General features: G+C 36.5%; 56 protein-coding genes, 1 tRNA gene and 1 pseudogene (1 of these 58 running past the window's edge). 43 read left to right on the top strand and 15 right to left on the bottom strand.

What is annotated here, in order from left to right:
* A protein-coding gene (locus FFS26_RS18645) for a hypothetical protein (protein WP_137905772.1) crosses the window boundary here: on the top strand, window positions 1-370 show its 3' end. The gene continues 596 nt to the left of window position 1, outside the view; 370 of the gene's 966 nt are visible here — the last part of the coding sequence; its start codon lies off the left edge, out of view; it ends in the stop codon at window positions 368-370.
* A 351-nt stretch (window positions 371-721) separates the two neighbouring features.
* Here FFS26_RS18645 and FFS26_RS18640 read toward each other — a convergent pair whose 3' ends face one another.
* The gene (locus FFS26_RS18640; protein WP_110008012.1) at window positions 722-964 is read right to left on the bottom strand and encodes a helix-turn-helix domain-containing protein; all 243 of its coding nucleotides are present in this window, start codon (window positions 962-964) and stop codon (window positions 722-724) included.
* A gap of 369 nt (window positions 965-1333) precedes the next feature.
* On the opposite strand from FFS26_RS18640, the gene FFS26_RS18635 reads away from it, so the two are divergent.
* The 4 genes and pseudogenes from FFS26_RS18635 to FFS26_RS22820 form a co-directional block, all read left to right on the top strand.
* Window positions 1334-2149: an RNA polymerase sigma factor gene (locus FFS26_RS18635; protein ID WP_137905771.1), complete on the top strand. Its 816-nt coding sequence runs from the start codon at window positions 1334-1336 to the stop codon at window positions 2147-2149.
* A gap of 1 nt (window position 2150) precedes the next feature.
* Window positions 2151-3245: a hypothetical protein gene (locus tag FFS26_RS18630; RefSeq protein WP_137905770.1), complete on the top strand. Its 1095-nt coding sequence runs from the start codon at window positions 2151-2153 to the stop codon at window positions 3243-3245.
* 441 nt (window positions 3246-3686) lie between these two features.
* The gene (locus FFS26_RS18625) at window positions 3687-3848 is read left to right on the top strand and encodes a DUF2624 family protein (protein WP_137905769.1); all 162 of its coding nucleotides are present in this window, start codon (window positions 3687-3689) and stop codon (window positions 3846-3848) included.
* Window positions 3849-3884: 36 nt separating this feature from the next.
* Window positions 3885-4832 (top strand): annotated as a pseudogene (locus tag FFS26_RS22820) (recombinase family protein); the annotation flags it as partial.
* A 586-nt stretch (window positions 4833-5418) separates the two neighbouring features.
* On the opposite strand, the gene FFS26_RS18615 reads toward FFS26_RS22820, so the two are convergent.
* A tRNA-Gln gene (locus FFS26_RS18615) sits at window positions 5419-5489 on the bottom strand.
* A gap of 362 nt (window positions 5490-5851) precedes the next feature.
* Here FFS26_RS18615 and der point away from each other — a divergent pair.
* Both der and upp read left to right on the top strand, forming a co-directional pair.
* Entirely contained in the window at window positions 5852-7162 is a 1311-nt protein-coding gene (der, locus tag FFS26_RS18610; protein WP_110008006.1) for a ribosome biogenesis GTPase Der, read from the top strand.
* 162 nt (window positions 7163-7324) lie between these two features.
* Window positions 7325-7975: a uracil phosphoribosyltransferase gene (gene upp, locus FFS26_RS18605; RefSeq protein ID WP_062676151.1), complete on the top strand. Its 651-nt coding sequence runs from the start codon at window positions 7325-7327 to the stop codon at window positions 7973-7975.
* Here upp and FFS26_RS18600 read toward each other — a convergent pair whose 3' ends face one another.
* From FFS26_RS18600 to FFS26_RS18590, 3 genes are all read right to left on the bottom strand, one after another.
* Entirely contained in the window at window positions 7976-8662 is a 687-nt protein-coding gene (locus FFS26_RS18600; protein WP_137905768.1) for an alpha/beta fold hydrolase, read from the bottom strand.
* A gap of 151 nt (window positions 8663-8813) precedes the next feature.
* The gene (locus tag FFS26_RS18595; protein WP_110008004.1) at window positions 8814-9467 is read right to left on the bottom strand and encodes a ComF family protein; all 654 of its coding nucleotides are present in this window, start codon (window positions 9465-9467) and stop codon (window positions 8814-8816) included.
* Window positions 9468-9774: 307 nt separating this feature from the next.
* Entirely contained in the window at window positions 9775-11256 is a 1482-nt protein-coding gene (locus FFS26_RS18590; protein ID WP_110008003.1) for a helix-turn-helix domain-containing protein, read from the bottom strand.
* A gap of 126 nt (window positions 11257-11382) precedes the next feature.
* Between FFS26_RS18590 and aceB the strand changes: the two genes are divergently transcribed.
* From aceB to FFS26_RS18540, 10 genes are all read left to right on the top strand, one after another.
* Window positions 11383-12957 (top strand): malate synthase A, encoded by a 1575-nt coding sequence (aceB, locus tag FFS26_RS18585; protein WP_137905767.1) that lies wholly within the window; start codon window positions 11383-11385, stop codon window positions 12955-12957.
* Between the two features lie 106 nt (window positions 12958-13063).
* The gene (aceA, locus tag FFS26_RS18580) at window positions 13064-14344 is read left to right on the top strand and encodes an isocitrate lyase (RefSeq protein WP_137905766.1); all 1281 of its coding nucleotides are present in this window, start codon (window positions 13064-13066) and stop codon (window positions 14342-14344) included.
* Window positions 14345-14511: 167 nt separating this feature from the next.
* Window positions 14512-15084 (top strand): OmpH family outer membrane protein, encoded by a 573-nt coding sequence (locus tag FFS26_RS18575; protein WP_137905765.1) that lies wholly within the window; start codon window positions 14512-14514, stop codon window positions 15082-15084.
* Between the two features lie 129 nt (window positions 15085-15213).
* Complete coding sequence (locus tag FFS26_RS18570; RefSeq protein WP_137905764.1) at window positions 15214-15600, top strand: acyl-CoA thioesterase; 387 nt, start codon at window positions 15214-15216, stop codon at window positions 15598-15600.
* Between the two features lie 34 nt (window positions 15601-15634).
* Complete coding sequence (locus tag FFS26_RS18565) at window positions 15635-16801, top strand: hypothetical protein (protein ID WP_137905763.1); 1167 nt, start codon at window positions 15635-15637, stop codon at window positions 16799-16801.
* Window positions 16802-16833: 32 nt separating this feature from the next.
* The gene (locus FFS26_RS18560; protein WP_110007997.1) at window positions 16834-17226 is read left to right on the top strand and encodes a hypothetical protein; all 393 of its coding nucleotides are present in this window, start codon (window positions 16834-16836) and stop codon (window positions 17224-17226) included.
* 187 nt (window positions 17227-17413) lie between these two features.
* Window positions 17414-17860: a 6-pyruvoyl trahydropterin synthase family protein gene (locus FFS26_RS18555; RefSeq protein ID WP_047097353.1), complete on the top strand. Its 447-nt coding sequence runs from the start codon at window positions 17414-17416 to the stop codon at window positions 17858-17860.
* 20 nt (window positions 17861-17880) lie between these two features.
* Entirely contained in the window at window positions 17881-18651 is a 771-nt protein-coding gene (locus FFS26_RS18550) for a UDP-2,3-diacylglucosamine diphosphatase (RefSeq protein ID WP_110007996.1), read from the top strand.
* Window positions 18652-18844: 193 nt separating this feature from the next.
* Window positions 18845-19837, top strand: coding sequence for an acyl transferase (locus tag FFS26_RS18545; RefSeq protein ID WP_137905762.1), 993 nt, complete (start codon window positions 18845-18847; stop codon window positions 19835-19837).
* A 179-nt stretch (window positions 19838-20016) separates the two neighbouring features.
* Window positions 20017-20562, top strand: coding sequence for a hypothetical protein (locus FFS26_RS18540; protein ID WP_110007994.1), 546 nt, complete (start codon window positions 20017-20019; stop codon window positions 20560-20562).
* A gap of 276 nt (window positions 20563-20838) precedes the next feature.
* Here FFS26_RS18540 and aqpZ read toward each other — a convergent pair whose 3' ends face one another.
* Window positions 20839-21555, bottom strand: a complete 717-nt coding sequence (aqpZ, locus tag FFS26_RS18535) for an aquaporin Z (protein WP_110008304.1) — start codon at window positions 21553-21555, stop codon at window positions 20839-20841.
* 218 nt (window positions 21556-21773) lie between these two features.
* Here aqpZ and FFS26_RS18530 point away from each other — a divergent pair, with 218 nt between their 5' ends.
* From FFS26_RS18530 to FFS26_RS18470, 13 genes are all read left to right on the top strand, one after another.
* Complete coding sequence (locus tag FFS26_RS18530; protein ID WP_137905761.1) at window positions 21774-22394, top strand: DUF5715 family protein; 621 nt, start codon at window positions 21774-21776, stop codon at window positions 22392-22394.
* A gap of 62 nt (window positions 22395-22456) precedes the next feature.
* The gene (locus FFS26_RS18525; protein WP_227943443.1) at window positions 22457-23236 is read left to right on the top strand and encodes a hypothetical protein; all 780 of its coding nucleotides are present in this window, start codon (window positions 22457-22459) and stop codon (window positions 23234-23236) included.
* Between the two features lie 16 nt (window positions 23237-23252).
* On the top strand, window positions 23253-23876 hold the full coding sequence (locus FFS26_RS18520) for a hypothetical protein (RefSeq protein ID WP_137905760.1): 624 nt from the start codon (window positions 23253-23255) through the stop codon (window positions 23874-23876).
* Between the two features lie 149 nt (window positions 23877-24025).
* Window positions 24026-24658, top strand: coding sequence for a sensor histidine kinase (locus tag FFS26_RS18515; protein WP_228406411.1), 633 nt, complete (start codon window positions 24026-24028; stop codon window positions 24656-24658).
* Window positions 24627-25304 carry a response regulator gene (locus tag FFS26_RS18510; protein ID WP_110007989.1) on the top strand — a complete coding sequence of 226 codons (678 nt, stop codon included), beginning with the start codon at window positions 24627-24629 and terminating at the stop codon, window positions 25302-25304. Before FFS26_RS18515 ends, FFS26_RS18510 begins: the two co-directional genes overlap by 32 nt.
* Before the next feature lie 149 nt (window positions 25305-25453).
* A complete protein-coding gene (locus FFS26_RS18505) occupies window positions 25454-26800 on the top strand; it encodes a T6SS phospholipase effector Tle1-like catalytic domain-containing protein (RefSeq protein WP_110007988.1) in 1347 nt (448 codons plus the stop codon).
* A gap of 200 nt (window positions 26801-27000) precedes the next feature.
* Window positions 27001-28929, top strand: a complete 1929-nt coding sequence (locus FFS26_RS18500) for an ABC-F family ATP-binding cassette domain-containing protein (protein ID WP_137905759.1) — start codon at window positions 27001-27003, stop codon at window positions 28927-28929.
* A 148-nt stretch (window positions 28930-29077) separates the two neighbouring features.
* Window positions 29078-29434 carry a hypothetical protein gene (locus tag FFS26_RS18495; protein WP_227943437.1) on the top strand — a complete coding sequence of 119 codons (357 nt, stop codon included), beginning with the start codon at window positions 29078-29080 and terminating at the stop codon, window positions 29432-29434.
* Between the two features lie 257 nt (window positions 29435-29691).
* Window positions 29692-32085, top strand: coding sequence for a TonB-dependent receptor (locus FFS26_RS18490; protein ID WP_137905758.1), 2394 nt, complete (start codon window positions 29692-29694; stop codon window positions 32083-32085).
* Between the two features lie 18 nt (window positions 32086-32103).
* A complete protein-coding gene (locus tag FFS26_RS18485; protein WP_137905757.1) occupies window positions 32104-32691 on the top strand; it encodes a hypothetical protein in 588 nt (195 codons plus the stop codon).
* Window positions 32692-32829: 138 nt separating this feature from the next.
* Entirely contained in the window at window positions 32830-34164 is a 1335-nt protein-coding gene (locus FFS26_RS18480) for a trigger factor (protein ID WP_110007984.1), read from the top strand.
* A gap of 250 nt (window positions 34165-34414) precedes the next feature.
* The gene (locus FFS26_RS18475) at window positions 34415-35101 is read left to right on the top strand and encodes a hypothetical protein (protein WP_110007983.1); all 687 of its coding nucleotides are present in this window, start codon (window positions 34415-34417) and stop codon (window positions 35099-35101) included.
* A gap of 414 nt (window positions 35102-35515) precedes the next feature.
* The gene (locus FFS26_RS18470; protein WP_110007982.1) at window positions 35516-38359 is read left to right on the top strand and encodes a M16 family metallopeptidase; all 2844 of its coding nucleotides are present in this window, start codon (window positions 35516-35518) and stop codon (window positions 38357-38359) included.
* Window positions 38360-38437: 78 nt separating this feature from the next.
* On the opposite strand, the gene FFS26_RS18465 is transcribed toward FFS26_RS18470, so the two are convergent.
* Entirely contained in the window at window positions 38438-39022 is a 585-nt protein-coding gene (locus tag FFS26_RS18465; RefSeq protein ID WP_110007981.1) for a DUF3109 family protein, read from the bottom strand.
* Window positions 39023-39028: 6 nt separating this feature from the next.
* A complete protein-coding gene (locus FFS26_RS18460; protein ID WP_110007980.1) occupies window positions 39029-39934 on the bottom strand; it encodes a DUF6427 family protein in 906 nt (301 codons plus the stop codon).
* Window positions 39935-39976: 42 nt separating this feature from the next.
* Between FFS26_RS18460 and FFS26_RS18455 the strand changes: the two genes are divergently transcribed.
* Window positions 39977-40210, top strand: a complete 234-nt coding sequence (locus FFS26_RS18455) for a DUF6341 family protein (protein WP_002976854.1) — start codon at window positions 39977-39979, stop codon at window positions 40208-40210.
* 83 nt (window positions 40211-40293) lie between these two features.
* On the opposite strand, the gene FFS26_RS18450 is transcribed toward FFS26_RS18455, so the two are convergent.
* From FFS26_RS18450 to FFS26_RS18430, 5 genes are all read right to left on the bottom strand, one after another.
* A complete protein-coding gene (locus tag FFS26_RS18450) occupies window positions 40294-40731 on the bottom strand; it encodes a universal stress protein (RefSeq protein WP_062673831.1) in 438 nt (145 codons plus the stop codon).
* Between the two features lie 59 nt (window positions 40732-40790).
* Window positions 40791-41396, bottom strand: coding sequence for a fumarylacetoacetate hydrolase family protein (locus FFS26_RS18445; protein WP_110007979.1), 606 nt, complete (start codon window positions 41394-41396; stop codon window positions 40791-40793).
* Window positions 41397-41485: 89 nt separating this feature from the next.
* Window positions 41486-41884, bottom strand: a complete 399-nt coding sequence (locus tag FFS26_RS18440) for a DUF2007 domain-containing protein (protein WP_110007978.1) — start codon at window positions 41882-41884, stop codon at window positions 41486-41488.
* Window positions 41885-41886: 2 nt separating this feature from the next.
* Window positions 41887-42651 carry a 3'-5' exonuclease gene (locus FFS26_RS18435; protein WP_137905756.1) on the bottom strand — a complete coding sequence of 255 codons (765 nt, stop codon included), beginning with the start codon at window positions 42649-42651 and terminating at the stop codon, window positions 41887-41889.
* 40 nt (window positions 42652-42691) lie between these two features.
* Window positions 42692-43405: a CDP-alcohol phosphatidyltransferase family protein gene (locus FFS26_RS18430; RefSeq protein WP_110007976.1), complete on the bottom strand. Its 714-nt coding sequence runs from the start codon at window positions 43403-43405 to the stop codon at window positions 42692-42694.
* Window positions 43406-43494: 89 nt separating this feature from the next.
* Between FFS26_RS18430 and FFS26_RS18425 the strand changes: the two genes are divergently transcribed.
* From FFS26_RS18425 to FFS26_RS18375, 11 genes are all read left to right on the top strand, one after another.
* Window positions 43495-45423, top strand: coding sequence for an LTA synthase family protein (locus FFS26_RS18425; protein WP_110007975.1), 1929 nt, complete (start codon window positions 43495-43497; stop codon window positions 45421-45423).
* 149 nt (window positions 45424-45572) lie between these two features.
* The gene (locus tag FFS26_RS18420; protein WP_110007974.1) at window positions 45573-45992 is read left to right on the top strand and encodes a DUF2147 domain-containing protein; all 420 of its coding nucleotides are present in this window, start codon (window positions 45573-45575) and stop codon (window positions 45990-45992) included.
* Between the two features lie 100 nt (window positions 45993-46092).
* Complete coding sequence (locus tag FFS26_RS18415) at window positions 46093-46590, top strand: RNA polymerase sigma factor (protein WP_137905755.1); 498 nt, start codon at window positions 46093-46095, stop codon at window positions 46588-46590.
* 2 nt (window positions 46591-46592) lie between these two features.
* On the top strand, window positions 46593-47210 hold the full coding sequence (locus FFS26_RS18410; protein ID WP_137905754.1) for a hypothetical protein: 618 nt from the start codon (window positions 46593-46595) through the stop codon (window positions 47208-47210).
* Between the two features lie 100 nt (window positions 47211-47310).
* On the top strand, window positions 47311-48291 hold the full coding sequence (locus tag FFS26_RS18405) for a pyruvate dehydrogenase complex E1 component subunit beta (RefSeq protein WP_110007971.1): 981 nt from the start codon (window positions 47311-47313) through the stop codon (window positions 48289-48291).
* Between the two features lie 114 nt (window positions 48292-48405).
* A complete protein-coding gene (locus FFS26_RS18400) occupies window positions 48406-50400 on the top strand; it encodes a KUP/HAK/KT family potassium transporter (RefSeq protein WP_110007970.1) in 1995 nt (664 codons plus the stop codon).
* A gap of 64 nt (window positions 50401-50464) precedes the next feature.
* The gene (locus FFS26_RS18395; protein WP_002976876.1) at window positions 50465-50938 is read left to right on the top strand and encodes a Fur family transcriptional regulator; all 474 of its coding nucleotides are present in this window, start codon (window positions 50465-50467) and stop codon (window positions 50936-50938) included.
* A 3-nt stretch (window positions 50939-50941) separates the two neighbouring features.
* The gene (locus FFS26_RS18390; protein WP_110007969.1) at window positions 50942-52681 is read left to right on the top strand and encodes an OstA-like protein; all 1740 of its coding nucleotides are present in this window, start codon (window positions 50942-50944) and stop codon (window positions 52679-52681) included.
* 96 nt (window positions 52682-52777) lie between these two features.
* Window positions 52778-53953, top strand: coding sequence for an aspartate aminotransferase family protein (locus FFS26_RS18385; RefSeq protein WP_110008302.1), 1176 nt, complete (start codon window positions 52778-52780; stop codon window positions 53951-53953).
* Between the two features lie 187 nt (window positions 53954-54140).
* Entirely contained in the window at window positions 54141-54527 is a 387-nt protein-coding gene (locus tag FFS26_RS18380; RefSeq protein ID WP_034696870.1) for an START-like domain-containing protein, read from the top strand.
* Between the two features lie 78 nt (window positions 54528-54605).
* Window positions 54606-55421, top strand: coding sequence for an aminotransferase class IV (locus tag FFS26_RS18375; protein WP_137905753.1), 816 nt, complete (start codon window positions 54606-54608; stop codon window positions 55419-55421).
* An 85-nt stretch (window positions 55422-55506) separates the two neighbouring features.
* Here FFS26_RS18375 and FFS26_RS18370 read toward each other — a convergent pair whose 3' ends face one another.
* Together FFS26_RS18370 and FFS26_RS18365 are read right to left on the bottom strand one after the other, a co-directional pair.
* Window positions 55507-56091 (bottom strand): N-acetylmuramoyl-L-alanine amidase, encoded by a 585-nt coding sequence (locus FFS26_RS18370; protein ID WP_110007967.1) that lies wholly within the window; start codon window positions 56089-56091, stop codon window positions 55507-55509.
* Between the two features lie 103 nt (window positions 56092-56194).
* The gene (locus FFS26_RS18365) at window positions 56195-56743 is read right to left on the bottom strand and encodes a YqgE/AlgH family protein (protein ID WP_110007966.1); all 549 of its coding nucleotides are present in this window, start codon (window positions 56741-56743) and stop codon (window positions 56195-56197) included.
* 24 nt (window positions 56744-56767) lie between these two features.
* Between FFS26_RS18365 and pdxH the strand changes: the two genes are divergently transcribed.
* Window positions 56768-57409: a pyridoxamine 5'-phosphate oxidase gene (pdxH, locus tag FFS26_RS18360; RefSeq protein ID WP_110007965.1), complete on the top strand. Its 642-nt coding sequence runs from the start codon at window positions 56768-56770 to the stop codon at window positions 57407-57409.
* Window positions 57410-57671 lie beyond the last annotated feature (262 nt).

Raw genomic sequence — 57671 nt, 5'->3', positions numbered from 1 at the left:
CAAAGAAGTTTCACAGTTAAAAAACAAGCTTTCCAGCATATTGTCTAATATTGCAGTATATACAAGAGAAAAGGAAACTTATTTTAATTCTGTTAAGGATACGATTATAAAATCAATCCAATTTGAAAAGTTTAAACAGCCTAAGTTATTTGATACTACCAAAGAAAAACTCATAGCAATTGTTGATCGTATTTGTAAAAAAGTTTCTGAAGAAAACAATATTCCTTTTTCATCGCTAGAAGAGATTTTTAAAAATCCTGACATCAGCTTAGAAATATTTTCCTTACTGAACATTTGTGATCATAGAATACAATATAATACCGAAGATATTCCGGTTCAGCAAAAAAGAAAAAAGATAAAGAGGTCCTAAGTAGCACTGCAAAAAATTCATAAAAGAAAACAAAGGTATTGTTTCAGATTTTTAAAAAGACAAGTTCAGGTCCAAAGGATACGACAAAAATCTCCACCTTGCAGGTTGTATTTTTTATCATAAACTTGCTTTTTAAAATCTTCCATAATGAATTTTTGGCTTTCTTTTTTCCTTTTTTCTTTTGAAAAATATAATTGGTCGTCGCGGAATTAGGGGTAGTAGCTTCAAATTCTATTGAGAAGACACATCTAAGGACTATTTTCCTTGAGAATCATATAAACACCTTATTTCTTTAAATCCTCAATACCCTTATATGATTTAAAAAATTGTTCACGTAATTTTTCTATTCTTTTATGCGTCAAAATCAAAAAAATCCTTGAGAGAAATTCCTAAGAGATTACAAAATTTTGCTATTGTATAGATTGTCAATCCTCTTTTATTGTTTTTACTTTCCCAACGATTTAATATTTGTCTGTCAATTTCGTATTTTTTAGAAAATTCAGATTGAGACAAACCAGTATTAGCTCTTAGAAACTTAATTCTATCAGCAATTTTATTTTTCAGCAAAATATCTTCCTCGTTGAGTCCAGCCATAACGCAATTTTGCAAATATACAAAAACTTTCATGTAATCCATTTGGATTACATGAAAGTTTTTGTATATTTGTAAATAGTAAAATGCAATTATTCCAATAGAATTAAAAATATTGAAGCAATTGCTTAGAATCTCGCATTAGAAAACTGGTAATTTTTATGTGTACGAGAAGATAAGTAAATTTGCTCACGACCGCGGCGTGGGCTCTCTTATCGTACACGGGTATACCAGTGCCTCTAATGCTATAAGTTGAGTTCCACGCCTTTTCTTTTAGGCAAGATGTAGTTGAGTTAGCGTTTTGATGCAAAGAATTCATCTTATTGATTGAAGCAGTTCCTTCCAGCAATAAATTAGCTAAAATATACTGCTATGAAAAGAACACACTCTTTGCCTCGTATGCCCACTGATCATCAGCTATATGAGTTGCTGAAAAAAGGTAATCCGATCTCTTTAGAACATATTTATTTACGATACAAAAGACTTCTTTTCTGGCTCGGAAGACAAATGCTTGATGATGATTTTGTAGTAGAAACGCTTGTTCAGGATACCTTTCTCAAACTTTGGCTACACCGTGATTCCATTGAAACTCCGAATCATATTCTTGGCTTTTTACGGTTTGTTTTGAAAAGAGACTGCATTACATATTTCAATACTCCGAAAAATAAATTCGCACGCTTAACGGCATCACTTGAAAGTTTTGAGAACTATCAGGATTATCTTATAGGTTTTGATCCCCAGAATGATAAAGAGAATCTTCTCAATCAGGAATCTGAACAAAAGAAATTTGATGAAGTTAAAAAGGTTGTAAACGTACTCGATCCCAAAAGAAAACACCTTATTGAACTTTGTCTTGAATATGGTTTTCAATACAAACCAATCGCAGAAGCAATGGGAAGTAGTGTGACAGGCATCAGCAATGAGGTGAGCAGAGCTATAAATGATCTTCGGAAAATTATTAAAGGAAGTTCTTTAGAACATCCACAGAAAAAAGCTTCAGCTAATGAAGAGCAGTCAGATAAACTTACTTGCCAACAGCTCGAGATATTAAAAAGAAGGTTTGAGCAAAAATCCTCTTTCATAGTAATTGCTAGGGAGCTTAAACTTTCTGAAAAGCAGGTCCAGCGGGAATTTCTATATGCTTATCAATATCTACAAAATCGAAATACCTCTCAAATCCCTTTTTGAAATGGAAAAATCAACGATTACCCTTACCCGAAAAATTCAGTTGCTGATCGACGTTCCTTCCAATGAAAAAAAAGAAATATGGGAAAAACTCTACCGTTATCAGAATAGATGTTTCCGAACGGCAAACTTAATCGCTTCTCATTTGTATGTTCAGGAAATGATCAAGGATTTCTTTTACCTCACCGAAAAAATACAATACAAGTTAGCTGATGAAAAAAAAGATCAGATGGGAATGTTTGACCGTTCGAAAACAAACAGCACAGCAAGAATGGTCTTTGACCGATTCAAAGGAGAAATCCCAACAGATATTCTGGGAAGCCTGAACAATACAATTCAATCTACTTTCTCTAAAAGCAAAGCCGATTATTGGCAGGGAACAAAATCACTTAGAAATTATAAAAGAGACATTCCAATCCCACTTCCGATTAAATGCATCAGTAAAATGAAGTATGATCCTGAAAAGAAAGCATTTTGCTTCAATATGTTTGCGATACCTGTCAAAACATACTTAGGAAAAGACTACGCTGATAAGCGAGTGATTATGGAGCGCCTATTAAAAGAAGAGATAAAGCTTTGCAACTCACAGATCCAACTTAAAGACAGGAAAATATTCTGGCTTGCAGTTTTTGAATTTGAAAAGAAAGAACATCTTTTAAAACCCGAAATTATTGCTGAAGCTTCCCTGTCTCTGGAACATCCAATAGTTGCAAAAGCTGGCAATGTACGAATCAATATTGGCTCAAAAGAAGAGTTTTTGTATCGCAGGCTCGCAATTCAGGCAAGTCAAAAAAGGATTCAGGACGGTGTAGTCTATGCCCGTTCAAGAAATGGAGTAAAACGGAAACTGAAGGCATTGTATAAAACAAAGAATCTGGAAAGCAGATACGTAAGCAATCGTCTTCACGTGTACAGTCGGCAGCTTATAAATTTCTGCATTCGGCAACAAGCGGGCACACTCGTTATTAAAAATCAGGAAGACAAGATCGGGATTGCAAAAGATAACGAATTCGTGCTTCGTAATTGGAGTTATTATGATTTGCAGACCAAAATAAAATACAAAGCTGAAAGAGCTGGTATCGAATTAATCATTGGATAGCTGAAAAAATAATGAGGGTGCTTGTACACCCGTAGGGTGAGGTCTTGAAACACTCACTAAGTACTTACTGTATATACAACGGCGTGGGCTCTTTTTTTATATGTATGATATGGAAAGAAAATACATCAGAGAAGAAACATAAAAACGCTTTAGAGAAATGTTGGGAATAAAGCAAGAGGCTTAGCTATTGATTAGATGATAAGTGTAATCAGGAGAAATTTACTTTACCTGAATAAAAGGAAGAAATTGATTAAAATTTCTTCATCGCTGTAGATGGATAATAATCCAATTGAAATGTACATAAGGTGAAACCTCCTATTCTTTTGCGGACGGAAAATACGAGCTTTAAAATAAAGCCATTAAAAGACATAGATATTCCTTCAAAGCCGAATAAAATTATTATTCAATTTCGCTAATAATTTTATTTGAAATTTATACAAAGTGCTGGAGGATAAGAAAATAAAAAAAATGCCTATTGAGGAGGTAATGAAATTCTTTCAAAACGAAGGCGTGGAAATAACTGAGGAAGAGGCAGAATTGATCATAGAGTTTCTGTACCCCCTTACCTTGGCTGTTATTAGACAGTACTTCGGTTCTGAATAATGTATTTCTAAAGCTATCCTCTAATATTTACTAAACATGAAAATTATGAAGGTAGCAGATTTATACATCCGTGTTTCTACTGATGAACAGGCAGACAAAGGATATTCACAAAGAGATCAGGAGGATCGGTTAAAAAAATATTGTTCATCTAACAATATCTCTGTTGGACAAATAATCTACGAAGACCATTCCGTAAAATCATTTAACCGCCCCGGGTGGATAAGACTTTTAACTACACTTAAAAAGAAAAGTTGTAAGACAAACCTTATTCTATTTACTAAATGGGACCGTTTCAGCCGTAATGCTGGGGATGCCTATCAAATGATAAGTACACTTGCAAAATTGGGAATAGAACCACAGGCCGTTGACCAGCCTTTGGATCTTTCTATTCCCGAAAATAAAATGATGCTTGCAATTTATTTGGCAGCGCCTGAAGTCGAAAATGACAGAAGGGCGCTTAACGTGTTTTATGGAATGCGTAGGGCAAAAAAAGAAGGAAGGGTTATGGGAAAAGCACCATTTGGCTATGCTAATAAAAGCAGGGAAAATGGTGAAAAGTATATTGTACTGCAAGAACCTGAAGCATCAGCAATGAACTGGGCTTTTAATGAGATTGCAAAAGGGGTATTGGCCTCTAATCAAATCAGAAAAAGGGTCAATGAATTAACAATTAAAAAGGTGAGTAGAACATCTTTTCATGTGGCAATAAGAAATCCTATATACTATGGGAAAGTATTTTTAGAAAAACACAAAGATGAAGAAGCGCATTTTGTAGAGGGTCAGCATGAAGCTTTAATCAGTGAGGAACTATTCAACAGAGTGCAAGAAGTACTGGATGGTAAAAGAAGACTCCAGCGGCCTAATACTAAAATTCTTTCCGGTGAGCATTTTCCATTGAGAGGTTTTTTGGTATGTCCTAAATGTGGAAGAAATATTACGGCAAGTGCTTCAAAAGGGAGAAATAACAGATACTACTATTATCATTGCAATGCAGCCTGTGGATTTCGCTATAGAGCAGAATTGGTCAATTCAGTTTTTGAAGAAGGATTAAAGCAATTGGAAATGAGTGAGCCTGCAAAAAAGCTTATAGAAAAAGTATTTCTGGATAACTATCAGAAGTTTATAAAAGCCCCACAGGATGAAAGAAAGAAGATATCCGATGAGATAGACAGGTTGAATTCAAGGATTTCTCTGGCGAGAAATAAACTGCTTTCCGAAGTAATGACCGATGAAGAATATCTTGAAATAAAAAAAGAATATAAAGACCAGATTGAAAAGCTGGAAACACAATTAAATGACAAGCCTAAAGAGAATAAAATAGATATACCAAAGCTACTGGAAAGAGCATTAGAAACGCTTACCAATATCTGGAAAGTCTATACAGAAGGGGATATTGCAGTCAAGCGACAAATTATTGGTTCGATTTTTCCTGAAAAACTTGAATTTGACGAAAATCATTATCGAACCACAAGAATTAATACTGTAGCTCACTATATCTTTCAGATTAACAATGGATTGTCACAAAATAAAAACAGGAGAAATGATAATAATAATCATTTCTCCTGTTATGTAGACCCACAGGGATTCGAACCCCAGATGACTGAACCAAAATCAGTAGTGTTACCGCTACACCATGGGTCTGTTTCTATGCCGCGAAATTATAGAAATTATTTTAAATATGAAAATCTAAATTAAAGATTAATTAACATAATTAGTAAGAAGATAGCTTTATGTATTGATATCCAAAGAATTATTTTTCAATAAAATTTTTAAAAAAATCTTCTTCTACCCATAAACAATAGATTTGTGGATATATTGTTAGATTGAAAGAGTAGGGCTTACATTAATTTGTCCGATGGATAATAACATCCAGCCTCCTTTTCCCAGCTTCAATCTGTTAAATAATAAAACCTTATCTTTGCAAAAAAATTGGGCTCCAAAAGTTGGAGTAACCCATTAATAACATATCCTGAGCAAAGCAAAAGGATTATTAAACATTTTTTATGTCAAATATTGTCGCAATCGTTGGACGTCCCAATGTAGGAAAATCCACGCTTTTTAATCGTTTATTAGAAAGAAGAGAAGCTATTGTAGATTCTACAGCTGGTGTTACCAGAGACCGTCACTACGGAAAATCAGACTGGAACGGAGTAGACTTTACGGTAATTGATACCGGAGGTTATGATGTAGGTACAGATGATATCTTCGAAGAAGAAATCCGTAAGCAGGTACAATTAGCGGTGGATGAAGCCACTTCTATTATCTTTATGATGAACGTGGAAGAAGGGCTTACTGATACGGACCACGAAATTTACAGACTTCTCAGAAGATCCAACAAACCCATTTATATTGTTATCAATAAAGTAGATTCTTCCAAGGAAGAACTTCCTGCAACAGAATTCTATCAGTTAGGAATTGATAAATATTACACACTTTCTTCTGCTACAGGTTCAGGAACAGGGGATTTGTTAGATGATATCGTTAAAGATTTCCCTACTACAGAATATAAAGATCCATTTGAAGGATTGCCTAAAATTACGATTGCAGGTCGTCCAAACGTAGGAAAGTCCACGATGACTAATGCTTTATTGGATGTTGAAAGAAATATTGTAACCGATATCGCAGGAACTACGAGAGATAGTATCCAGACTTTATATAACAAATTCGGACACGAATTTGTGTTGGTAGATACTGCAGGGATGAGAAGAAAGTCTAAGGTAAACGAAGACCTTGAATTCTACTCTGTAATGAGATCGATCCGTTCTATCGAATATTCAGACGTCGTGATCATCATGGTGGATGCTACACAGGGATGGGAATCTCAGGATATGAATATCTTCGGACTGGCTCAGAAAAACAGAAAAGGAATCGTAATCCTAGTGAATAAGTGGGATTTGATCGAGGACAAGCAGACCAATACGATGCGTGATTTTGAAAAATCAATCAAAGATAAAATCGGTCAGTTCCAGGATATTCCAATCTTATTCGTTTCAGCTTTAACGAAACAAAGAATTTTAAAAGCTGTAGAAGTAGCTATGCAGGTTTATGAAGACCGTAAGAAGAAAATTAAAACTTCAAAACTGAATGAAGTAATGCTTCCGATCTTCGAAAATACACCGCCGCCGGCATTGAAAGGAAAATATATCAAAATCAAATACTGTGTTCAGCTTCCTACACCGTCACCACAGTTTGTATTTTTCTGCAACCTTCCACAGTATGTGAAAGAACCGTATAAAAGATTTACTGAAAATCAGCTGAGAAAAGAATTCGGATTTACCGGAGTTCCGATTGAAGTGTATTTCAGACAAAAATAATAGAACAAATGTTCATCGGAAAACTCCGGCAAGCGAAGCTTGCCGGAGTTTTTTATATCACCCAACCAGACTTTCTCTTCCAGCCGGATCTTTCAATTCGTTTTTTAGTTGTAATTTTGCGGCAATTAATATCAATTAACTGAAATTAAAAATAAAATTTTCATGCTTACTATTTTATCGCAACACTTTTCTCTTGTCAACGAATGGATTAACGAACTTAGAAACGTTACAATCCAGCATGACCGAATGAGATTCAGAAGAAATATGGAAAGAATCGGGGAGATTGCCGCTTTTGAAATCAGTAAAGGACTGGAGTACAGAGAAGTTGAAATTCAAACTCCTTTAGATACAATAAAAAGCAGGGAAATAGCCGTGCAGCCGGTTATTACAACCATCTTAAGAGCAGGTGTTCCGTTATTCGAAGGAATCCTGAACTATTTAGACAGAGCAGACTGCGGTTTTGTGGCAGCTTACAGAAAACATGATGCCAACGATTATTTCTCAATCAAACAGGATTATCTTACGTGCCCAAGCATTGAAGGCAGACCCCTTATTGTAGCTGATCCTATGCTTGCAACTGGTGCTTCTCTTATTGAAGCCATCAAAGATTTGCTGACCAACGGAAATCCAACCCAGCTTCATATTGTTGCAGCCATTGCATCGAAACAGGGAGTTGAAACTGTTCAGAATGCATATCCTGAAGCTCATATCTGGGTAGGAGCCATTGATGAACACTTAACTTCAAAAGGGTATATCACACCAGGACTGGGAGATGCCGGAGATTTGAGCTACGGAGAAAAACTTCAGCGATAATTAAGAAAGATTCCAGAAATCTTTTATTAAGTTCAATAATAAATCAGGTCGTACTTTATCCATAGGATGCTTTGTATCCGGAAGTACGGCCAGTTTTGCATTTGGAAGGCTTCTGTAAACCCTTGAACTCTCTTCCAGCGTTACCATATTATCTTTATCACCCACCATGATTTGAACGGGAGTGGTAATCGTAGCAAAATTATTTTCCAGAGGCGGATTTTTACCTAAATCAATCATTAAATCAGCAATACCAGGAAGAAGCTGTTTCCACTTTGTTCCGTGCTGTGATTCTAAAAGCTGGGCATACTGCGGAATTTTTTCAAGAATAACATCCGGATTAAGCATCTTACTTTCTTTTAAAGCCTGTTCTTCAGTCCAGTCGAACTTTGTGCCCAGTGTTATAACAGAATTTACATTGTCAGGATTTTCCATTGCGTAGCAAAGTGCGACATAACCACCCATACTGTGCCCGAAAATAGATACGTCTGTCAGATGGTTCACTTTACAATACTCGGATAATTCCTCGACATACTTTTTAATATTGAGGCCGTCTTCAGGAAGTTTCAGGTCTCCATGTCCTGAAAAAAGAGGAGTATGAACTGTAAAATAGGATGACAGAACATTCAGATAAGGTTTGAAAATGTCGCTGTGACCTAAAGCTCCGTGCAGTAAAATCAGATTGGGCATAGTTGTATAGTTTCCTGAAAATTAGGAAAAAGAATTGAATCGTGAAAATGGATGAGGTGGAAGCGTAAGAGTGTCTGAGAGTTTTGGGGTTTAAAAATATTTTGATTATTTCTCCGTACAGAAATCCCGAAACTCGCACCCCGTTCCCGCATCAAACATCCTCAGCCATCACCAATACACTTACTTTATTATCTCCGGCATTTAAAATCTCCCACGCCACTGATGAAACCGTATTTCCTGTTGTGAAAACATCATCAATCAAAAGAATATGTTTTCCGGTAACAGGCTTGGTTGTGGAGAATGTATTGACAGTTTCCAGCCTGTGCTTCTTGTCTTTTAAGGCCTGTGCTTTAGAATAATAATTTCGTTTGATTAAATTATGATCAAAAGGAATGTTATAAAATGAAGATAAAGTTTCGGTAAACAAATGAAGCTGGTTATATCCCCGTTTCTTTAGTTTCTTTGGATGAAGCGGTACACTTACTAAAAGGTCAGGAAAATTATCTTTGAAATCAAGTCGTTCTGCTGTCCAATCGGCTAAGATTTTTCCTGTTTTTTCCCTGCTTCTATATTTCAGATCGTGAATAATCTGACGGCTTAAACCTTCTTTTTCAAACTGTATTAAAGCGAATGCGTTTTCAACCGGAAAAAATAAACTGCATTTTTCCTTAATCGGATTATTTTCAAAATAATTGTAATGGGTAAAGTGAATCTGGCTGAAACAAAGATCACAAACCAAAAGTTCAGGATCGATGATTCTGTTGCAGTGAATGCAGCGGTTAGGAAACAATATGTCTAATATCATAGTGTGTTTTTACTAAGATATGAAAATAATTGTCAATTTTTGCTTCGCAATGTCAATAGTGAATTATTATTGTTAGCGAATTTTATGAGCTAATTATTTCATGTAGCAAAAGGAATTTTTTCGTTGTTGAGTGGAACGCCATAGCGCCTGAAAAAGCTATTAAATAGTATAGAAAACTTTGTAAATTCTGCGTTTATAAAAATTAGTTACCCGTAAATTTCAGCAACAAATCGATTATTCACAAACCCGAATCCCGCATCCCGAACCTCACATAAAAAATTCATATTGACAATTCACGATTCACTTTTTAAATATCATCAAACGTCTTCCTGATCTTCTCTACAGCATTCTTCATACTCATATTAAAATGCTCCTTTTCCAGTCTTACCGGTGGAGCCTGTCTCACTTCACAGTCAGGGATACTGCAGGATTCGCATGTAACCCCTACATTAATGGTTTTTAAAGATGGAGACTTGATAAAACCTATCTTTTTAATCGTTTGGGAATTCAGTAAAATGCCCAGGCAATAACTTCTGTTACTTCCATCTGAGAATGGATTTTTTTGTGAAGTAGAAATTACCAGATAACTTATTCCCTGATCTTTATAATGAGAAACCTGAGCATCCGTCAGGGTTTCATTTTCTTTTAAATCACCAAGGTTTTTTACCGCAATCCATCTTCTGCAGTAATGCTCGTTCATTGCATTGGCATGAGGAGCCTGCTGGTGATTAAGATGAAGCTCCTTTAAAATCTGGATTTTATCCGAATTTTTCTTTTTTACCAGACATAAATAAAAAAGATCTTTGATTCCCATTTCAGCCGAGAGAATGTTGGTCAGCCGGTAATAAAATGTTTCAGGCGAATGGGTGAAACTGCTGATAAGACTCTCAAAATTTTTAGGTTCCCATGTATTTTGCTGGAAAAATTCTGAGGTCTTTTCAATGACAGGTCCCTTTGAAATGAGCAATGCTCCTGCGAAATAAGAGGCGTAAAAGTTATTCAGAATTTCTTCAAAGCTTCCGAAATCAAGCCACGAATAGGTATTGGGCCGGTTTTTTAATTCCAGTACATTGAAGCCGATTTCTTTAGCCAGAATGAATGTTTTCTGATCCTTTTCCAGTTTTTGATTCAGCAGCAATAGTTTTTTTTCAGGAATGAAAAGAGAGCGGAGGTTATCCAGAGTTCCATATTTTTCAAAATCTTCAGACTGAATGGTGTAACTGAATTTTTCTGCAAGAATTGCCTCCAGGATGTCAGACTTTAAATCTTTTCCGGGTTGTAACTGATTTTCCCGGGTAAACAGATCAACCTTTTCTTCAATTTCCGGAAAATAGTTATCATATAATTCCTGAAATGACCTTAAGACGGCAAAATAAAATCTTTCCTTTCCAAGATTATAATTCTGAGAAATTTCGATCAGGGCATTAATAAAAGCCGTTACTTTTTTCGGAGCATCGCTGATAATGCTGATGAGGTTGTTTTTATTAATTCCGAATAACTCCAGCGGAACTTCTTTAAAGAAATCAGACTGCAGGATTTCATTGAAAGGGGAAAGGCTTTTATCAAGTTTGGTAGAAACCAGATCGTCAAAAGTACAGCTCAGTGCTTCAGAAAGCTGAATGATTTTATCGTGCTTGGGATATTTTTTTCCGTTTTCAATTTCGTTGAGGTAAGATTTTGATAATCCTGTCTTTACAGCAAGATCCTGCAGAGACCAGTTTTTCTTTTGTCTCTGCTGCTTCAGTTTTAGCCCGAAAACTGTTTTGATAAAGTCGCTTTCTGAATTCATTACTCAAATATAAATAATTAGATGCGATTATTCGCATAATAATTTTTAAATAAATTTAGCGAACGTTCGCTATTTGTGAAAATTTTTATTTATGTTTGTAATATCAAATCACAAAATCAATAAGTTATGGAAACAAAGACTCAATTAGAAATAAAGTCACAGAAGCAGTTTGAGGAAATATTTACTCCCGATTTGACAGATTTTCTGATTTCGCTTCATCAGCACTTTAATCATAAAAGACTTGAACTTTTAGAAGAAAGAAAAATTACTCAGCAAAATTTTGATAAAGGAAATCTTCCTGAGTTCTTGAAAGAAACAGCAGACATCCGGAATGGAAATTGGGTATGTGCTCCGCTTCCTGACGATATGCTGGATAGAAGAGTAGAAATTACCGGTCCTGTTGACCGCAAAATGATTATCAATGCCTTGAATTCCGGTGCCTCTACATTTATGGCCGACTTTGAAGACAGCAGCTCGCCAGTGTGGGAAAACTGTATTCAGGGACAGATCAATCTTTCTGATGCCATTAACCGGACTATTGATTTTGTCAATGAAAAAGGAAAGGCATACACCCTTAATGAAAAAACGGCTGTTTTACAGGTTCGTCCACGCGGCCTGCACCTTCCTGAAAAACATATTGAAATCAATGGAGAAAAAGCTTCCGGATCACTGACTGATTTTGGAATATATTTCTTCAGAAATGCAAAACAGCTTTTGGAAAACGGTAGCGGTCCTTATTTCTATCTTCCAAAACTGGAACATTATAAGGAAGCACGCTGGTGGAATGAAGTTTTTGTTTTTGCGCAAAACTATCTTGGAATTCCGGAGGGAACCATTAAAGCGACTGTTTTAATAGAAACAATTACCGCTTCATTTCAGATTGATGAAATTTTATTTGAATTAAAAGAACATAGTGCCGGACTGAATTGCGGAAGATGGGATTATATTTTCTCTTACATTAAAAAATTCAGAAATCTTCCCGAATTTATTGTTCCGGACAGAGATCAGGTAACTATGACGTCTCCCTTTATGAGTGCTTATTCAAAAAGGGTGATTGAAATCTGCCATAAAAGAAATGTACATGCAATAGGCGGAATGGCCGCTCAAATTCCGGTAAAAGACGATGACGAAGCCAATACTATTGCTTTTGAAAAAGTAAGAAATGATAAAGAAAGGGAAGTGAAAAATGGCCACGACGGAACGTGGGTTGCACATCCGGCATTGGTATCTGTAGCAAAACAAGTTTTTGACCAGTATATGCCTTCCCAAAATCAGATCGATAAAAAATTTGAATACCATATAACAGAAAGCCAGCTGCTGGAAATTCCCAAAGGAGAAATCACAGAAAAAGGAGTCCGTAAAAATATCAATGTTGGAATTCTTTACCTTGAAAGCTGGCTGATGGGAACCGGTGCTGCTGCTATTTATAATCTGATGGAAGATGCCGCTACTGCTGAGATTTCAAGAACACAAATCTGGCAATGGCTGAAAAATGAAGCGGTTCTGAGTGATGTCAGAACGTTAACCCGAAGCATGGTACTGCAGTGGGAAAAAGAAGAAATGGATCATATTGAAAAATATGTAGGTGAAACCCGATTCAAAAACGGAAAATTCAACCTCGCCAAAGAACTTTTCAATGAATTGATTTTCTGTGAAAATTTTGAAGAATTTCTGACCCTTAAAGCTTATCCTTTTATCTAGTTAGTAGTGAGAGAGTAGAAGTGTCCGAAAGTTTGAGAATCATATCTCGTACCTCCGAACCTCGTAACCCGAACCCCAAAATCTAATCAAACAAAATCCAAATATTATGAAAACAAGACAAGAACAAATCCAGGCTATTGAGCAAGATTGGCTGACAAACCCACGCTGGAAAGGCATTAAGAGACCTTATACAGCTGAAGAAGTTTTAAAACTTCGCGGTTCTTATACCATAGATTATACTATTGCTACAGAAATGTCCAAAAAATTCTGGGATAAATTAAATACCCAGGATTATGTGGCGGGACTGGGTGCATTGACAGGTAATCAGGCGGTGCAGGAAGTAGATGCCGGCCTGGAAGCAATTTATCTTTCTGGATGGCAGGTGGCTGCAGATGCTAACCTGTCAGGGGAGATGTATCCGGATCAGTCATTGTATCCGGCCAATTCAGTGCCTTCTGTGGTAAAGAAAATTAATAATGCCTTACTGAGAGCAGATCAGGTGCAGTCTGTAAGCGGAACAGGAAATAAAGAATATCTTGTGCCTATTATTGCTGATGCAGAAGCAGGTTTTGGAGGTAATCTGAATGCTTTTGAACTGATGAAACAAATGATTGAAGCCGGAGCAGCTGCCGTACATTTTGAAGATCAGCTTTCTTCCGCTAAAAAATGCGGCCACTTGGGCGGGAAAGTATTGGTACCTACTCAGGAAGCGGTCAATAAGTTGATAGCAGCGCGTCTGGCTGCCGATGTATTGGGCGTTCCAAGCCTTATCATTGCAAGAACGGATGCGGATGCAGCAGATTTACTGACTTCTGATATTGATGACAGGGATAAGAAATTCGTAACCGGAGAAAGAACTTCTGAAGGTTTTTACGTGGTAAGAAACGGAGTTGCGCAGGGAATCGACAGAGGACTGTCTTATGCACCATATGCTGATCTGATCTGGATGGAAACTTCTAATCCTGATCTGGAGCAAGCCAGAAGATTTGCAGATGGAATTCATGCAAAATTCCCTGGAAAAATGCTTGCTTATAACTGTTCACCTTCATTCAACTGGGCTGCAAAACTGAGTGTGGAAGAAATGTCTACTTTCAGAGAAGAGCTGGCTAAAATGGGGTACAAATTCCAGTTTATTACCCTTGCAGGATTCCATGCATTGAATACAGCCATGTTTGAGCTGGCACTGGCTTATAAAGAAAGAGGAATGGCAGGATATTCTGAACTTCAGGAGCGCGAATTTGCATTACAGCAGAAAGGATTCAGAGCGGTGAAGCATCAGTCTTTTGTAGGAACAGGATATTTTGATGAAGTACAGAATATTGTCACCAACGGTTCCTCAGCTACTGTAGCGATGAAAGATTCTACAGAAACAGCACAGTTCCATTAGTCATTTTTCCATATTTTTTGATGTTAAACCTTCTCTTTGAGAAGGTTTTTCTTTGTCTGAAGTTGTTTAAACCTGTTTTTTACATCATTTAATTTCAAATTAATAATTACATGATAAGTAATTGAAATTTGAGTTATATTTGGGAGCGAAAAAAAATATTATTACAAATGAATTTAATTAAGACAATTTTTATTGCGTTAGGATTAACACTTACTGCAAATATTGTAAATGCTCAACAGAAGATTGGAAGTGTAAATACAGAGGACATTTTTGCAAGTTTATCTGAAGTAAAAACTATAGGAACTACTATTGATAACCTGACTAAGACCAGGCAGACTGAAATTGAGAAGCTTATCGGTGATTATCAGACTAAATTGAAAGCGGCACAGGATAAAGAAAAAACGTTAAGCGAGGCGAATAAAGAAGCTGTGACTAAAGAACTGATTGCAGCACAAACAGAACTACAGGCTTTAGGTAAGAAGATAGAGGAAATCAGAACACAGGCTGCTAAAGATATTTCTGCCAAACAAAACGAATTGTTTAGTCCTTTACAGAAGAAAGTAAAAGATGCTATTTATGCTGTAGCAAAAGAAAGAAACCTGAATTTTGTATTTGATGTAGCATCACAGGAATCTAATAACCTTCTTTACACAGACGGAAGCGAAGATATCACTGCTACTGTGAAAACCAAGTTAGGGGCTACGGCAACAACTGCCAAGCCAGCTGGAAAATCTAAATAAGAATTTTTAATATACTGCATATTGTAACGGAATCAGATTGATGATTCCGTTTTTTTATGGACAAAAGTGAGTGGCTGGATGAAGAAAGTTTTATTTTAAAATGATAAATTTGAGTAAACTTTCAGGAGAATGAATTTGATGTACGAAAAACAGATCAAAGTAACAGAAGAGCATATTGATCAGAACAACCATGTGAATAATGTACAATATGTACACTGGGTGGAAGAAGTGGCAGCAGAGCACTGGAATCTTCTGAAACAGCAAACAGAATATGTAAACGACGCCTGGATGCTTCTGGATCATCATATCCGATATAAAAAACAGGTTTATCTGGGTGATATCATTACGGTAAGAACTTATCCAATGGCTCCGGAAGGTGCTAAACAGCCAAGAAAAGTAGAATTTTACTGTAATGATAAGCTGGTGGTAGACTCAAGAACACTTTGGATTTTATTTGATCCTGAAACTAAAAAGATCAAGCGCCTGGAAAGTGACTGGCTGGAGAGATTTTTTTAATATAAAACTAAACCAAAACCAAAACTAAATATACATGAAGCTTTTATATTCACTGACATTGTTGTTGTTAAGCATGGCGGGCTATAGCCAGGAAAATCCTTACTTGTTGACAGATGATATTAAAAAAAAGGTGGCAGACTCCACCCAAAGTCAATCCTGGAGAAGCCAGATGGCTGCAACATTTTACTCGATAAGCGGACAATATAAATCTGCATTGGAAAGTTGGGATATGACTTTTGGAAGAGTGAAAAAGCTGAGCACTGCAGATAGTTTGAAGTTTACGAAATTAGTCCCTGTCAACGCAAAAGATTATATCTTAGAAAGATCCGTTAGTGAACAGATTATCATCATTAATGAAGCCCATCACAATGCCAGTCACCGAACTTTCGCATCTTCCTTACTTCAGGGATTATATGACAAAGGTTACAGATATTTGGGACTTGAAACATTAGCGGGAGACTCTGTAAACACCACAAAATTTGCTGCTCTTAACAGTGGATATTATTCCAAAGAACCGGAATTCGGAAACTTTATTTACAATGCCTTGAAAATTGGGTTCAAGCTTTTCCCATATGAAGCAGAAGGAAATAACAAAGAAAGAGAAATTGGAGAAGCAAAAAATATCTTCGATTTTATGCAGAAAAATAAAGAAGGCAAATATCTGATCTATTGTGGCTATCAGCATGCTTATGAAGGGGTTCATAAATCCTGGGAGAAAACAATGGCGGGACGACTTTCCGACCTGACGGGGATCAATCCGTTTACGATTGACCAGACTCAGTTTTCAGAAAAAAGTAACCTGAAGTATAATGAACCGCTTTTAAGATTGATAAATAATACCATCCCTGTTGTTTTGAAAGGTGAAAATAAGGGAATATACAATGGAGAAGACAAAGAGTTATATACTGATATTAAAATCATTCATCCGGTTACAAAATACATCAACGGAAGGCCACATTGGATGTTGAGTAAAAACAGGAAGTTTTACAAAATTCCTTCTTCTAAAATTTCAAATTATCCGGCCCAGGTTTTAGCTTACAGAAAAGGTGAATTTGAAAAGGAAGGTGTTCCTGCGGATATCATTGAACTCAATACTTCCCAAGACAGTCGTTTTTTAATCCTGGACAAAGGAAATTATGATATTGTTGTAAAAGATAAAGCGTATACCATTATTAACAAGTTTGAAAAAACGATAAGATAATGTCTGAAATATCTGGGTAGAAGAACGAGGTAATGAAAAATAAGTTAAGAAAAATAACTGTCAATACTATAGAATACTTGTATTTGGTTTCTGATCAATATCACTCTGAAACTAAAACTAATACTTTGACTGTAAAAGTATTTTTAAACGGACAAAAGCAAACCCCTCTAATCATCAGATTTATGACTGTCGAGGATTATATAATGGGACAGCCTTTAAAATCAGGTGTGAAACTGATGAATAAAATCACAGGTTCAGAAGATGAGATAAATCTCAATAGACCACAATACATCAAACAGTTTATTGTATTGGGATTAATGAAAGGATGGTCCGGTTTCAATTCAATGGAAATACAAAACGGACTTGATTATTTGAGAGAATTAGGCTTTCAAACCGGTCAATTAAAACCAGAATATAACGAATAATTTTTCCTTTAATGTAATAGAATAAAACGACTGCTGTTTTTACTAAGGAAACATCAAACAAACATCTTCATGAAACTTTCTATTTTAACAATATTATTTTCAGGTTTTTTCTAAAAAGAATATTTTAAAATCGCTGTAATAGAAACAGTCTTTTCTCTATTAAGCTGTTTTATCCTATCTTTGTATTATGATACGTATTACAAAAATTTTTACATTCGAAACGGCTCACGTGCTTTACAACTACGATGGGAAGTGTAAAAATATGCATGGGCACTCCTATAAGCTGTTTGTAACAGTGAAAGGAAAACCGATTAATGATATTGAAAATCCTAAAAATGGAATGGTGGTAGATTTCGGAGATATCAAAAGTATCGTAAAATCTGAGATCGTAGATGTTTGGGACCATGCGGTTCTTGTCAATGCGCTGTCTCCACATAAAGAACTGGGAGATGACCTTGAGCAGAAAGGACATAAAGTAATCTATTGCAGCTTTCAGCCAACCTGTGAAAACATGTTGTACGCCATTGCTGCTAAAATCAAATCAAGACTTCCCGAAGGAATTTCTTTAGCTTATCTTAAACTTCACGAGACAGAAAACTCGTATGGAGAATGGTTTGCAGAAGATAATCAATAATTTTTCACAAAACTCAGAAGGTGTTAAAAACAACAATTAATTTAGAACCTGGAAAAAAAGTGTATTTCGCTTCGGATCAGCATTTTGGTGCCCCTACACCAAAGGAAAGTAAGGTGCGGGAAGAGAGATTTATACGCTGGATGGATGAGATCAAGGAAGATGCGCAGGTTTTGTTTTTAATGGGTGATCTTTTTGACTTCTGGCACGAATGGAAGCATGTCATTCCCAAAGGATATGTCAGGGTGCTCGGGAAAATTGCAGAATTGAAAGACAGAGGAATTCATATTTATTTCTTTGTCGGAAATCATGATCTTTGGATGAAAGATTATCTGGAAGAAGAAATCGGGTGTACCGTATTCTATCAGAAACAATATTTTGAAATGGGAGGGAAGCAGTTTCTGCTGGCCCATGGAGATGGTTTGGGACCTGGAGACAAAGGATATAAAAGAATGAAAAAATTATTCACAAATCCTGTGGCACAATGGTTCTTCAAATGGCTTCATCCCGATATTGCGATGAAAGTGGCATTGTATCTTTCCCAAAAAAATAAAATGATCTCAGGAGAAGAGGACAAGGCTTTTCTGGGAGAAGATAAAGAGTTTCTCATCATTTATTCCAAAGAAAAGCTGAAAACCCAGAAGATTGATTATTTTATCTATGGACACAGGCATCTGCCTATGGTACTGGATCTGGAACAGAATGCAAAATATATCAACCTTGGAGACTGGATTTCCTATTTCACTTACGGGGTTTTTGAAAAAGATTTTGAACTGAAAACTTTTGAAAAATAAAGCAAAAAAAATTACCCCTAAAAAGAGGTAACTTTCGAACGGGTGGAAAACCCACTCTTGTTTTTAATCCATATTCCGGATAAGTCATTGCAATAAGTCTACCAAAATAGGTTTTATGCATTAAAAAATTATTAAAAAAATATTCTATCTCTATAATTGCCCTGCAGCCGGGGATTAAGAAACTCAAAAAATTATGGAACTGAAAAATATATTCAACATACAGACTGAACAGGATTTCCTGAATGCCTCATTGAAAACATTTCGTTATCAATATGACAATGTTGAAATATACAGGAAATTTGTTGATTTTCTGAAGGTTAGTCCAGATGAGGTAGATAGCCTGGTGAAAATTCCGTTTCTTCCTATTGAAATGTTTAAAAATCATCAGATTCTGGATAAAAATGTGGATACGGACCTTTTCTTTCAAAGTTCAGGAACCACCCAGATGAACCTTTCCAAACATTTCATCGCAGATCCGGAACTTTATGAGGAGAGTATTTATAAAAGCTTTGAACAGTTCATCGGAAAACCGGAAGACTTTATTTTTCTGGGGCTGCTTCCAAGTTATCTTGAGAGACAGAATTCATCACTGATCTATATGGTAGATTATCTGATGAAAAAATCTGCCAAGCCGGAAAACGGATATTTCCTTTATAATCATGCTGAACTCTTTGAACTATTGAACACATTGCAGGATAAAAAAGTGATTCTTTTCGGAGTTTCTTTTGCCCTTCTTGATTTTCTGGATTACTGTCATTCTGAGCAAAGTGAAGAATCCCCGAATTTCCCTGAAAATTTAATAGTGATTGAAACCGGCGGTATGAAGGGGCGAAAGGAAGAAATGACCAAGGATGAATTGCTTAAAATATTGCAGGAAGGTCTTAAAACAGAGAAAATCTATTCAGAATATTCTATGACAGAGTTGCTTTCACAAGCTTACTCCCTTGAAAATAATGAATATGAGTGTCCCAACTGGATGAGAATTATGGTCCGCAATGCAGAAGATCCTTTAGCGTACGAAAAAGAAGGCCGCACAGGAGCTATTAATATTATTGACCTTGCCAATACCCATTCCTGCTCATTTATTGCCACACAGGATTTAGGAAAAATAATCGGTGATAAATTTCAGGTGTTAGGAAGAATAGACCATTCAGATATCAGAGGATGTAGTTTACTGGTTAGCTGATGATTTAATCCGAAGAAAGCAATTGTGAATCGTCAATTCACTCCACTTGTCAATTTTTGTATCATAAAATAGTTTGCGACTTTTGCTGAGTGAAACGCCTTTGCGAGCCTTTAAACATTTAACTATTAAAAACTTTGCGGGCATTGCGTTTTATTAAAATATTTTTACCATCATAAAAAATGATCAAAATAGAAGAACTCATACACGCCTACATCCATTCCCATTGCGATTTTGAAAAAGAAATCGTACTGACGAATTATTTTCAGGCAGATTGGGAAGCAGACATCTTAATCATAGATTCGGAGGGTGGAAGTCATGAAATTGAAATTAAACTTTCGAAAAGTGATTTTAAAAATGATTTCAAAAAATCATACCTGAATAAAGACACCGGAGAAAAATTTCTGAAACACGATAAAATTTCCTGTGGGGATTATATGTGTAATTCTTTCAGTTTTTTGCTCCCGATGGGAATGGTAGATGCTGCTTTAATTCCGGAACATTGCGGAATCATTGAATTCTATCACAATGCGGATACCTGGGATACCGAATTTTATCTGATTCGCCAGCCTAAGAAACTGCATGAAGATTCCTACTGGAAACTGAATGACAAGGATTTTTTTATCAGGAAGATGGCTTTGAATCTTCTCCAGCGTAAAATGGAGATCAAAGGAAAGCACGAGGAACTGATTTTTAAAAATCCCTTTGAAATCAAAAAACTGAAATAAAATTAAGGAGGTTTCTTATTCTGACGCAAAGACTTATTTTCTATATTTAAAGTTTAAGAAAGCAAAGAAGGAATCAATTTCATTGATTTTTATTAAGCGATCGTAAAACCTATCACTTCATCAACGACGTAGTCGTAACCACTTTGCTCCCTTAAATAAAAATTGATCTTTATAAAAACTTTGCGTTTACAAAGAATTTCAAAACAATTATTCAAAATCAGAAAATAAAAAAATCCTGCCGCCTGACAGGATTTTATCATTGAATAGTATTTTAAATTAATCTGCAATTTCAGCAGTATCTCTCTGAAGTAAGAACTTGTAGATTAAACCTCCTACAACTCCTCCCAAAATAGGGGCAACCCAGAACAGCCAAAGCTGTGACATGGCAATTCCTCCCATAAACACTGCCTGAGAAAGTGATCTCGCGGGATTTACAGAAGTATTTGTAATCGGGATTGAGATCAGGTGGATCAACGTAAGAGCAAGACCGATGGCAAGACCGGCAAACTTACCGTTAGCCCACTTATCCGTGGCTCCCATGATTACAATAAGGAAAAAAGCAGTTAATAAGAACTCAGCAAGAAATGCAGCTCCCATACTGAAAGCTTTTCCGTTATAAACGGCTTCACCGTAGAAGTTGGTGGCGAAATCTCCGGGTTTTGAGAATTCTACCGCTCCGGCTCCGTTAAGAATCGTATACAGGCATCCTGCTGCTACAATTGCACCCAGACACTGTGCCACAATGTACGGGATAAGGTCTTTTGCAGAAAATCTTCCTCCTGCTAAAAGTCCAAAAGAAACTGCCGGATTAAAATGCCCTCCTGAGATATGGCCTACAGCGTAAGCCATGGTAAGAACAGTAAGACCGAAGGCTAAAGCAACTCCTAAAAGTCCGATGCCAATATCTGGAACACCGGCTGCGAAAACAGCGCTTCCACATCCTCCGAAAACAAGCCAAAATGTGCCGAAAAATTCAGCGAAAAGTTTTTTTATCATGTTGTTTATTGTTTAAAGTATCTCAAATGTAAAATTTAAATCTTAAAGTAAAAAGATAAATCTGAAAAATATTTCAAAAAAGAGAGAACAAAAATTACAAAATCTGTAATTTGGTGTAAAGTTTGTTTGGGATTTGTTTAGAGAGTATAATAGTCGGTTTTGAAAGATATAACATAAATGTTTTATCTTTCATTTGTAATTTAAAAGGATGGTGAATGAGAAAGTTTTTTTGTGTGGTCTTTGTACCTTTTATTTATAGTTTACACTATTCGCAGGCAGCTAAAAAAGCTTTTCCCTGCTATGATCTTTCCACTGTATTGAAGGTTGAACCTACGCCGCTTTATAAATCTCATCTTGATGCCTCAAAAAGTTTTGGGGTACAGCTGCTGAAAGATTCCAAAACAGTGCAGCGATATATCAATAGCGGCAAATTCCACAAAATAAAAAAATCGGGTAAAGGATATCGCGTTCAAAAACTTGATTACAGCAGGGCTTATATGGTATCGAAGGCAAAAACTACATTGGAAAAAATAGGTTCTAAGTTCAGCAAGGATACAAAAGGCGGTATCTTTACTGTTTCATCCATTACCAGAACGCTTGAAGACCAATGCAGGCTTAGAAGAGTAAATTCCAACGCCTCACTAGGGATTAGTTCACACAATTATGGTAATTCTTTTGACATTTCTTATGTAAGATTCAACAACGTTTTAAAGTACAATCCGAAAATGGAATTGGCATTGGAGAAAGTTTTAAAGTACTATGAGAAAGCCGGTAGAATATATTTCATCAAAGAGAAACAACAGAGCTGTTATCATATTACTGTGAAAAATTATTAATTAAAATCCTCTTGCGTAGCATATTTAGTTTCTATATTTTTATACGACTAAAAACTATGCTTATGTCAACATTAAACATTGTAGACTATATGCTGCCTGTAGAAGAATGCAGGACAGCATCAAATGAATGGAAAGCATCTCTTTCAGACTTTTCCAGAATTCAAAAGCTTATCCCTACCAACTATGTTTTTAATATTTCCAGAGAGCACCTTGAATGGATGAAAGGGTTCAGTGATTATAAAGACTTCTGTGCTGCAGTAGGAATTTACAGAGACCGGTTGATTCTTATTTTTTATCCTATGAATAACGACGGGGAAAAAATAGATGTAAAAGAATATCCATACAGTTTCCTTACCGAACTTGATAAAGATCTGAGGCTGCAGGAAATCCAGGAATATACCGTCATCAGAAATGCGGTTCTTTCCAGAGATCTTGAGAGTATGGAGAAGAATGCCAATATGGGATTCCCGGTTTCCAATACACCGGTTCTTGAGCAGGACAAAGCCGTAGATGCTATTGAACGCTGGAGAAACCAGGGAATGGACTGGTTTTATAAAGAGAGCAGAGAAAATGAAGGCAGCGGAATTTTCAGAAAATTCTATGTTCCTATAGCAGATCTTTGCCTTTCAGATGAAGGGCTGGCCGGTATTACCTGTTCTTTTGGTATCAGATACAATGATATCTATGGAAAAATGCTGGTAACCCTTATTTTTATCTCTTTCCGTGAAAATCTCAGGAATGCAGAACTGGGAGCAGAAGTGATTTCCAATACTTATGACTGGGCAAAGCCGTGTCCTCCTATCTGCCGTATTCCGGATGTAGATGTAGGATGTGAATTTTAAAATGATATACTGAGGAATGGCTGGACTTTACAAGGCAATTTTATTCCTGAATTATGCACTGCTTCTATCTGTTATACTGCTGGGAGCAGCAAAATACCGCATATTAAATCATAAAGAAAAGCAATATTTTCATTGTATTGCTTTTCTTTTTTTTATTGAGCTGCTGAATCTGGCGCTGCCTTATATCTTCAGACTGAATGACACCTCATTCCTCTATCCTTTATATATTGCAGGAGAATTTTTCCTTCTGACGGGCTTATTTGTCAGAAAACTGGACTGGCCAAAAGCTGTTCTGTGGATTACAGGTACATTGGCAGCGGGTTTTATGATCTCGAAATACGGATTCGATTATCCCGCCAATGCCGATATTGCAAAAGTAGTTTCCAATATCATTATCATCTGTCTTTCCGGGTTTACGCTGATCCGTGAGATTAAGAATACCTCTCTACAGAATCGTTTTCTTCTCGTAGATGCCAGTGTTTTTTTCTACTATTCCGTTTCTGTATTTATTTTTATCATCCAGCATCAGATTGCCAATCTGTCGGAAAATGATTACTATACAATTCTCAGTGCCAATAATATTCTTTCGGGTATTTTGTACTGTTCATTTTTATACACTTTTATCAGATTAAAGAAGTAACTTTAAATATCAATCTGCTGATCCTTATAATTGTTACCATAACAGTTATAGTATCCTTTATTCTGTTAGCGTACAGAGCTTTTATAACCAGAATCATTAAGGAGAAAAATGTACAGCATGAGGCGGAAGTTCTCCATCAGAAGAAATTAGTGCTGGAAAACATCAAAGCCCAGGAAGAAGAAAGAAAAAGAATTGCGGTCATGATTCACGATGATATCGGAAACCGTCTCAATATCCTTTCTTTATGGTTAAATAATCTGGATACTCAGGGCGATGAGCTCATCAAAAAAAAAATCTACGGCCAGATGTCTTCCCTGATTGATGCTGCCAGAAGTATTTCCCATTCATTATATCCTGTAAACCTGGAATCTGTGGGTCTGGTTTTATATGTTGAAGAATTAATAGCCAACCTTTCCCACAAAATCAATATCTCTTTGCAGGTAATGCAGGGATATGAAAAAAAAGATCTTTTTGTGGAAGTACAGCTGTACAGAATTATTCAGGAGTTTACTACCAATGTGATCAAACATTCGGACGCAACGGATATCTGGATTTACATGAAAGATTATCCTGAAAATATGGCTGTAGTAATTTCGGATAACGGGCAGGGCTTTGAATATGAAGAAGTGAAAAAAGGAATGGGAATAAAAAATATCGAATCCCGTATCAAATCAATGAATGCTACACACAAATGGAAAAAAACATTTTCAAACAAAGGAAGTCGTTTAATCATAAAAATTCCAAAATATCATGAGTTCCCAAATCAAACTAGCACTGATTGATGATGAACAGCTGATCCTCGAAGGGGTAAAAATGCTGCTGTCCAATGAAAAAAATATATCGGTAACCCTTACCGCAGATAATGGCCCCGGTTTTATAGAAGACCTCGGAAAACTTTCAAAAGATGAATTCCCTGATATTGCTCTTGTAGATGTTCAGATGAAACCCATGAACGGTTTTGAACTGGTAGAAATCCTCAAAGAGAAATTTCCCGATCTTAAAATTATTATCCTGTCATCCCATTATAAAACCTCAATTCTCGGATATATGGTCAAGCTGGGAGTATCTGCGTTTCTGCCGAAAAATTCGAATAAGAAAACCTTTATTGATGCCATTACAATGGTAGATAAAAACGGAGTTTTTTTCACGGCCGAAGATCATCAGATGCTGTTTACTTATATGAACAGTTCTGCCAAGAAAAATTCTCTTTTTGAAACAGAAGATGAACTATCCGAAAGAGAAAAAGATGTGGTAAAACTGATCTGCCAGGAACTGACCAACAACGAAATCGGAGAAAAACTCTTTATCAGCCCGAGAACTGTAGAAAGTCACAGACAGCGTATTCTCGAAAAAATCGGAGCCAGAAATACAGTAGGAATCGTCATCTATGCTATTGTCAACAATATTTACTCTCTTGAAAAAATATAAATTGATTCCGTAGAAATACGGAATTTTTTATTTGGTACTTTTCACTCTAGCGAACCTTGTTTTTCTTCTGTTATTTTGGAATGTCTCTTTAAGTGATGTCAGTTGAAAAAAACACAACAGGATCTGTAATAAAAAATTAAAGTAGAAACATGGATGGTAACAGAGTGATTTCCGTCGGGATTTTCTTTGACGGCACAGGAAACAATGGAGTCAATATTCTTTCACCGGATAAACCGCTGAATAATAATGAAAGTTACTACGGGACTTTCAGCAATATCTATAAATTATACAGTCTGTTCGTTGGAGATGAAAAGATATATATTGAAGGAATTGGTACTGTAACGGGGCATGAAGATAATAATTTTGCTATGGCAACATGTGCAAACCCACCTTATGGAAGTGGTTATTCCTCTGATGATAAACTTCGGAAAGCAGGGGAATTTGTGCAAAAAATAGCTCATAATGACACCAAAGAATACCATTTTTTTATATACGGATTCGGCCGGGGAGGTATGTTGGCAAGAACCTTCTGTAATCAGCTTCTGACTCATTATGCTGTGGGAAATTGCAGAATAAAATTTTTAGGGCTTTTTGATACAGTAGAGTCCAGACCTTTTAATACCTATAATATGAATATGTCTGTACAGATAGAGAATGCTCTGCATTTCTGTGCAGTTAATGAGGGCAGGTTTTTCTTTCCGCTTACCGGTTTATTTGAGAATTCAAAAACAATGAAGGATCAGAAATCAGAAAAAAAATCATCAGTTTGGAAAGAAGTATTTGTTCCCGGAGATCATGCCGATATTGGAGGCGGCTATCTTGAAGGACCGCAATCTGTTTATATTTCTACAGATTTCGCAAATGTTGATGATCTGCATAGCTATGTTTCAGATATCAGAAATGCAAAAACCAGTGCTGATGGAAATAAAATCTGGGATGCATTGCTCTCAGAATATAAAGTGGAAACAGTGAATGGACTTTCGCAGGCATTTGTGTGCAGGGATAAAGTATATAACGACCTCTCAAAAGTATATGGAAAACTGATGATGGATGAGACCAATACCATATTGTCAGTATTTAGTACAGAAAATGAAGCCTATTTCGGAACAGATTATAATAAACATTCTTTTCTTAACAGGTATTATAGTAAAATGAAAGAGTATCTGAAGGATCTTTCCGGAAACAAAAAGCCAACATATGATTTCGGAAGATTTGCAGAGTATACGCATATTTCATCAAACTTCGGATTGTACAGTAATAGTTTCCGGTATAGAACCCAGCGTGAAATTAATATTGAGCTGATCAATAACGGATTAAATGTATCAAGCAGTACCTCCGTTGATGAAACAAGCCGAACAAAAAGACTTTCCGTAGAACTTCATCTGCCGGAAGACAGCTTTGTTGCTGATTTTCTTTATGGAACAAACGTTCCCAATAATGATATCTGGCTTCGCTCTATTGTAAAAACACCGGCAGCTGTTAGAATAAATGAATAGAAGCATTCGTGAAAATACTTCTCAGTTTTAAATTTAGGTTAGGGGACATCTCATGGTGTCTCCTTTTTTGCGGTTTAATGTTTTGCCTACAGGGAAAAACTGCCAAATTCTGGCCTGTTTTTTTATTTCTCGGCTATTCATTTCTTTTTCCGTATTTTTGCACCCGAAAATTCATTATTCATTACTAATTATTAATTAAGATGCTTTCGGTTCAAAGTTTAGGATTACATCATTCAGGAAATTATTTATTTCAAAATGTCAATTTCACCATTAAAAAGGATGATAAAGTGGGTCTCGTTGGTAAAAACGGAGCAGGAAAATCCACTTTATTGAAAATGCTTTCCGGAGAAATTAATTTCTACGAGGGAGAAGTTGTCACTGAAGGAAGTGTTACCATTGGTTTCCTGAAGCAGGATCTTGATTTCGTAAAAGGAAGAACGGTCTGGGCAGAAACCATGCAGGCTTTTGAACAGATCAATGCCTGGAAGAATGAGCTTGAAGAAGTAAATCACCAGATGACTGTAAGAACAGATTACGAAAGTGATTCCTATACGGATCTGATTAATAAAATGACCGAGCTGAACGACCTTTTGATGAACCATGATGCCTACAATCTTGAGGGTGACATGGAAAAAGTGTTATTCGGTTTAGGATTTAAAGCAGATGATTTCCAGAAAATCACCGATGAATTTTCCGGAGGATGGAGAATGAGAATCGAATTGGCAAAATTACTTCTTCAGAAGAACGATATTATGCTTCTCGATGAACCCACCAACCACCTGGATATGGAATCCATCATCTGGCTGGAGAACTTCCTTAAGGATTATCCCGGAGCTATTGTTCTGGTAAGTCACGATAAACAGTTTATGACAGCGGTTTGTAACCGTACTTTTGATATCAACAACAAAAAAGTTGACGATTACAAAGCCAACTATTCCAAGTATCTGATCATGAGAGAAGACCGCCGTGAAAAACTGATTCAGGCTAAAAAGAACCAGGATGCGGAGATCAAACAGATGGAGGATAACATTAATAAGTTCCGTGCAAGTGCTACCAAAGCGTCTTTCGCACAGTCACTTATTAAAAAATTAGATAAAATCGAACGTATCGAAGTGGATAACGAGGACGTTTCAAAATTCAATATCCGTTTCGTACAGTCTATGGTTCCGGGGAAAGTGATCTTCGAAGCTATCAATCTTGGAAAAGCCTACGGACAGAAGCAGATTTTTGATGATGTAGATTTTATCGTTCAGAGAGGAGACAGAATTGCGCTTCTGGGGCAGAACGGACAGGGAAAAACTACGCTGGCTAAAATCCTGGCAGGAGATATCAAAGACTATTCAGGAACATGGAATCTTGGTCATAATGTCAATATCGGATATTTCGCTCAGAATCAGGAAGAGGTTTTAACACCTAATAAAACAGTGCTGGAAGAAGCTGAAGATGCTGCAACAGAAGAAACAAGACCAAGAGTAAGAGACTTATTAGGATCTTTCCTTTTCCAGGGAGATGCCGTTACTAAAAAAACAAAAGTACTTTCCGGAGGAGAGAGAAACCGTCTGGCACTTTGTAAACTTTTGCTTCGTCCTTTCAACACGCTGATTATGGACGAACCTACCAACCACCTTGATATCCAGTCTAAGGAAATTATCAAGCTGGCACTGCAGAATTTTGAAGGAACTTTAATTGTCATCTCTCACGACAGGGAATTCCTTCAGGGGCTTTGTGATAAAATCTACGAATTCCGTGATGGGAAAATGAAAGAATTCCTTGGTGATATCAATGAATATCTTGAGTACAGACAGAAAGAAACCATCAGAGAGATTTCTGCAGAAAAAGCCAAACTTCATACGGAAGTAAAGGTGGAACCTAAGAAAGTAGAGGAGAAACCTGTTGTAAGCAGCAGCCAGTCTTCAAATATTGTAACTAAAGAACAGAAAAATATTCAGAATAAAATCAAGAAAGTGGAAGAGAAAATTTCTGAGCTTGAAACAAAAGTAGAGCAGATGGAAGCATCTTTTGCCAAAGAAAATCCTTCAGATGAAACCTTAGAAGAATACAACAAAGCTAAGGAGGAGCTGGATACAGCTTTACAGGAGTGGGAATATCTTGGAACCCAACTGGATTAAACTACAATATAAATGCTTTATCAACCAAAAATGATGAAGCATTTTTTTTGTAACAAAACCGTATTTACTTCTACCTATTGTCAACAGTTATTAAGTAATTTAATAAAAGTTTAAGGAAACAATTAAATTATTTTCATAATTTTGAACCATGATATTTAAAGAAAGCAGAAACCTAAAGAGTTTTATCTCCAAGCTGTTGTTTGGAGTGTATTTTCTCGCGCTGCTTTCTCAAAGCTTTCACCATCACGATTCTGTAGATTATTTTAAGGCTTTTCATCTTAAAAAAGCAGAAAATACGATGACGAAAGCCGTTACTAAAGAGAAAGCTGGCGACTGTCTGGCCTGCCACTTTTTGGTTACCGGACATACATTAGCTCCTGAAGAATTCAACTTTACTTTTGAGCATTACAGCCATGAAGTAAAACAAATCATCGCCATTCAGGAGAAAATCTGGTCACAGACCAAATTCACCTTCCAGCTTCGGGGGCCGCCCGCACTTGCATAATTCATAGATTCTATAGGGTTTAAAGTTTTGTACTTTAAAGTTCAATGTTTAAAGTTTAAGGTTTAAAGTTGCTGGAAAAACAACTGTTGATTTGTAATTGGTATTTAAATAATCTTCAATTACTAATTTCTAGCTTCTAACCTCTAACTTCTCATCAGACATTAGACTTTTACATTGTACAATTAAAACTAACCCTTCTCACAAATTTTAACGAAAATGTACCCTGTTGAAATGGGTACGCAATCAATCTATTTACAATGAAATTGATATATTGCCTGCTGCTGGTCTTTTGCGGATCAGTATTTACAAGTGCACAAAAAACTTATACTGTAGAGGGAACCGTTCAGGATTTCCATGATAAAACATGGCTGGAAAATGCAGTGATTAAAATCGGGAACTTTACAGCTAAAACCAATAAGAAAGGTCAATTTTCTTTTGACAAAATTCCTGCAGGAAAGTATACACTCATTGCTCAACATCCTGATTGCAATGATTATACTGAAAATATAGGAGTTGATAAGGATGTTCAGCTGGTGATTACACTGGAACACCACATTAAAGATATCGAAACTGTGACCATTCACGGAAGTCATAAAAATAATGGAAGTATGGTGGTGAAAACACTTGATAAATCAACGCTTTCACGAAATGTTACTGAGAACTTAGGAAATTTATTAACCAATATTTCTGGTGTCAATGTTCTGAAAACAGGAAATAACATAGCAAAGCCTATTATCCATGGTCTTTATGGAAGCAGGGTTTCCATCCTTAATGATGGGGTAAAGCTTGCTGAACAGGAATGGGGAGTAGAGCACGCTCCTAACGTAGATGTCAATAATTTTGAACATATTGATGTCATCAAAGGAGCATCAGCTTTGAAATATGGAGCAGGTGCTGTAGGTGGGGTTGTAGTTTTACAGCCTCAGGTTTTGCCAAAGAAAGATACTATTATGGGAAATGTTTCTCTTTCCGGGATTTCAAACGGAAGAGGCGCTGATCTTAACGTAAAACTCGCAAAAACATGGGAGAACGGATGGGCTATAAAAACCAATGGAAGCTATAAAAAACTGGGAGATCTTGAAGCTCCGGATTATGGCTTGATGAATACCGGGCTTGAAAGTTCTGGATTTAATTTTGGGGTGCAGAAAATGACATTTGAAAAAGGATTTTCTTTTGATTATTATCTGACCAAAAGCACTGTCGGGATTCTTAGAAGTTCTCACGTAGGAAACTCTGAAGATTTGCGTAATGCCCTTACTTCTCCGGAACCAATCTATCAGAGAGATTTTAGTTATGATATTGATAATCCCAGACAGGAGATTGAACATCATATTGCTAAAGTTTCGGCTTACAAAAGGTTTGAAAATTTTGGAAAAATAACGGCTACTTACAGCTTTCAGTACAATCATAGAAAAGAATATGATATCAGACGTACAGAAGCATTAAGTAAAAAACCTGCTTTGGACCTTGAACTGATCACCAATGATCTGAATGTAAACCACCTGATAGAAAGAGCAAACTGGAATCTTGAAACAGGAATTAATGCAGGATATCAAAACAATTATTCCAATACCCAGACCGAGGCGAGACGTCTTGTTCCGAACTATGACAGATACTATGCAGGAATTTATTCCGTATTGAAATATAAAATTGCACCGGAGCTGGATCTTGAACTGGGAGGCAGATACGATTATGATCATTACGAAGTAACAAAATGGTATGATCTGAGTGACTGGAATAAAAAATATGCAGCAGATTATTCAGATTTTGTAGTAAGAATCAACCAAAACAGAATTCTTACCAAGCCGTCTTTAAGTTATAATAATATTTCAGTAAACGGGGGAATTGTTTACCATCCATCCGAATATTTTAACCTGAAATTCAATTACGCCAGGGTTTCAAGATCTCCGAATATCGCAGAACTTTTTGCAGACGGACTTCACCATTCTGCAGCGATCATTGAAAGAGGGGATATGAGAATGAAAAGTGAAACCGGAAATCAGTTTAATTTGGTGGCAGACGTAAAAGCAAATGTCCTGAAAGGATTAAATATTTCTGTAAACCCGTATTTCTTTTATACTCAGAATTTCATCAATCAGATTCCTACAGGTTATCTGAATACACAATGGGGTGGAGCTTTTGTAGAGTATAGTTATCAGCAGATCAATGCAAAAATGTATGGATTGGATATCGATGCTCAGCTTAAAATTACAGATAATCTGACATACAAAGGAAGCGGTTCCTATGTGTATGGACAGGATACTACTCATGATGTGCCGCTTATTTTAATGATGCCGCCGAATTTTAACAATTCATTGGAATTCAGTAAAAAAGAATGGAAAAGCTTCTATTTCACAGTGAGTAACAATACTTATCTGAAACAGACGAGATTTCCTGTTTATAACGTTCCGATCAGATTATTTGATTCGGACGGAAATCCTTACAATGAAGAAGTGGATATTTCTACACCTCCAAACGTATATTCCCTTTGGAACCTTCAGACAGGGGTAAATCTGTCTAAAAATTTCGGAATTGATTTTTCAGTCCGAAATATATTCAACAAGTCTTACAGAGATTATCTGAACAGACTACGTTTCTTTTCCAACGAAATGGGAAGAAACTTCATTTTAACTCTTAAATATCAATTTTAATTACTTAAAATCAAAAACATGAAAAATATTTTTAAAAATACAACACTTATCTTAGGACTTTTATTCTTAGCTGTTTCTTTAAGCTTAGCATCGTGTAACAGAAGCGATGATGAAGCAGATGACCTTCCTCAGGAAGAATTGTCAGATGTTCTCTTAAGAGTAACGGATGAAGCTACAGGAGTTCCCGTAGTTTATGATTATCAGGTGAACAGTACTACTAATCCTAATGTTAAACTGATCAATGGCCATACTTATAATGTAGAAGTTATTTTCAAAAACGGAGATGAAGATGCTACTCAGGAAATTAAAGACGCAAAAAATGAACATTTCCTTGTATATAATTTTCCTAACTCAGATATCACCTTAACCCGTACAGATGATGAATCTTCCAAAAGAGATGATGGAAACCGTGTTGGGTTGAAAACAAAATGGGCAGTCAATACCGCTGTAAAAAATGCTTCAGCACCTAGTCAGCTGGTTCTTACATTGTTCCATGAGCCGGTAACAGTTTCTGAAGCTTCTGCTGTAAGTGGAAACGGAGTGATTTACGGAACTCATACAGGAGGAGAAACAGACGCGGAGGCCAACTATAATATTATTAATTAATATACCTTTAATCTTGTTTGGGCCACCGGAATTTTCCGGTGGTTTTTTATTTAACAATATTTGGCTTTATAAGTTGATTTTAAATGAGTTTTTTTCATAAAAAATTCCTATTTTTGCAACCTAAAATTTTAATCAATAATGAAGGTTACCGCACAAAACCATGATGATGTAAGTGCATTGCTTACAGTAACATTGGAAAAATCTGACTACAAAGAAAAAGTAGAGAAGCAGTTGATTAATTATGCTAAAAATGCGCAAGTTCCTGGATTCAGAAAAGGGAAAGTGCCTTTGAGTATGGTTAAAAAACAATATGAAGCAGGTATTGCATTTGAAGAAATCAACAGACAAGTTTCTGATGCTTTAAACAACTATGTTAATGAAAACAAACTAAGATTAGTTGGTCAGCCTGTTCCTCAGCCAGTAAACGAATTCGATTACAATGCTGATCAATTAGAAGTTGCTTTCGAAGTAGGATTTGAGCCTGAATTCACTATAGATTTAGCTAAATATGAAGCTCCTCACTACAAAGTAGAAGCTTCTGACAAAGAAATCGGTAAGAGCATTGAAAACATGCAGAAGCGTTTCGCTGAGCAGGTTCCTCAAGATAAAATCACTAAAGATTCTTACATTGCTTTAGAAGTTTCTCAGGTTGTGGAAGAAGATGCTGAAGGTGAGCACCACCACCACCCAAAAAACCTTACTATTACAGCTGAAAACAAAGAAGCTTTCAAGTTGGTAAAAGGTTTGAAAATGGATGAATCTGTAAAAGTGACTAAAGAAACTCTTGCAGGTGACGAAGAATTAGCTAAAGAATTAGGATTCAGCAAAGAAGAAGTTGAGCACCTGCACCACAATGAGATAGAAGTTAAAGTAAAAGATTTCTATTCATTAAACTTAGCTGAGCTTAACCAGGATCTTTTCGACAAAGTATACGGAGAAGGAAACATCAAGTCTGAAGAAGAGCTTAAAGATAAAGTAAAAACTGAATTAGACGAGTATTTCCAGCAGAATGCTGATGTTCACTTTGTGAATAAAGTATTGGAGCAGGTAACTGAGAAAGAAGAAGTAAAACTTCCTGAATCTTTCCTTGTGAAGTGGTTATTATTCTCTAACCAGAATATCCAGTCTGAAGAACAGGCTAAAGAAATTCTTGAAGCTGAGAAAAACCAGTTGAAATATCAGATCATCGAAGGTAAATTGATGACTGAGAACGAAATCAGCCTTGACTATGCTGATGTATTGGCTCAGGCAGAACAATTGGTGAAAAACCAATTGGCTATCTACGGAATCCACCACTTAGGAGATGAAGAAATCCAGAAATATGCTGTTGAAATGTTGAAAGACCAGGAGCAGGTAAGACAAATTTCTTCTGAAGTAGCTATGGCTAAACTGAAAGATGTAATTCTTGAAAAAGCGACTAAAAAAGAAACTAAAATTTCTCACGACGAATTTTTAGAAGAACTTAAGAAATAATTATACCCGGATATAAATATTTGAAAACCGTCAATTTTTTGGCGGTTTTTTTGTTGTAAATCTCTTCTAAGAATTACGTCAGATATGTTCCGTATACCAATTGGCCGGGTTTTTGTTTCCAAAGTTCTTGTAGAGCATTCATCAATCATCAACTATCAATTTATCAATCATTACTAATTGCTCATTACTCATTACTTATTTGTATGTCCGCCAATATTCCTATATTTACCCTTTAAACTTTATTATAAATATGAAAAAGATCATCATTCCATTTTTCTGCGCTGTACTTTTCTCAGTACCTGCAGCAGCTCAGAAGAAAGGGGCTGCATCTGCTAAAACAGAAGCCGTACAATCAAAACTTACACCTAAAGAGGTTGTTGATAATTATTTCAAAGCACTAGGTGGAAAAGATAAACTAGACGCTGTAAAATCTACCATTACTGATAACACTGTTGCTGTGCAGGGAATGGAAATCCAAATGACAACTAAGAAATTAGGAAATAAATTCAAATCTGTACAATCCTTCATGGGAAAAGAAATGGTGCAGCTTTTTGACGGTGAGAAAGGATATTTTGATCAGATGGGAACTAAAACAGATATTCCTGCTGACAAAATTGCTGACCTGAAAAAAGGAAAGCCAATGGATGCCTTAGCATTTGATGCTTCGAATTTCAAGACTGTTTCTACAGAAAAACTTGACGGAAAAGATTATAATGTCCTGTCTTCAGACAAAGGAAAATTCTATTTCGATGCGGGAACAGGACTTTTGTACAAGACAGATGCAGGAGAAGGTAAAGCAACCATTAAAAGCTATATGGCTGTAGACGGAATACAGTTCCCTGCTGAAGTGGAAGCTGAAGGCGGAGGTCAGAAAATGACCATTAAAACTACAAAAGTAGTCATCAACTCCGGAGTAACGGATGCTGATTTTAAATAAGGAAATGCTTTTTAAGTAATCAAAACCGGGAATTCCCGGTTTTTTTTATGGTAGAAATATGAACCGAATGCTGATAAGTTTTCTTAATGTACTATTTCAGCGTTTCAGAAACTGAATTTTTTCAATCAAAACAATTAGGCTGTTGTATTTTATATCGTTTTTTGGGTTTAAAAGAAGTATATATGGATCTGTTAACCGCAATTTCAAGAAAAATGAATCAGATGAGCTTATTTTTAATTAGTCTATTTTAAATAATTAATGAATGTTTTTAATTAAAAATCAATATAAGCAATATAAAAGAAACAATTTGCTTTCATTTTATAATAATTAAATTTTTTAACTTGAATTTAACCCTCTGCTAAAGCCCGGTCACTGGGAGAATTGATATTTTTGAAAGGTCAAAAAATAATGTAGATGAAAAGAATGTTATCTTCGTTTTCAGCCATCTTTCTGATGTCTGTCAATATCTATGGACAAAACATCCCTGTGGATCCGTCCGTAAGAATCGGTACTCTCTCCAATGGAATGAAGTACTATATCAAAAAAAATATTTTACCGGAAAAAAAAGTAGAATTCCGTCTGGCAATCAATGCCGGATCTATTCTTGAAGATGAAAACCAAAGAGGACTGGCTCACTTTATGGAGCATATGAACTTCAATGGAACCAAAAATTTTCCTGACAATAAATTAGTAGACTTTTTACAATCTATCGGGGTAAAATTCGGGCAGCACCTTAATGCTTACACCAGCTTTGACGAAACTGTCTACATGCTTCCTGTCCCGTTGGATAAACCTGGAAATCTGGATGCCGGTCTGAAAGTAATGGAAGACTGGGCATTTAATGCAACACTTTCTGACGAACAAATCAATAAAGAAAGAGGAGTTGTACTGGAAGAGCTAAGATTAGGTCTCGGACCGGATAAGAGAATGATGGATAAATACCTGCCAAAGCTTTTATACCAATCTCAGTACGCAGAAAGACTTCCTATCGGTAAAAAGGAAGTGCTGGAAAACTTCAGACCTGATCTTATCCGGAAGTTTCATCAGGATTGGTACCGTCCGGATCTGATGGCAATTGTGGTAGTAGGAGATATCAATGTGGATGAAATAGAGAAAAAGATCAGGAATAACTTCAGCCAATATAAAAATCCTTCAAAACCCAGAGAAAGAAAATCATTTGATCTTCCGAATCATAAAGAAGCACTGGTAGCTATTGAGACTGATCCTGATGCTACGGGTTCAGGAGTGCAGTTTATCATCAAAGATTCTGAAGTATACCAGCCGGATGTAACAGTGCAGCAATATGATAAAAGTATTGTTGAAGGCCTTGTGAATATTATGCTGAACAGCAGGCTGGCAGAACTGGTTAATTCTCCAAATCCTCCTTTTACTTATGGTTCAGTATACCATGGAGGAACTTACGCAAGAAACAAAGAAGCATTTCAGGGTGCCGCAGCTACAAAAGACGGCGATCAGCTGAATGCACTGAGAGTCCTTTTGGAAGAAGTGGAAAGAGCAAAAAGATTCGGATTTACCCAATCTGAACTGGACAGGGCAAAAGCCGGAATGCTTTCCTCTTATGAATGGGCTTACAACAACAAAGACAAAAACCTAAGCGGTGAACTTATCGATGGCTACGTGAACCATTTCCTGAGACATGAGCCAATACCTGGAATTACCTGGGGATATGAACATATTAAAGAAGTTCTTCCGTCCATAGCGCTGGAACAGACCAATGAAATTATCAAAAAGCGGGTAAAGAATGACAGCAGGGTCATTATTATTACAGGTCCAAAAAAGGAAGGTATTACCATGCCAACAGAGGCGATGGTTCTGAAGACATTTGATGCTGTGAAAGTGGCTGATCTTAAACCTTATGAAGAAAAAAAGAAAACTGAAAGCTTAATAAAACCTTTTAAATCCGAAGGGAAAATTACTAAAACAGAAGCAGACGCCAAATTAGGAACGACCACATGGACTTTGAACAACGGAGCTCAAGTTACTTTCAAGAAAACAGATTTTAAAGATGATGAGATTGTTTTTGCAGCAATAAGCCTCGGAGGACTGTCTGTCATTCCGGATGCCGATTACAATAAAACAAAATTTGCATTTGATGCTTTACTGGAAGCCGGATTAGCAGGGCTTTCAAAGACAGATCTTGCTCACTATCTTGCAGGAAAACAGGTGAGTGTAAGCTCTTATGTCGGTGGCCTTACAGAAGGTATTTCAGGAACAAGTTCGAAAAAAGATCTTAAGACTGCCATGGAACTGATCTATGCCTGCTTTACAGACTTAAATTATAACCCGGAATCATTCAACACCTATAAAACAAAGAAATCTGCCATGCTGGCGAATGTGGATTCTGATCCGGAATACTATTTCTCCAGTGAATATTCCAAATTTATCAATCAGAAGAATCCAAGATTTACCGGCCTTGAACCTACCGAAAAAGACTGGGCGAATACAGATTATAAAAAAGCATATGATATTTACAAAGATAAATTTGCCAATGCAGGTAATTTTCATTTCTATTTTGTGGGGAATATAGATGAAGGGCAGCTTAAAAGTGAGATCCTGCAGTATATTGCTTCCCTTCCTGCTACAGGAAAATCGTCTACATTTAAAGATACAGGCTACAGACCAGTGAAAGGAGGATATACAAAGGTTTATAAAAAAGGAAAAGAACCGAAGAGCCTTGTCACAATTTCTTACAGCGGAGAAGCGCCTTATAATGAGAAGGAAGCTATGGCGCTTTCAGCTCTTGGAGAGGTCGCTACGATTAAAGTTCTCGAAAAACTGAGAGAAGACGAAAGTGGTATTTACGGCGGAGGCGCAAGCGGAAGCTTCAGTAAAATTCCTTACAGTGCTTATGATTTTAGTGTTAATTTCCCTTGTGGTCCTGAAAATGTGGATCAGCTTACAAAAAGTGCAGTGGCCGAACTACAAAAACTGATAGACAAGGGTCCTGAGCAAAAAGATCTTGATAAATACAAAGAAGGAGAATACAATGAATATAAAACAAGTCTTAAAGACAATGGATTCTGGTTACAGGGAATTGCTCAAAATCAATTAGACGGAAGTGATCAATATAATATTCTGAATTACCCGGACAAAGTAAAAGCACTTACGGTAAAAGACCTTCAGGATGTTGCCTGGAAATATCTGACAAAAGAAAAAAATGTAGCCATACTTATGCCTGAAGACGGTTGGGAGAATGTTAAAAAAAATGAAACCGAAAAAGGAAGTACAACGAACTAATTCATTTTTATTGTCAACAAAAATAAAAAACCGCAGAGAGAGCTGCGGTTTTTATTATTTCATTCGAATACGTATCGGTTAAGAACCATACTCTTTTTTCCATTCTTCAGCAGCTTCGCTCAGAACAGTATAGAATTCTTCACCATACTTTCTCGTCAGTGGAGTTTTTAAAAACTTATACACAGGAACCTGAAGTTCTTTTCCAAGCGTACAGGCATCGCTGCATACATTCCACTCATGATAATTCAATGCGGTAAATGAAGAATATTCCGTAACACGGATTGGGTAAAGATGGCATGATATAGGTTTCTGCCAGTCTACTGCACCATCTTCATATGCTTTCTCAATACCACATTTGGTAATTCCTTTTTCATCAAAGGTTACATAGGCACACTCGCGGTTCTCCACCATTGGAGTAACATACATTCCGTCGTGTGGATCAGTAGTCCATGTTCCCTGTTCTTCAAGGGCTTTAATACCTTCCTGAGTAAGGTAAGGTTTTATTTTGTCAAAAATACTGTCCAATATTTCAAGCTCGTCTTTATCCAACGGAGCTCCCACATCTCCTTCCACACAACATGCACCTTTACATTTCGTAAGGTTGCAAACAAATTCTTCGGAAAAAATTTCCTCAGAAATCAATTTATCGTCTATCTGAATCATAATTTTCTAAAATAAATCAAAAACTGTACCCGCTTTGAAGGTCAGTAAACTAATAATAATAAGCCAAACACTGGCTTCACGCATCCAGTATTTAGGTAAAAATCTCATCATTCTGCTCAGAATAATACTTGAAGGAAATGCCAGAAGCAGCAGATATTCATAGCTTTTATTCATATATAGAATGATGGTAACAAGCTGTGCTACTGAAAAGACCAGCAGGAAAGTGTATTTATATCTGCTTATCGGACTTTTCTTGTTATAATTTTTAAAATGGTCGTACACTGCATAAATAAGCATCAGAACCACAGGAATCAGCGGAAGAAGTTCCGTGTAATCCGTTACCGGCTTCATTTTTCCAAACGGAAAATAATCGATATTCCATGAAGTGAACTGAACGAAATACATGACAGAAAAATAACTGAATGTAATCAGAACAATCCCCAGAAGGAATCTGAAAAGATTCAACCCGATTTTGGCGGAGGTTGCAATCACGTGAATGATCACAAAAACAGCCATTGGCCAGGTGGTAGGAAGAAAAATAAAGTTCAGGGCTACAATAGATCCTACCAATACATAGGATTTTTTCCTGATATCTTCATCTGCACTCGTCAGAAGCAGGATAAGGAAAGAGTTGGTAAGCAGAGAAACTGCAATTCCTATATCCAGATTTCCGGGATACAGTCCGAAAATAAAAAAGGTGTATAAAAATAAGGGCAGATGGGTCTGATAATTAAGGGCAACACTGTGAAAACAAAAATATCCCAAAGCAATTCCCAGAAAAGTTATTCCGGCAACTATGGCTTCGTAAGTATTGAAATTCAGTATGTTAAATATTATGACTACTAAAAGAAGAAAACCAATATAAACAGGAATTGAAAAAATATTGCTTTCTTTTGAAAGTAATTTAAACATTTTTTATAAATTTGTACAAAGTTAATTTAAAAAAGGAAAATAATGACGTCTTTCTTTCTATTCTTAAGCAAAGTTTTCAAATGGTCTTTCGGTTTCTTTGATGCTTTCGGTAATGTTTTAAACTGGATTCTATTTATAGTTTGCTGTGTACTATTCACTTATTGGTGCTACGTACTGGTGGTTACACTAGGTGGCGATAAAGATAAAGACTATTATTCTCCAACGGAAGGTAAGCACCCTTACTACGATCCGAATATCTATAAAAAAGAAGGTTAATTAATTGGTTATATAGTAAAAAACCGATCAAACAATAGGTTTGATCGGTTTTTTTATTACTAACGATTAAAATTTTCTTTTTCTTAGTCGTGAATCGGAAGTACCAGAACAGGAATACTTGAACTTTTCGTTATTCCTTTGGTTAAGCTTCCCACGAATACATCATAAATTCCGCTTCTGCCGTGTGATCCCATCACGATATAATCAGCATTTTTGGCTTTTGCATGTTCAAGAATAATATCTTTTGCAAGTCCCTGTTTTAAAAGGTGTTCACAATCAATATCATGGCTGATGATTCTTTGCTCAATTTTATTAAGCTGCACCAGCTCTTCCCTGATTTCATTGGCTTCCACTTCCGGAAAATATTGAAATCCCATGTCACCAATAGCAAAGCCGATATCTGATGGCGCTACGTGGATCAGGTAAATTCTGCCGTTAAGCTGTTTTGCAAATTTTATGGCACCGTCTACCAATTGGTCTGTCTTGTCCCCAAAATCTACGGGTAATACAATATTTATCATAACCTCTAATTTTGTTACCTAAAGATAGGAAAAATTTGTCAGATTTTAATATTAAATACTTATAATATTCGGATATCAAGGATTTTTTCCTCCTGAAGATAAGCTTCCAGAATATCATTTTCTTCTACTTTGCCAACCCCTTTTGGAGTTCCTGTGAAAATAAGATCACCTACCCTTAACGTAAAATACTGAGAAGCAAAAGCTATAATATCATCAAAATTGAACATCATATCCTTCGTATTGCCATCCTGTACTTTTTCTTTATTTTTTAATAACGAAAACTGAAGGTTTTCAAGACTGAAGTTCTCTTTTTTAAAGAAACTGCTTACCACAGCAGAACCGTCAAAACCCTTGGCAAGCTCCCATGGAAGCCCTTTTGATTTCAGTTCGCTCTGAAGATCTCTGGCTGTGAAATCTATTCCCAGGCCAATTTCTTCATAATGCTTGTGCGCTGTTTCTTTCTGAATATATTTTCCTCCCTTTGAAATTTTTAATACCACTTCAAGCTCGTAGTGAATATCATTGGAAAATTCAGGAATATAAAAATCATTTCCTTTTAAAACAGCGGTATCCGGTTTCATAAAGATAACAGGATTCTCAGGAATTTCATTTCCCAATTCTTTCGCGTGTTCACTGTAGTTTCTTCCTATGCAGATTATTTTCATAACTCTTTTTTTATATTTTTTTTAACCCCGTCATTGCGAGGGACGAAGCAATCTTTTAGATCGTTTAAGACTATTGAGTCCTGAATAGATTAGTGGGTAAACTCATTCCCGCAATAGTAACATTTGAATTTGTGGCTCGTCAGAAAAGAAATTCCAAAGAAACTGGTAGCACTGTCATCCCTGTAAATATGATTGGAACCACATTTCGGGCAGACAAAATCAAACTCGGGATCTTCAATGGTATGTTCTACTTCCAGCGAGTATTGCTCATTGTCTTTATAGTCCTGCAGAATCTGCCGGGCCCTTTCCATATCTTCTTCAAATACCTGAAGCTGGATACCGCCTACTGCCTGAGACAGAAGCCAATCCGATTGGATGAGCTGCTCATTCGCAATGAAACTGTTGATACCGTTTTCAGCCAGTATCTGCTTGTCCCTGTTAGCTTCAAGGGCAGTTTCATAAAATTTAAAACGAACCAGATCAGACATTTTTAAAACCTGCTTGATAATTGAATTTTTGTAAAAATCTTTTTGGTATACAACGGGAAATCAGCGTTCTGAAGCCACCCGAAATATCCTAAGTCTTTTTGGAATACCGCTTTCACGCCCTGTCCTTTATATTTTCCAAAGTTGAAAACTTCTTCCATTTTTTCGTTATATCCGATAAATCCGGCAAGGTCTGCATTCTTATTATGGAATGTAAATTCACTTAACGGTGCTATTTCATTAGGAATATCATCATATTTTCCAACCTGAGCGTCAAGAACTTCAAACGTTGCCATTACATCAGCTTCTGCAGAGTGGGCATTTTCCAATGTTTTTCCACAGTAGAACTGGTAAGCTGCACCTAAATTTCTGGGCTCTTTTTTATGGAAAATAGTCTGTGCATCCACCAGTCTGAATTTACTCAGATCAAAATCCATTCCTACTCTTAAAAGCTCTTCAGCCAAAAGCGGAACATCAAACCTGTTGGAATTGAATCCTCCCAGATCACTTCCTGAAATCATTTCCATAATTTTAGCGGCAATATCCCTGAAAGTAGGAGCATCTTTTACATCTTCATCATAGATCCCGTGGATTTCACTGCATTCTTTTGGAATCGGCATTTCAGGATTTACACGCCATGTTTTGCTCTCTCTTGAGGCTTCCGGGTTTACTTTTAAGATACAGATTTCAACAATTCTGTCTTTTCCAATATTGGTTCCTGTGGTTTCCAGGTCAAAAATACAAAGCGGTTTATGGAGTTTTAAATTCATGTTAATGATTAATAATTTGAAATGTGTTTTATTTTAATAATTATTTTAGCTGTCCCTGAAAAATGAGAGATACCAGCATATAATAAATAACAAGCATTGGAATTCCAACAACCTGGAATATCGCAAGAATAGCAATTCCTCCCACCAGTAATACAACTTTAGGGTAGTTATCTTTTAATTGTTTTGATTTGAATTTCATAGCCATCATCCTGATTGGGCTGATCAGAAGCCATGACGTGAGAAGAGTGAGCAGAATCAGTAACAATTCATGATCAAACAAAAAGCTGAAATTTCCGGTTTCTTTAAAGGCATAATAAAGACCGAACAGTAAAACGGTATTGGTAGGTGTATTCAACCCTTTGAAATAATAACGCTGCTCTTCATCCAGATTGAAAATGGCAAGCCTCAGGCAGGAAAATACAGTGACAATGAGTCCCAGATACTTGATCTCAAATGGGAAATGCATTCCCAAAAGCTCAGCTCCAAAAGGTTCAAGGGCTTTATACATCGTAAGTCCCGGGATCACTCCAAAGCTTACCATATCCGCAAGCGAGTCCAGCTGAAGGCCAAGATTGGAGTTTGATTTTAAAGCTCTGGCTACAAAGCCGTCAAAAAAATCGAAAACCGAAGAGAGAATAAGGCAGATTGCCGTTGTCTGATAATCTCCTAAAATTAAATGTATTGCACCTACACAGCCTGCAAATAAATTAGCCAGGGTTAAGGCATTGGCCAGATTATTCTTTATAAAATCCATAAACACAAAATTACAGTTTTTAAAAATTCTAACTCAAAATAATCTGAACTAAAAAAGGCATTAAAGTGATTTTGATGTAAATTTGCTCCATGAAATTTTTAAAAGGATTTAGAAAACAGGAAGTTCTGGCATTGGTTTACAGGATTTTTCTGGCCTATGTTTTTTATCAGATTGCCAGACTTTTATTCTGGTATTTTAATAAAGATCTGATTAAAGTAGACTCCGTTTCAGAATATATAAAGCTGGCTTTCCATGGTACTGCTTTTGATACCACAGCCATTTTGTATGTTAATGCACTGTTTATATTGCTTAGTTTACTGCCGTTGGTCATCAACACAAAGAAAGTTTTTCAGAAAGTTCTTTTCTGGCTGTACTTTATTACCAACGGGATTGCTTATGCGATGAACTTCGGAGATTTTATTTACTATAAATTTTCACAGGCAAGGCTTACTTCGGCAGTATTTCAGGTTGCTGAGCACGAATCTAATATTTCTAAAGTGCTGATGATTTCTATCGGGCAGCATCCTTTTGTACTGATTTGGTTCATTGTGTTGATGATTTTATGGGTTTTCCTTTACAAAAGGGTAAAAGTGGAAGAGGTGAAACCTGCGAAACTGCTTCCTTACTTTATCACTTCCGTTCTTACACTTTGTATCACAGCGGTGCTGGTTGTGGGAGGAATCAGAGGAGATTTTAAACACAGTACCAGACCGATTAATATGGTGGATGCAACCCGTTTTGTAACCAATCCTCTGCAGGGAAATATGGTGCTCAATAGTACATTTTCCTTTTTCAGGACTTTAAATACCAATAATTTCAAGGAAGTTCATTTTGTAGATGAAAAGTTTATCGAAGAAAATGTTCAGCCCTATAAAGTATACGACAGGAAAGTGGAGAACCGTCCCAATATTGTTATTTTCATTGTAGAATCTTTCGGAAGAGAGTATTCAGGAGCCTTTAATAAAGACAAAAATATTAAAGACTACGTTTCTTATACTCCGTTTATGGATAGTTTAGCTAATCAAAGTCTTATTTTCCCAAATACTTTTGCAAACGGAAGACAGTCTATTCATGGGATGAGCAGTGTATTGGCCGGAATTCCGAGCCTGACGGATGCGTTTACAGGGTCTCCGTATTCCAATCAGAAAATTCAGTCCATTGTTTCCGTATGTAATGATCTTGGCTATGATACTTCTTTCTATCATGGGGCGCCTAATGGTTCTATGGGATTCCTTGGATTCGGAAATATCTTAGGATTTAAACATTATTTCGGGAAAACAGAATATAATCATGACGAAGATTTTGATGGAATGTGGGCCATCTGGGATGAACCTTTCCTTCAGTATTTTGCGAAAAACGTCGGAAAGAAGCAGCCTTTTATGACTACTGTATTTACTGCATCATCCCATCACCCTTTTAAAATCCCTGAAAAATATAACGGTAAATTTAAAAAGGGAAAAATAGAAATCCATGAGCCGATGCAGTATACGGATTATGCGATCAAAAAATATTTTGAAACAGCTAAAAAGCAGCCGTGGTATAATAATACGATCTTTGTTTTCACAGGAGATCATACCAACCAGGTCTATTATCCGGAATATGAAAGAGCCATGAACCGTTATGCTGTTCCGTTGGTTTTCTATTCTCCGAATCCTGCCTATCAGTTAAAAGGAGTCAGTGAGGAAATTGCGCAGCAGGCAGATATCTATCCTACACTGGCTGACCTTATCGGGTACAACAAACCAATCAGAAGCTGGGGAAGAAGTCTCGTGAGTGACAAAAAATATCCTTTCATTGTAGTCAACTCAGACGGAAGTACGGATCAGTTTATGATCGGAAATTATATTTATCGTTTTGACGGAAAAGAAATCATTGGAGTATATGATAAATCTGATCTGAGCCTGGAAAAAAATATCATGAATGAAGTTAAAAATCCTGAAACAGAACAAGGAAAGAAAACTGCAAAGGCCTGGTATCAGGACTATATGGATAGGGTGATTAACAGGAAACTTTATTAAGGAGAAAGAGGCAATTTTGGATTGATTTTTTACTTTTCTTTGTCTCTTTATGCTTTGTATAATAAAAGTTTTTGTTCGTTGAAAATTAATTTATATTTTTATCAATACGTAGATAAGAATATTGTATTAAAATTAAAACTATAAGAAATATGAAAAAAATATTGTTAACGTTCGCACTTTCTTTATGTGGTGTACTTACATTTGCACAGATAGAAGGTAAGTGGAAGACGATAGATGATGAGACAAAACAGGCAAAATCTATTGTTGAAGTGTACAAAAAATCAGACGGAAAATACTATGGGAAAGTTTCTCAGTTATTAATAAAACCAGCTGAATCAAACTGTACGGCTTGTAAAGATGACAGAAAAGGAAAACCAATTTTAGGATTGGAAATCATCAGAGGACTGAAAAAAGACGGTGATGAGTTCACAGGAGGAACCATCACGGATCCTAAAACAGGAAAAACATACAAATGTACCATCACAAGAAGCGGTGATAAACTGAATGTAAGAGGGTACTTAGGATTATCTTTATTAGGAAGAACCCAGGTTTGGGAGAAAGCTAATTAATATAAGTTTAAACAGAATTTAAAGACGGTATTTCAGTAATGAAATACCGTCTTTTTTGAAAAATACTGTAACGAAAATCAAAACTTCCCACTTATAGGGTATGAGCACCGAACAGGAAAAAACATTTATCGAATTTTTTAAGCCCAATCAGAGACTGGTTCATAAAATATGTAAAATATATACTGACAACGCAGAAGATCATGAAGATCTTTTTCAGGAAATTACGATCCAGTTGTGGAGATCTTTTTCAGGGTTCAAAGGTGAAGCTAAGTTTTCTACCTGGATGTATCGGGTTGCCTTGAATACAGCCATTATCTTATTCAGAAAGCCTAAAAAAAATGAACGCCGGAATGTAGATATTGATGTCTCCTCTCTCACAATGGAATACGAAGAAGATGAAGATAATGAACATAAGCTGAAAAAAATGTACAAAGCGATCTACGAACTGTCTCATGTGGAAAAAGCGTTAATTATGATGTATCTAGAAGATAAATCTTACAGAGAGATAGGAGAGATTCTCGGAATAACGGAAGGAAATGCAAGAGTGAAAATGAACAGGGCAAAAAATAATTTGAAAACCAAAATCATTGCAGAATAACGATGGACGAACTGGAATTACTGAAAAAAGACTGGAATAAGGAATCTGGGGATTTCAAAGAATATTCCGAAAAAGAAATTGATGAAATGATCAAACATAAATCTGTTTCCATTACCAAAACTTTATTGCTCATCGGAACCGTTGAAGTAATTCTGTGGACGCTCTACGGCTATCTGGATGAGCAGTTTCCTTATGTGAGAGTAGGGATGTTTTTAGCTTTTATAACGATGGTCATTATACTGTTTCGGAAACTGAAAGCAGGACAGAGCAGCATATCCTTAATGAAAAATATTCTGAATCTGAGAACCCTTATTTTAGGCTATGCATGTATTTCTTTGGTCTTGGCTGCTGCAGATGGGATCATTCATTTTGATCATAATACCAGAGATTTTATGGCTGGATTTAAAGATGGATGGAATACAAAGCACCATGTCAATACTGAACTTACAGATCCTGACAAGCTTACACTGGTAACTGCCAATTACCTCAATTTTGGTCTTTTCCTGCTGATCGCTTTATTATTTCTCTTTATAATATATAAAATCACCTATGGAAAAATTTTAACAGATCTGAGAAAAAATTACAGAGAATTGAGTAGCCATGAAGAAAAGCTGTTTTAAATAATATCAATATTAAAACTTCCTGTTCAAATGAAATACCTTTTTATGATGTGTATAATAAAAAAACACTACTTTTGTAGTCTAAATTTTTCAAGAAAATATGGCAGAATATACTTTTCGTGAGGTAATTGCACAGGCAATGAGCGAGGAAATGCGTAAAGACGAATCCATCTACCTGATGGGGGAGGAAGTTGCAGAATATAATGGTGCATATAAGGCTTCAAAAGGAATGCTGGATGAATTTGGTCCAAAAAGAATAATTGACACACCGATTGCAGAACTTGGATTTACAGGAATCTCTGTGGGAGCTGCAATGAATGGTAACAGACCCATCGTAGAATTTATGACATTCAATTTCTCACTGGTAGGAATTGATCAGATTATCAATAACGCAGCGAAAATCCGTCAGATGAGTGGCGGACAGTGGAATTGTCCAATTGTTTTCCGTGGTCCTACTGCTTCTGCAGGACAATTAGGAGCTACTCACTCTCAGGCATTTGAAAACTGGTTTGCCAACTGCCCTGGGCTTAAAGTGGTGGTACCTTCTAACCCTTATGACGCAAAAGGATTGTTGAAAACAGCGATCCAGGATAATGACCCTGTTATTTTCATGGAATCTGAGCAGATGTATGGAGATAAAATGGAAATCCCTGAAGAAGAATACTACTTACCAATAGGAAAAGCAGATATCAAGAGACAAGGTACAGACGTTACTCTGGTTTCTTTCGGAAAGATCATGAAGCTGGCTTTACAGGCAGCAGAAGATATGGCTAAAGAAGGAATCTCTGTAGAAGTTATCGACCTTAGAACTGTTCGTCCTCTTGACTTCGATACAATTTTAGAATCTGTAAAGAAAACAAACAGACTGGTTATTTTAGAAGAAGCCTGGCCATTCGGATCAGTATCTTCAGAAATTACTTATATGGTACAGCAAAAAGCATTTGATTATTTAGATGCTCCTATCAAGAGAATTACTACTCCTGATGCACCTGCACCTTACTCTGCAGCATTATTTGCAGAATGGTTCCCAAAACTTGAAAAAGTAAAAGAGGAGATCAAAAAAGCGATGTACGTAAAATAGTTATAGAAAAAAACTTCCGAAAGGAAGTTTTTTCATTTATTATATTCATGAAGAAAAATTCTTGACGTCATAAAATTAGTATAAATTTGCGCCTTTAAAATAAATTAAGCTGATATGGCAGAAGTTACAGAAGATGGCTACCACTTCGACATAAAGAAACTTTCCTTCATAGGAGTTTTAGTGTCTCTAGGAATTGTTTTTGGAGATATTGGTACCTCTCCGCTTTACGTAATGAAAGCAATTGTGAATGCAAGATCCCAGGGAAGCAATATGCCTTTCAATGAATACATAGAAGGAGCTCTTTCATGTATTATCTGGACCCTTACTTTGCAGACCACAATCAAATATGTGATCATTGCTTTGAGAGCAGACAACAAAGGTGAAGGAGGTATTCTTGCCTTGTTTTCACTGGTAAGAAACCTTAAAAAAGGATGGCTGTACCTTATTGCGATTATTGGTGCCGCGGCACTTATTGCAGACGGAGTAATTACCCCATCACTGACGGTAATGTCAGCTATTGAAGGTCTTGAAATTTATAATCCCCATACTCCTGTTGTTCCAATCACCATCGGAATTCTGATTGCCATTTTTGTGGTACAGCAGTTCGGGACCAGCTTTATCGGAAAGTTTTTTGGTCCGGTAATGGTAGTTTGGTTCCTGGTATTGGGAGGTCTTGGAGTAATGCATTTAAGTGAAAACTTTGAGATTTTAAGATCTTTCAACCCTTATTACGCTTATAAGCTTATTGTGAACTCTCCGAGTGCCATTGTTATTTTAGGAGCGGTTTTCCTTTGTACTACCGGAGCAGAAGCACTGTATTCTGACCTGGGGCACTGCGGAGCTAAAAACATCAGAGTAAGCTGGGCATTCGTTAAGATCATGCTTATTCTAAACTATCTTGGACAGGGCGCATGGCTTCTGACCAATCATAACAAACCAGGTTTCTCTGTAATAAACCCGTTCTTCGGAATCATGCAGGAATGGATGATCATTCCGGGAGTAATTTTAGCAACAGCCGCTGCAATTATTGCCAGCCAGGCATTGATTACGGGTTCTTTCACCATATTCTCAGAAGCAATGTCTCTTAATCTTTGGCCGAATCAGAAAATTGATTACCCTTCCGGAGTAAAAGGACAGATGTATATTCCAAGAATCAACTGGGGACTTCTTATCCTGTGTATCATTGTCGTTCTGCATTTCAAAGAATCAGGAAAAATGGAAGCCGCTTACGGACTTTCCATTACCGTAACGATGTTGATGACCACCGTTTTATTAGTATTCTGGCTGCTGAAACACAGAGTAAGCAAGGTCCTGATTCTGGTTTTCGCAATGGTTTACATGGCTATCGAATTAGGATTCTTCAGTGCCAACATCATCAAATTTATGGAAGGTGGATGGATTACTGTTGTATTGGCCGGTTCTATCGGAGTTTCTATGTATGCATGGTATAACGGAAGACTGATCAAAACAAGATTTATCCAGTTTGTGAAAATAGAAAAATATGTATCTATCCTAAAAGACATGAAGCTGGACGAAACTATTCCGAAATATGCTACCAACCTTGCTTACCTGAGCAGGGCAAAAAGAAATGATGAAGTGGAATCCAAAATTATCTATTCCATCATCAAAAAACAGCCGAAAAGAGCAGATCATTATTTTATCCTGAGCATCGTAAACCAGGAAGATCCCTATACTTTCAGATATACTGTAGATGAGATTCTTCCGGGAACCGTCTATAAGATCAATTTCCTTTTAGGATTTAAAGTAGACCGAAGAATCAACGATTATTTTAATATGGTCCTTAAAGACTTAATGGCGGACGGAACCATTCCTTCAAGAAGCAGCCATCCATCTTTAAGAGCTCATGATATACCGCCGGATCTTAAATATGTGATCATAGATAACACCTATATCAACGATATCCTTTTAACTGTTAAACAGAAGATTACTCTTAACATTTACAATTTTGTGAAGTATATCGGAAGTGACGACTTTAAGGCCTGGGGAGTATCTTCGCACAATGTTGAAGTGGAATCTGCTCCGATCACAGAATTAACAGTTTATGACAATAAGATCGAGCAGTCCGGGTATTTCCGTCACAACTCGTAGCCACCCGTATTAACCATACTATCTATTTAAATAAAATTCAATAAATTTGTAGATAATTTTTTTAATGGATACAATACAAAAAGAAAAAAATATAGCTTTGATCAAGGATGTTTTGAGAAACTACTTATTAGAAAAAGGGTTCAGAAACACACCTGAGAGATATACGATATTGGAAGAAATTTATAATATGGATCATCACTTCAATGTTGATGATCTGTATCTTCTGATGATGCAGAAGAAATATCACGTTTCCAAAGCAACGATTTACAACACGATTGAAATTTTCCTTGATGCAGGTTTAATCCGTAAGCATCAGTTCGGAGAAAAGACCTTGACTTCTTCGTCTTATGAAAAGTCTTATTTTGACAAACAGCATGACCACCTGGTGATCTACAAAAAAGACTCTGATAAAGAGATTGAGGAAATTATTGAATTCTGTGACCCAAGAATCCAAGGAATCAAAGAAGCCATTGAAGAAGCATTTGGCGTAAAAATTGATTCTCATTCGCTATACTTCTATGGCACTAAGAATGACTAATTAATGAGAATAGCCCTTTTTCTGTTACTCTTTATTTCTACGCTCAACTTTGCGCAGGATAAAACTCCTGTGAAGAGAGATCCTTATCTGCAGGCTCCTTCACCCACTCAGCCTCAACAGGTGAGACCTGAAGATAAAGTAAAGATCATCCACGCAGACGAAATCAAGAAAGATCCTGAAAAATACGACGGGAATCAATATTTTACCGGCCATGTTCAGATAGAACATCAGGGCTCCATTCTTACTGCGGATGAAGTTGTTCTGTATAATGAAGAAAACTTTGTAAAAGCAATAGGCAATACAAGACTTCAAAATACAGACGGCTCTGTAATCACGGCAGGAGAAATGGAATATGATGCCAATACCCAGAAAGGTATTGCCCGAAAAAATGTGGTCCTGACGGATCCTAAACAGACCATAAAAACAGATATTCTGTATTATGACAGGCTGGCTAATCAGGCGTATTTTAATACAGGAGGAACGATCTCGGACGGCCAGAATGTTACCTATGCTAAAGTAGGAACTTATTTTCTCAATACAAGAGTAGTTGACCTTACAGGAAATGTAAAGATTGAAACCCCTCAGTATACTATAGAAGGTCCAAATATCAAGCAAAATCAAAACACAAAAATTGCCGATTTTAATGGTCCTACAACCATTACCAGCAAAACCAATCCACGAAACAGAATCTATACGGAAAGAGGAACCTATAAAATGGATTCCAAGGAGGCGTATTTAACCAAAAACTCAAGGATATTTTACAATGAAAAAATCCTTACCGGTGATGATATGTACTACAATCAGATTTCAGGGTTTGGTAAAGCAACAGGCAATGTAACCCTGGATGATCCTAAAGAAAGAAGATACATAAAAGGAGGATACGGAGAAATTTTTGAGAAAAAAGACTCTGCAATGATGACCAAAAGTCCGTATGCTGTAAAAGTGATGGAAAAAGACTCCATTTATTTCGCTGCAGAAAAAATTATCTCTTATCAAAGACCGGACTCACTGGATATCAAAGTGAAGAAAAGCTATCTTAGAGCCTTCAAAAAAGCCCGTATTTATAAATCCAATGCACAGGGAAGAGCAGATTCCATTGCTTTCAATGAAACAGACGGAATCATGCATATGTATACCAACCCGATTCTTTGGAGTGGTGAAAAGCAGGTGACCGGAGATAAAGTAGAAGCCTACTTCAATACCAAGACAGAAGATATTGACTCCTTAAAAGTAATAGGAAATGCTTTTGCCATCAGTAAAGTAGACTCCCTGAACCTGAAAGATGAGTTCAATCAGGTGAAAGGGAAATTCATGACGGTGTACTATGAGAAAAATGCTATTAAAGAAGCAAGAGTAGTTGGAAACGCCCAATCTATCGTCTATGTTGATGATACCGATCAGGAAACCAAAAAACCGGAAAGAATAGGGATTACCTTGTCTACCTGCGGAATTATCGGAGCATTGTTTGAAGAAAGAGCATTACAGATTATTTCCTGCAGTATCGGAGCTGTTTCCGATACCTATCCGATGAGTATGATAGAGCCGTCAAAAAGAAAGTTCCCGGATTTTAACTGGAATACCAAAGACCGGATCCGGAAATGGCAGGACATCCTTGTAGACACTCCGAATAATGAAGAAATACAATATACAGCAGATAATGAGCTCTTCGATAAAGCACAGAAAGCCATAGATGATGAAAAGGCCAAAGAAGAAGCTAAAAAACCTAAACGTACCAGAAAATAACGGAAAGACCAGTAAAGTGCTGGTCTTTTTTGTGGATTAATTTTAACGTTTAATGAATCTTTTATAGCTTTGCTGAAATTTTTGGAGACAATGGAAATGCATAAAGATTTTTTTACATATCAGGCACAAACCACAAAATTTGCTGCTGGTTTTGAAGTGGAGAAAGCGGTAGGAAGCTATATTTACGGTACAAACGGAAAAAGATATCTTGACTTTGTGGCAGGAGTTTCTGCCAATACGCTGGGACATTCACATCCTAAAGTTGTGGATGCCATCAAAGAACAGACCGATAAATACCTTCACGTCATGGTGTATGGCGAATATGCACAGGAAAAACCTGTCGCATTATGCAGATTGCTTGCAGAAGCTACTCCGGATCCTTTAGAAGTTACTTATCTTGTGAACAGCGGTGCAGAAGCCATTGACGGAAGCTTAAAACTAGCCAAAAGATATACCGGAAGAGAAGAAATTGTTTCCTTTAAAAACTCTTACCATGGAAATACCCATGGCGCTTTAAGCGTTTCAGGAAATGAAACCCACAAAAGGGAATTCCGCCCTTTATTACCGATGGTTTCTTTTATTGAATTTAACAATGAAGAAGACTTTGGTAAAATTACAGAGAAGACGGCTTGTGTTATTCTTGAAACCATTCAGGGAGCAGCAGGGTTTTTAGTGCCGGATAACGACTACCTGATCAAACTGAAGAGAAGATGTGAAGAAGTAGGAGCACTTCTGATTCTGGATGAAATACAGCCGGGATTCGGACGAACAGGGAAATTATTTTCTTTTGAACACTTTGGAATTGTTCCGGATATTCTTGTGATGGGTAAAGGAATGGGAGGCGGAGTTCCGGTGGGAGCTTTTATGAGCTCCGGAAAAATCATGGAAACGCTTTCACATTCTCCTAAATTGGGCCACATTACTACTTTTGGAGGAAATCCACTCATTGCAGCGGCAAGCTATGCTACATTGAAAGAAGTGCTGGAAAGCGGTTTAATGAACGAAGTAGAGGAAAAAGAGAAATTGTTCAGAGAACTTTTGGTTCATCCTAAAATAAAAAATATCAACGGTAAGGGGCTGATGCTTGCCGTCAACTTAGGAACTCCTGAATACACACTGGAAGTAGCTAAAAAATGTATGGAAAGAGGACTTATTGTTTTCTGGCAGCTGTACAGAAATGAATATCTGAGAATCTCTCCGCCTCTTACATTATCTCTGGATGAAATAAGAGAAGGATGTCAGATTATTATCGATATACTGAATGAAAATTAAAAATAAAATCTCTCTGTAAAGGAGAGATTTTTTTATGTTTTACATGGTAGTTTTAGCTTTAAAACTTACCATCACAGGGATGTAAAGCCAGTGATAAATATCATGCAGATTCTATAAAAAAGTAATTGTTTTTTTGCGTAATAAAAAAATTAATTTATATATTGCGGGACGATAAAACAAAGATTATATGGCGAAACATAAAGTCCATTACGAATTTCCAATGCACTGTTTATCAGAGATTTTATATGAATATCTGGCGACTGCAGAGGGATTGTCTGAATGGTTTGCGGATGAGGTAACAGAGAAAGGCGATGATTTCTTTTTTAGCTGGGGTGGAGGTCCTGCTGAGAAGGCCACTTTGATCAGATATAAGCCTGAAGGTTTCGTGCGTTTCAGATGGGAAGAAGATGAAGGAACAAAAAATTTCTTTGAAATGACTATCACAATTGATGATATTACAGAAGATCTGGCTCTAAATATTACAGACTTCTGTGAAGAAGGTGATGAAGAGGAAAATGCAATGTATTGGGAAAATCTTATCGAAAACCTTAGAATAAAACTAGGTGCGGCATAATACCGGGCTATATGAAATGATAAAACTGATGAACGATTTATCGTTCATTATTTTTTTGTAAATAAATTACATCAAAATTTGGAAAATCAATATTTTACATCAGACGAGTTACATGTAAAGAACAGAGCTTTTCTTTGGGGAGACTCAGTAAAAGTTTCTTTCTTTCTAAGAAATGGTGGATTGATCATGGACGAAGAATGCTATTTTTTTCTAATGGCTTCCATGAGAAAGATGAGACTGAATATTCCTTTGACTTACACACTGGAGTTTTTCCAGACCCTTTTTCAAAAAGAAATTATTGAAGGCAAAGGCATAAGCAATGGAATTATCAATTTCCAGGTGTTCAGAAATAATGATGGAATGACATTGGCCAAATCTTCTGTTTCCTATTTTTATGAGGTGACGGAAATGGCTGATGTGCTTGCTGTTCATCAAAGACCTCTGGAATTGGATTTGATTAAGGAAATTAATGTTAATAACAACCTTTTGAGCAATATCCGGGTTCACTGTCCGGAAAATATTTACGGAGTGATCTATGCGCAGGAAAATGATCTTGACGATGTGATCCTTCTGAATCCAAACAAAAGAATAGCACGTACTACTGCCGGAAATCTTCTCTTTTTAGAAGGTGATGTTATCAAAGTATCAAAGCAGACGGAAGGAGCTTACATTTCTCCTTTGATGGAAAACTTTGTTACTTTTTTACATAAAAATAATCTTGCTGATATTCAGGAACACGAGATTATCGCATTTGAATCTCAGAAGGCTGAAGAAATTTTAATGATTTCTGATGAGAAAGGTATGTTTTCTGTAGGTAAGATAAGAAACAAGACTTTTGAAACTTCCCGTTTCTCCGGATGGGTAGAAAGCTGGAAGAAAAGTTTTAATTCATAAAAATTGACAAACCCGGTAAACAACAAAGTTCCAGAAGTCCTTTACCGGGTTTTATTCTGAGTAAAATCAGAAATTGTTTCTTTATTTAATATTCGTTGATAATCTCAACAAATTTTTGTGCGATTTCTTTCTGCCCTTTCTCACTGGTAATATAATTCCTGTTATCAGAATTATTAATGAAGCCAAGTTCTACCAATACAGCAGGTGCTTTGGTTTCTCTCAGCATGTGAAGATTTTGGCGTTCTTCAACTTTACGGGCATTAAATTTTTTATAGATTTTTCCGGCCAATTCCTTTGATATGTCAGAATTCTGAACATAAACTTCAAATCCGTTATCAGATCTTTCTTTCTGAGGAGAACTGTTAACGTGAAGAGAAATGACCATTTCAGGGTTTAGCTTATTGATCTGAGCAGTCCTTTCAGCAAGAGTGGGAGAACTGTCTGAATCCCTTGTTAAAATAACCTCATATTTATGCTGGTTTTCATTGATCTTCCGGATTTCCTTTGCAATGCTTAATGCAATATTTTTTTCCAGAATTTCACCATAAGCAGCCCCAAAATCACTTCCGCCATGTCCGGCATCAATGACAATGTATTTTTTGCTGATAGGAGTAAATGATAAAAACGCTGTAGAAAATATTGATAAAGCAAGTAGTGTAATACCTTTCATATCAGTGATTTTAGTTTTTCAAAGAACGGAAAAACTTTCTTTAAAATTGGTTAATAGAATCTTAAAATTTGTTAATTATCAGAGTGGTGTGAAAAATATACTTTTAGTTCAGTGAAATATCCTCAGGAGAATTGGCCCAGAGAAGGAATTCTCCTCCAAGATTCTGCATGATAGATTTCCAGAGTGTCTGATCGTTTGGAAGCGTATAATCAAGATTATAAACATCCACTACTGTCCACATTTTCCTTTGAACTTCAGTATCCAGCTGATGAGAAGACCATCCGGAATATCCTGAAAAGATTTTGATATGGTTGATATCCAGTTCACTGCTTAAAACCGCATTAATGATCCGTTCGATATCTTCTGTAAGATAGTATTCATCTGTAATGTCTGTATAGATCTCTGTAACTCTTTTGCCTTTTACAATGAAAAATACCTTGTCGTTTTCCACAGGTCCTCCATCATATACCTCAATTTTAAAGTCAAAAAAATCTTTGAATTTGCTACTCATCTGGCTGTTCTTTTTATTCAATATCAAACCAAATGCACCACTTTCATTATGTTCAATAACCAATACTACCGATCTTGAAAAAATATCGCCGGAAATGTCGGGTGTCGAGATTAATATTTTACCTTTGTATGAGTGATTCATACTCAAATTTAATAAAAAATATTTATGGAAAACCTGCACGACAGAAGAAAAGTGTACGAGAAATCCCAACTTATTGAAAGTGAGATAAAACAAAATCCAATTGAACAGTTCAGAGACTGGTTTTTGGAAGCCAATGAGAGCCTGATGATCTCAGAAGCTAATGCTATGGCGGTTTCTACAGTGGAAGAAGATGGGTGCCCAAGAACAAGAATGGTATTGCTTAAAGCATATACCCACGAAGGATTTATTTTTTATACCAATTATAACAGCAGAAAAGGAAAAGCAATAGAAAACAACCATAAAGCCTGCCTGCATTTTTTCTGGCCTAATCTTGAAAGGCAGATTATCATCAAAGCTGATCTTGAAAAGGTGGCAGAAAACCTTAGCGACGGTTATTTCCATTCCAGGCCGAAAGGAAGCCAGCTCGGCGCTGTGGTCTCTCCGCAAAGCCAGGAGATTCCCAATAGAGAATTTCTGGAAGATAAATTAAAAGAGCTGGAAAAGGAGTATGAAAATACGGAAGTTCCAAGGCCAGCTCACTGGGGCGGATATCTTGCCAGACCTTATGAAATTGAATTCTGGCAGGGAAGACCCAATCGCCTTCATGACAGGATTATTTATGAGCTTGAAGATCTTGACTGGAAAATCTCGAGACTGGCTCCATAATGAGAAGTTAGAAGTTAGAAGTTAGAAGTTAGAAGTTAGAAGTTAGAAGTGGCGGTTTTCAATAGGAGATAAGCCACTAGAAAATATAAAATTTGTAATATCAATAGAGGCGGGCTTTAGCCCGCTTATTTTTATTAGATATGATGATATCGGCTTTAGATTCTGTGTTAACTTCCAAATATTTTTTATACATTTATATTTATAAAAGCGACCTTGAGTTAGCTTGCGTAGGGTGAACGTCTTTGATTTTTACCCTACTTTC

The organism is Chryseobacterium sp. 2VB (assembly GCF_005503635.1).
GTDB lineage: Bacteria > Bacteroidota > Bacteroidia > Flavobacteriales > Weeksellaceae > Chryseobacterium > Chryseobacterium cupriresistens.
The sequence above is the reverse complement of the archived record's forward strand: the minus strand, read 5'-3'. Positions and strand labels throughout refer to the sequence as shown.

What these genes read in the sequence shown, in the direction of transcription:
- FFS26_RS18640 (WP_110008012.1), bottom strand. Translation starts at nt 964, where the DNA reads ATGGCTGGACTCAACGAGGAAGATATTTTGCTGAAAAATAAAATTGCT.
- FFS26_RS18635 (WP_137905771.1), top strand. Translation starts at nt 1,334, where the DNA reads ATGAAAAGAACACACTCTTTGCCTCGTATGCCCACTGATCATCAGCTA.
- FFS26_RS18630 (WP_137905770.1), top strand. Translation starts at nt 2,151, where the DNA reads ATGGAAAAATCAACGATTACCCTTACCCGAAAAATTCAGTTGCTGATC.
- der (WP_110008006.1), top strand. Translation starts at nt 5,852, where the DNA reads ATGTCAAATATTGTCGCAATCGTTGGACGTCCCAATGTAGGAAAATCC.
- upp (WP_062676151.1), top strand. Translation starts at nt 7,325, where the DNA reads ATGCTTACTATTTTATCGCAACACTTTTCTCTTGTCAACGAATGGATT.
- FFS26_RS18600 (WP_137905768.1), bottom strand. Translation starts at nt 8,662, where the DNA reads ATGCCCAATCTGATTTTACTGCACGGAGCTTTAGGTCACAGCGACATT.
- FFS26_RS18595 (WP_110008004.1), bottom strand. Translation starts at nt 9,467, where the DNA reads ATGATATTAGACATATTGTTTCCTAACCGCTGCATTCACTGCAACAGA.
- FFS26_RS18590 (WP_110008003.1), bottom strand. Translation starts at nt 11,256, where the DNA reads ATGAATTCAGAAAGCGACTTTATCAAAACAGTTTTCGGGCTAAAACTG.
- aceB (WP_137905767.1), top strand. Translation starts at nt 11,383, where the DNA reads ATGGAAACAAAGACTCAATTAGAAATAAAGTCACAGAAGCAGTTTGAG.
- aceA (WP_137905766.1), top strand. Translation starts at nt 13,064, where the DNA reads ATGAAAACAAGACAAGAACAAATCCAGGCTATTGAGCAAGATTGGCTG.
- FFS26_RS18575 (WP_137905765.1), top strand. Translation starts at nt 14,512, where the DNA reads ATGAATTTAATTAAGACAATTTTTATTGCGTTAGGATTAACACTTACT.
- FFS26_RS18570 (WP_137905764.1), top strand. Translation starts at nt 15,214, where the DNA reads ATGAATTTGATGTACGAAAAACAGATCAAAGTAACAGAAGAGCATATT.
- FFS26_RS18565 (WP_137905763.1), top strand. Translation starts at nt 15,635, where the DNA reads ATGAAGCTTTTATATTCACTGACATTGTTGTTGTTAAGCATGGCGGGC.
- FFS26_RS18560 (WP_110007997.1), top strand. Translation starts at nt 16,834, where the DNA reads ATGAAAAATAAGTTAAGAAAAATAACTGTCAATACTATAGAATACTTG.
- FFS26_RS18555 (WP_047097353.1), top strand. Translation starts at nt 17,414, where the DNA reads ATGATACGTATTACAAAAATTTTTACATTCGAAACGGCTCACGTGCTT.
- FFS26_RS18545 (WP_137905762.1), top strand. Translation starts at nt 18,845, where the DNA reads ATGGAACTGAAAAATATATTCAACATACAGACTGAACAGGATTTCCTG.
- FFS26_RS18540 (WP_110007994.1), top strand. Translation starts at nt 20,017, where the DNA reads ATGATCAAAATAGAAGAACTCATACACGCCTACATCCATTCCCATTGC.
- FFS26_RS18530 (WP_137905761.1), top strand. Translation starts at nt 21,774, where the DNA reads ATGAGAAAGTTTTTTTGTGTGGTCTTTGTACCTTTTATTTATAGTTTA.
- FFS26_RS18525 (WP_227943443.1), top strand. Translation starts at nt 22,457, where the DNA reads ATGTCAACATTAAACATTGTAGACTATATGCTGCCTGTAGAAGAATGC.
- FFS26_RS18520 (WP_137905760.1), top strand. Translation starts at nt 23,253, where the DNA reads ATGGCTGGACTTTACAAGGCAATTTTATTCCTGAATTATGCACTGCTT.
- FFS26_RS18510 (WP_110007989.1), top strand. Translation starts at nt 24,627, where the DNA reads ATGAGTTCCCAAATCAAACTAGCACTGATTGATGATGAACAGCTGATC.
- FFS26_RS18505 (WP_110007988.1), top strand. Translation starts at nt 25,454, where the DNA reads ATGGATGGTAACAGAGTGATTTCCGTCGGGATTTTCTTTGACGGCACA.
- FFS26_RS18500 (WP_137905759.1), top strand. Translation starts at nt 27,001, where the DNA reads ATGCTTTCGGTTCAAAGTTTAGGATTACATCATTCAGGAAATTATTTA.
- FFS26_RS18495 (WP_227943437.1), top strand. Translation starts at nt 29,078, where the DNA reads ATGATATTTAAAGAAAGCAGAAACCTAAAGAGTTTTATCTCCAAGCTG.
- FFS26_RS18490 (WP_137905758.1), top strand. Translation starts at nt 29,692, where the DNA reads ATGAAATTGATATATTGCCTGCTGCTGGTCTTTTGCGGATCAGTATTT.
- FFS26_RS18485 (WP_137905757.1), top strand. Translation starts at nt 32,104, where the DNA reads ATGAAAAATATTTTTAAAAATACAACACTTATCTTAGGACTTTTATTC.
- FFS26_RS18480 (WP_110007984.1), top strand. Translation starts at nt 32,830, where the DNA reads ATGAAGGTTACCGCACAAAACCATGATGATGTAAGTGCATTGCTTACA.
- FFS26_RS18475 (WP_110007983.1), top strand. Translation starts at nt 34,415, where the DNA reads ATGAAAAAGATCATCATTCCATTTTTCTGCGCTGTACTTTTCTCAGTA.
- FFS26_RS18470 (WP_110007982.1), top strand. Translation starts at nt 35,516, where the DNA reads ATGAAAAGAATGTTATCTTCGTTTTCAGCCATCTTTCTGATGTCTGTC.
- FFS26_RS18465 (WP_110007981.1), bottom strand. Translation starts at nt 39,022, where the DNA reads ATGATTCAGATAGACGATAAATTGATTTCTGAGGAAATTTTTTCCGAA.
- FFS26_RS18460 (WP_110007980.1), bottom strand. Translation starts at nt 39,934, where the DNA reads ATGTTTAAATTACTTTCAAAAGAAAGCAATATTTTTTCAATTCCTGTT.
- FFS26_RS18455 (WP_002976854.1), top strand. Translation starts at nt 39,977, where the DNA reads ATGACGTCTTTCTTTCTATTCTTAAGCAAAGTTTTCAAATGGTCTTTC.
- FFS26_RS18450 (WP_062673831.1), bottom strand. Translation starts at nt 40,731, where the DNA reads ATGATAAATATTGTATTACCCGTAGATTTTGGGGACAAGACAGACCAA.
- FFS26_RS18445 (WP_110007979.1), bottom strand. Translation starts at nt 41,396, where the DNA reads ATGAAAATAATCTGCATAGGAAGAAACTACAGTGAACACGCGAAAGAA.
- FFS26_RS18440 (WP_110007978.1), bottom strand. Translation starts at nt 41,884, where the DNA reads ATGTCTGATCTGGTTCGTTTTAAATTTTATGAAACTGCCCTTGAAGCT.
- FFS26_RS18435 (WP_137905756.1), bottom strand. Translation starts at nt 42,651, where the DNA reads ATGAATTTAAAACTCCATAAACCGCTTTGTATTTTTGACCTGGAAACC.
- FFS26_RS18430 (WP_110007976.1), bottom strand. Translation starts at nt 43,405, where the DNA reads ATGGATTTTATAAAGAATAATCTGGCCAATGCCTTAACCCTGGCTAAT.
- FFS26_RS18425 (WP_110007975.1), top strand. Translation starts at nt 43,495, where the DNA reads ATGAAATTTTTAAAAGGATTTAGAAAACAGGAAGTTCTGGCATTGGTT.
- FFS26_RS18420 (WP_110007974.1), top strand. Translation starts at nt 45,573, where the DNA reads ATGAAAAAAATATTGTTAACGTTCGCACTTTCTTTATGTGGTGTACTT.
- FFS26_RS18415 (WP_137905755.1), top strand. Translation starts at nt 46,093, where the DNA reads ATGAGCACCGAACAGGAAAAAACATTTATCGAATTTTTTAAGCCCAAT.
- FFS26_RS18410 (WP_137905754.1), top strand. Translation starts at nt 46,593, where the DNA reads ATGGACGAACTGGAATTACTGAAAAAAGACTGGAATAAGGAATCTGGG.
- FFS26_RS18405 (WP_110007971.1), top strand. Translation starts at nt 47,311, where the DNA reads ATGGCAGAATATACTTTTCGTGAGGTAATTGCACAGGCAATGAGCGAG.
- FFS26_RS18400 (WP_110007970.1), top strand. Translation starts at nt 48,406, where the DNA reads ATGGCAGAAGTTACAGAAGATGGCTACCACTTCGACATAAAGAAACTT.
- FFS26_RS18395 (WP_002976876.1), top strand. Translation starts at nt 50,465, where the DNA reads ATGGATACAATACAAAAAGAAAAAAATATAGCTTTGATCAAGGATGTT.
- FFS26_RS18390 (WP_110007969.1), top strand. Translation starts at nt 50,942, where the DNA reads ATGAGAATAGCCCTTTTTCTGTTACTCTTTATTTCTACGCTCAACTTT.
- FFS26_RS18385 (WP_110008302.1), top strand. Translation starts at nt 52,778, where the DNA reads ATGCATAAAGATTTTTTTACATATCAGGCACAAACCACAAAATTTGCT.
- FFS26_RS18380 (WP_034696870.1), top strand. Translation starts at nt 54,141, where the DNA reads ATGGCGAAACATAAAGTCCATTACGAATTTCCAATGCACTGTTTATCA.
- FFS26_RS18370 (WP_110007967.1), bottom strand. Translation starts at nt 56,091, where the DNA reads ATGAAAGGTATTACACTACTTGCTTTATCAATATTTTCTACAGCGTTT.
- FFS26_RS18365 (WP_110007966.1), bottom strand. Translation starts at nt 56,743, where the DNA reads ATGAATCACTCATACAAAGGTAAAATATTAATCTCGACACCCGACATT.
- pdxH (WP_110007965.1), top strand. Translation starts at nt 56,768, where the DNA reads ATGGAAAACCTGCACGACAGAAGAAAAGTGTACGAGAAATCCCAACTT.